The sequence below is a fragment of the Pseudomonas sp. SGAir0191 genome (assembly GCF_002812565.2).
Taxonomy (GTDB): Bacteria; Pseudomonadota; Gammaproteobacteria; order Pseudomonadales; family Pseudomonadaceae; genus Aquipseudomonas; species Aquipseudomonas parafulva_B.
In genome coordinates, this window is the sequence record NZ_CP025035.2 from 3,285,255 (window position 1) to 3,342,925 (window position 57,671).

A 57,671-nucleotide genomic window follows, 5' to 3' on the forward strand; every position below is an offset into this window, starting at 1 on the left:
TTCGATCACGCCATCGGCACGGTAGCGCGCCAGGTCGCCCGTGCGGTACAAGCGCCCGCCGTTGCCGCCGAACGGGTCGGGCAGGAAGCGCTCGGCGGTCAGCGCACTGCGGCCGAAATAGCCGCGCGCCAGCAACTGGCCACCGATCACCAGCTCACCCACGACACCGGTCGGCACCGGCTGCCCGGCGTCGTCCAGCAGGTAGACGTCCCGCCCTGGCAAAGCCGTGCCGATCGGCAAGGTGTGAGGCACGGGTTGTTCGCCCAGCACGTACGGGGTGCAGTCGAGCGTGGTGGAAGTGACCGTGGTTTCGGTCGGGCCGTAGGTGTTGAGCAGGCGCACGCGGCCCAGCCCGGCCTTGTGCCAGGCGGCCATGCCTTCAGGCGGCATGGCTTCGCCGCCCGCATGAATCTGGCGCAGCTGCCCGTAGTCGCGTGGCCCTACGCTGGCAAACTGGGTGGCCAGCAGGTTCCAGTACGCGGTCGGCAGGTCGGCCACGCTGATGCCGTGGGCCAGCACACGCTGGTAGAACGTCTCGCTGTCCCAGATTTCGTTGCCCCGCAGCATCACGGTGGCACCGCAGACCAGCGGGGCGTACAGCTGCTCGACGAAGGCGTCGAAGTTGAACGTGGCAAATTGCAGGACGCAGTCGGATGCGTGGATATCGGAATACCACTGGGCCACGAAGGCGTGGCGGGTCAAGGCACCATGGCTGATGGCTACGCCCTTCGGCCGGCCGGTCGAGCCGGAGGTGAAGATCACGTAGGCCAGGTTGTCGGCGTGCACGCGGTTGAGCGGGTCGCTGTCAGCGCCGCTGCCGTCCTCAGGCGTATCCAGCAGCAGGCACTGCACCTGCGCGTCCAGCGCCAGCGCTTGGCGCAAGTGCGACTGGGTCAACAGCAGCGCGATGCGGCTGTCCTCGACCATCTGCTGCAAGCGCTCGCGGGGGAATTTCGGATCGAGCGGCACGTAGCCGCCGCCTGCCTTGAGCACGGCTAGCAAGGCGATGACCATCGGCGCATCGCGCTCGACGGCGATGCCGACCAGCACGTCCGGGCCCACGCCCTGGGCGATCAGGCGGTGGGCCAGGCGGTTGGCCGCCGCGTTGAGCTGGGCGTAGGTCAGCTCGGTGGTTTCAGTGATCAGCGCAATGTGGTGCGGAACGCGCTGGGCCTGCTGCTCGAACAGCACATGTGCAGGGGCCAGGCTTGGATATTGACCGGCGGCCATGCCCCAATCCTGCACCGGGGCGCGCTGGCGCCCGTCGTCCAGCAGGGTCAGATCGCCCAGGCAAAGCCCGTCGGGCCCCTCGACCATTTGCAGGAGCAAGTGGGCCAGGTTGTCACTGATGCCCGCGATACCCGGCGCATCGAACGCCTCGCCCGCATAGGTGAAGTGCAGCAGCACGGTGGACCCGGCGTTTACGCTGACGGTCAGCGGGTAGTTGCTCTGCTCATGGTTGTCGATGCTGCCAAAGCGCAGGTCCACGGGCGCTGCTTGCAGCGCCTCGGAAACCGGATAGTTCTCGAACACCAGGATGTTGTCGAACAGCGCTTCACCGCCCTGCCCGGCCCAGCGCTGGATATCGAAGAGCGGGGTGTGCTCCTGCTCGCGCAGTGCCAGGTTCAGTTGCACAAGCGCATGCAGCCACGCCTGCAGCGGCTGATCTACCTGGGGGCTGGCCACTACCGGCAAGGTGTTGATGAACAGGCCGATCTGCTGCTCCACACCGCTGATCGCCGCCGGGCGCCCGGCCACGGTGGCCCCGAACACGACGCCGTCGTGCCCGGTGTAGCGTTGCAGCAGCAACAGCCAGGCCGCCTGGATGACGGTGTTGAGGGTGACCTTGTGGCGCCGCGCAAAGGCGTTCAGACGCTGGGTGTGATGTTCGTCCAGCCGGTGGAAATGATCGTATTGACCTGAGCTGCGCGTTGCCGGCTTCAAGGCTTGTGCCAGCAGGGTCGGTGCCGGCAGGCAGGCCAGTTGATCGCGCCAGAACGCCTCGCTGGCCTGACGGTCCTGACGCAGCAACCAGCCGATGTAGTCGCGGTACTGCGTAGGCCCTTGGGTGACCGGGTGACCGGCATAGCGCTGGAGCACTTCGCCCAGAAGCTGCGAGGTGCTCCAGCCGTCCATCAGGATATGGTGGCTGGTGTAGATCAGGTGATAGTCCTGCACGTCGGTCTGTGCAAGTACCAGCCTGAGCAACGGCGCGGTGTGAAGCTCGAAGCCACGTTGCAGTTCGCTTTGCGCCAGGGCATCAAGGGTTGCTTGCGCAGAGGTTTCGTCGCGCAGGTCCAGCAGGCGGAACGGCAGCTCGACCCGATTCATGACCACCTGCACGGCCTGCTCGAACTGCCAGTTGAACCCGGTGCGCAGAATGGCGTGGGCATCGAGGGTGGCCTGCCAGGCACTGCGGAATCGCTGCGGGTCGAGCCCACCGATGTCCAGACGCATCTGGTTCAGGTAATCGCCACTTCCCTGTTCGTAGAGGCTGTGGAACAACATGCCCTGCTGCATCGGGGACAGCGGGTAGATGTCCTCAAGGTTGGCCGCAGGCACCGCAAGCTGGTCCAGTTGCGCCTGGTCAAGACTGGCCAGGGGGAAATCGGACGGCGTCACGCCGCCCGCGTCAGGCGCCAGGCAGTGTTCGATCAGCGCTTGCAGTTGTGCGCCGTAGGCATCGGCTAAGTCCTCGATGGTCTGCACCTCGAACTGCTCGGCGCTGAACGTCCAGTCCAGGCTTAGGCAACCGTCGTACACGCGCCCGTTGAGCACCAGCCAATTGTCCAATGGGGCATCTGGGCTTTGCTCACGGCCGCGCTTTTCGGTAGCCGGGGTGAACAAGGCGTCATCGTCGTCGGCAAAACTGCCGTCGAATTGGCCCAGGTAGTTGAAGGTGATACGCGGCGTCGCCAGGGCCGCCAGGGCCTCGCGTGTGGCAGCGTCCCCCAGGTAGCGCAGCACACCATAGCCGATACCCTTGTCAGGGATGCCGCGCAGGTGTTCCTTGACCTGGCGAAGCGTATCGCCAAGGTCGGTCGACACGGGCAACTTCACCGGGAACAGGCTGGTGAACCAGCCCACGGTACGGGTGAGGTCGACGTCGTCGAACAGCTCCTCGCGGCCATGGCCTTCCAACTGGATCAGCGCGGCCTGTTCGCCCGTCCACTGGCAGATCACACGGGCCAAGGCGGTCAGCAGCAAGTCGTTGACCTGGGTGCGGTAGGCCGCAGGCGCCTGCTGTAACAGGCGACGGGTTTGCTGGGCGTCCAGGCGGGTCTGCACAGTATGGGCGTGGTGCCCCTGCATGCCCGCATCGGCCTTGGCGCCCGGCAGGTCTGTGCGTTGACCACGCAGTTGCGCCAGCCAATAGTCCTTCTGGCCCAGCAGCGCCGGGCTGTGGGCATGCGCCTCAAGCTTATGGGCCCAGGCCTGGTAGGCCGTGGTCTTGCTCGGCAGTTTCGCGGGCTGCCCGGCCAGGCATTGTGCGTAGGCCTGTTGCAGGTCCTCGAACAGAATGCGCCACGACACGCCATCGACCACCAGGTGATGGATCACCAGCAGCAAGCGCTGGCTGCCATCGGCCAGGGTGGCCAACACCGCGCGCAGCAGCGGGCCCTGGGCCAGGTCCAGGCTACGCTGGGCATCGTCGCACAGGGCGGTGAGCGCCTGGGCATCGGCCACCTCGCGCTGCCACAGCAGCGCCATCACACGCTCGCCATGTTCGGCTTGCCAGCCTTGCTCACTTTCGCTGAAGGTAAGCCGCAACGCATCGTGATGCTGCACAAGGGCCTGCAATGCCTGCTCCAGTGCAACGCCCTCAAGCGCGGTGCGTGGTACCAGCAGCACTGACTGGTTCCAGTGGTGACGCTGGGCAATGGCTTCACTGAAGAAGCTGTGCTGCACCGGCAGCAGGGGCATGCCGCCGAGGACGGTACCCTGGTCGATGTGCACGGCGCTGTCGCCAGTGCGCACGACCTTGGCCAGGGCGCGCAGGGTCTGGTGCTGGAACAGCTCCTTGGGCGTGAAGTGCAGCCCCTGCTGACGGGCTCGGCTGACCACCTGGATGGAGATGATCGAGTCACCGCCCAGCTCGAAGAAGTTGTCGTCCACCCCGACCCGCTCAAGCTTCAGCACGTCTTGCCAGATACGCGCCAGTTGCTGTTCGAGCGGGCGCTGGGGGGCGATAAATGCCTGGTTACTGGAGGCCTCGGGCAGCGGCAGTGCCTTGCGGTCGATCTTGCCGCTCGGGCTCAGCGGCATGTGGTCGAGCAGCATGAGATGGGCGGGGACCATGTAGTCCGGCAGGCTCGCCTTGAGCGCTTCGCGCAGCGTCTGCACGTTTGCATCTGCAACCAGGTAAGCGACCAGTTGCGGCCCGTTCGGGCCAGGCTGCGCCATGACCAGCGCCTCGCTGACACCGGCCTGCGCCAGCAGGCAAGTCTCGATCTCGCCCAGCTCGATACGAAAGCCACGGATCTTCACCTGATGGTCCACCCGGCCGACGTATTCGATCACGCCATCGGCACGGTAGCGCGCCAGGTCGCCCGTGCGGTACAAGCGCCCGCCGTTGCCGCCGAACGGGTCGGGCAGGAAACGCTCGGCGGTCAGCGCACTGCGGCCGAAATAGCCGCGCGCCAGCAACTGGCCACCGATCACCAGCTCACCCACGACACCGGTCGGCACCGGCTGCCCGGCGTCGTCCAGCAGGTAGATGTCCCGCCCTGGCAAAGCCGTGCCGATCGGCAAGGTGTGAGGCACGGGTTGTTCGCCCAGCACGTACGGGGTGCAGTCGAGCGTGGTGGAAGTGACCGTGGTTTCGGTCGGGCCGTAGGTGTTGAGCAGGCGCACATGGCCCAGCCCGGCCTTGTGCCAGGCGGCCATGCCTTCAGGCGGCATGGCTTCGCCGCCCGCATGAATCTGGCGCAGCTGCCCGTAGTCGCGTGGCCCTACGCTGGCAAACTGGGTGGCCAGCAGGTTCCAGTACGCGGTCGGCAGGTCGGCCACGCTGATGCCGTGGGCCAGCACCCGCTGGTAGAACGTCTCGCTGTCCCAGATTTCGTTGCCCCGCAGCATCACGGTGGCACCGCAGACCAGCGGGGCGTAAAGCTGCTCGACGAAGGCGTCGAAGTTGAACGTGGCGAATTGCAACACGCAGTCGGATGCGTGGATATCGGAATACCACTGGGCCACGAAGGCGTGGCGGGTCAAGGCACCATGGCTGATGGCTACGCCCTTCGGCCGGCCGGTCGAGCCGGAGGTGAAGATCACGTAGGCCAGGTTGTCGGCGTGCACGCGGTTGAGCGGGTCGCTGTCGGCGCCGCTGCCGTCCTCAGGCGTATCCAGCAGCAGGCACTGCACCTGCGCGTCCAGCGCCAGCGCGTGGCGCAAGTGCGACTGGGTCAACAGCAGCGCGATGCGGCTGTCCTCGACCATCTGCTGCAAGCGCTCGCGGGGGAATTTCGGATCGAGCGGCACGTAGCCGCCGCCTGCCTTGAGCACGGCCAGCAAGGCGATGACCATCGGCGCATCGCGCTCGACGGCGATGCCGACCAGCACGTCCGGGCCCACGCCCTGGGCGATCAGCCGGTGGGCCAGGCGGTTGGCCGCCGCGTTGAGCTGGGCGTAAGTCAGTTCGGTGGTTTCAGTGATCAGCGCAGTGCGGTGCGGAACGCGCTGGGCCTGCTGCTCGAACAGCACATGGGCAGGGGCCAGGCTTGGGTATTGACCGGCGGCCATGCCCCAATCCTGCACCGGGGCGCGCTGGCGCCCCTCTTCGAACAGCTTCAGCTCACCCAGGCAGCGCTGGGGCGAGCCGTTCGCCATCTGCGCCAGTAGATGGGCCAGGTGGCCTGCAACCTGGGCCATGCGTTCGGCACTGAACTGCGCCGCGTCATAGCTGTAATGCAACAACAGGTCGGCCCCGGTGCTGACGCTCAGGGTCAGTGGGTAGTTGTTCTGCTCATGGCTGTGCACGTCACCAAAGTGCAGGTCACTGACGCCGCCTTGCTGCAGCGCCTCGGACACAGGGTAGTTTTCGAATACCAGCAGGGTATCGAACACTCCATCGCCGCCCTGCCCGGCCCAGCGCTGCACATCACTCAGCGCACTGTGTTCGTGGTCCCGAAGTGCCAGGTTGATGCCTTGTACGGTCTGTAACCAACCGGCCAGCGCCAGCTGCGGCTCGGGCCGCGCGACCACCGGCAGGGTATTGATGAACAGGCCGATCTGCTGCTCGATGCCCTGCAATTGCGTAGGCCGGCCCGCGACCGTAGCCCCGAATGCCACGCTGTCGTGGCCGGTGTAGCGCTGCAACAGCAACAGCCAGGCGGCCTGCACGAGCGTGTTGAGGGTGACTTTCTGCTGACGGGCAAAGCCGTGCAACTGTTCGGTCATCGCAGCGTCCAGGCGCCATTTCAATTCGCCTTGCCCGGTCTGGCCGGTGGCGGCGCACTTGAGCGCACGGCTCAGCCAGGTCGGCTCCTCAAGGGTGGCGAACTGTGCGCGCCAGAAGGCCTCGCTGGCCTGTTTGTCCTGGCGTTGCAACCAGCCGATGTAGTCACTGTAGCGCCCGTTCAGGCTCTTCAGCGCCTGGCCTGCGTAGTGCTGCAGCACCTCGCCAAGCAGCTGCGAATTGCTCCAGCCGTCGAGCAAAATGTGATGGCTGGTATAGATCAGCTGATAGCGATCATCCCCCGTGCGGGCCAGCGTCAAACGCAGCAGTGGCGCCTGGGCCAGGTCGAAGCCTTGCTCGCGTTCGGCATCAGCCAGACGCGTCAATGCAGCGTCAAGATCTTCATGGCCACGCAGGTCGATTTCACGGCACGGCAGCTGCACCTGCTTGCGCACCCACTGCAGCGGCTGGGCCAGCCCGCCTTGCCAGAGGAACCCGCTGCGCAATATGTCATGGCGCTGCACCACCGCCTGCCAGGCCTCACGGAAACGCTCGGGCGCCAGCCCCTCGACGCTGACCGACAGCTGGTTGATGTAGTCCCCCCCTTGTTGCTCAAGCAAGCTGTGGAACAGCATGCCCTGCTGCATGGGCGAGAGCGGGTACAGGTCCTGGACGTCCGCCCAGGGCAGGCCAAGGGCGTCCAGCTGTGGCTGATCGAGCATGGCCAGCGGGAAGTCCGAAGGCGTCACCCCAGCACTGCCCGGCAACAGGCAGTGGGCGACCAGCTGGTTCAGCTCGCGTGCGTAATCCTGCGCCAACCGCTCGATGTCGCTGCGCTCGAACATCGCTTCGCTGAAGGTCCAGCCCAGGCGCAATTGGCCTGCGTACACCTGGCCGTTGATGCTCAGCCAATTGCCGAGCGGGGCCTCGGCGCCCTGTTCAGCGCCGGCGTCCTCGCTGGCTGGCATGAACAGGGCACCCTGGTCGCTGGCAAAGCTGCCGTCGAACTGGCCCAGGTAGTTGAAGGTGATGCGCGGCTCGGCCAGGCCGTTGAGGGCTGCCTGTGACTGGGCGCTGCCCATGTAGCGCAGGGCGCCGTAGCCGATGCCCTTTTCAGGGATCGCGCGCAACTGCTGCTTGACGCGCTTGATCGCGTCGGTCACGTCAGCGGCATCGTCCAGGCGTACCGGGAAGGCGCTGGTGAACCAGCCCACCGTGCGGGTCAGGTCGACCTCGTCGAACAGCGCTTCACGGCCGTGCCCTTCGAGCTGGATCAGCGCCGAGGCCTGCCCGGTCCAGCGGCAGATCACGCGGGTCAGCGCGGTCAGCAGCAGGTCGTTGACCTGGGTGCGGTAGGCCGCCGGGGCCTGTTGCAGCAATTGCCGGGTCAGCGTGTCGTCCAGGCGCGTGTGTACCGTACAGGCATGGCGTTTTTCCAAGCTGGCGTGAGGACGCGCGCCTGGCAGGTGGTCGGCGGCGCCTGCGACCTGCGCCTGCCAGTACGGCAGCTGCTCGGCCAGGGTCGGGGTTTGCGCCAGTGCCTGCAGGCGTTCTGCCCAGTGCTTGTAGGCCGTGGTCTTGGCCGGCAGCGACAGCGCCTCGCCTGCCAGGCACTGCGAGTAGGCCTGCTGCAGATCGTCGAACAGAATGCGCCAGGACACACCGTCCACGACCAGGTGATGAACCACCAGCAACAGCCGCTGACTGCCATCGTCCAACTGCGCCAGCACAGCCCGCAGCAGCGGCCCTTGGTGCAGGTCGAGGCTGCGCTGGGCCTGCTCGCACAACGCGGTCAGGGCCTGGCCGCGCGCGACCGTGGCGTGCCACAGCAAAGGCGCCTGCTCCTCGGCGCTCTGTTGCTGGGCCGGTGCCCGGTGCCAGGCGAGCCCGGCTTGGGCATCGAAGCGCAGGCGCAAGGCGTCATGGTGCAGCACCAGCGCCTGCAACGCCGCTTCCAGCGCACGTGGCTGCAACGCCTGCGTCGGTGCCAGCAGCACGGACTGGTTCCAGTGGTGCGCATCGGCAATGCCCTGGGCGAAGAACCAGCGCTGGATGGCCAGCAGCGGCAGGCTGCCAGTGACCGGGCCCTGATCGATGCGGGCGACCTCGCCAAAACGGGCCACACCGGCCAAGGCCTGCACGGTCTGGTGCAGGAACAGGTCTTTGGGACTGAGCACGATGCCGGCCTGACGGGCCCGGCTGACCATCTGGATCGAGATGATCGAATCACCGCCCAGCTCGAAGAAATTGTCGGTCACCCCCACCTGAGGCACCTTCAGCACCGCCTGCCAGATCTGCACCAGCGCCTGCTCGAGCGGGCTGCTGGCGGCCACATGCTGGCCTTGCAGCTGTGTAAGGTCGACTGCGGGCAGGGCCTGGCGGTCGATCTTGCCGTTGGGGGTCAAGGGCATGCGTTCGAGCAACTGCACGTGCGTGGGCACCATGTAGTCGGGCAGGTCCACCTTCAAACAGCGCTTGATCGATTCGCGGCGCTCAGCCTGGGCCTGATGATCGGACGCCAATTGCGGCGCGTCGTCGCTCACCACGTAGCCGACCAATTGCTGGCCGCTCGGGCCGGCCTGGGCCACCACCACCGCTTCGCGCACGCCCGGCACCGCCAGCAGGCGCGCTTCCACCTCGCCCAGCTCGATACGAAAACCCCGCACCTTGACCTGGCGGTCGATGCGCCCGAGGTAGTCGATGATGCCGCTGCTGCGCAGGCTCACCCGATCACCGCTGCGGTACAGCCGGGCACCGTTGCCGAACGGGTCCGGTACGAACCTTTCGGCAGTGAGCGCCGGGCGCTTGAGGTAGCCACGGGCCAAGCCCTGCCCGCCCAGGTACAACTCACCCGGGATGGCCAGGGGCAGCAGGTTCAGGTCGGCATCGAGCACATACGCGTGCCGTTCACCGACGCGATCGCCAATGGGCGCATAGGCCGCACCGCAGCTGTCCTGTTCGCCAGCTTTCCAGATCAGGGGGGTGACCACGGTCTCGGTAGGGCCGTAGCCATTAATGATATAGGTCGGACGCAGTGCGCGCCGAGCCATGGCGTAGCTGGCCTCGGACACCGCATCGCCGCCGAAGCAGTACACCCGCATCGGCGGTGGGTTGCCATCGCGCTCGGCGTGCTCGGCCAGTTGCTGAAGGTAGACCGGTGGAAACGCAGCGACCGTCACCCCATGTGCATGCATGGCGGCATAGGTTTGCTCCGGGGTCCACAGCTGCGGGTCGCGGATGAGCAGCGAAGCCCCGTGGGTCAGGGGCGTGAGCCAGCGCTCGTGGGCACCGTCGAAAGCGAACGACATGAAGTGCAGTTCGCAGTCGGCCGGCGTCATTTCGTAGCGCTCGCCAATGGCTCGGCAGTGCATGGCGATGGGGCCATGGGCCACTGCCACCCCTTTGGGCAGGCCCGTGGAACCCGAGGTGTAGATGACGTAGGCCAGGTTATCGGCCTGGGCGGCGTTCGCTGGCGCGTGGCAGGGTTGCGCGGCCAGGTCCATGTGGTCCAGGGCCAGGGTTGCCAAGCCATCCGGTACCGGCAGGCGCTGCATGAGCGCGCTGTCGCTGAGCAGCAGGGCCATGCCGCTGTCCTGCATCAAGTAAGCCAGGCGCTCGCGGGGGTATTGCGGATCGAGCGGCGTATAGGCACCGCCGGCCTTGAGCACCGCCAACAGGCTCACGACCATCTCAAGGCCACGCTCCAGGGCGATACCGACCAGCACTTCGGGCCCCACCCCTGCTGTGACCAGGGCATGGGCCAGGCGGTTGGCCTGCTGATCGAGCTGGGCAAAGCTCATGCGCTGCTCGCCAAACAGCAAGGCGGTGGCCTGCGGGGTTTGCGCAGCCCACTGGGCAATGCGCTCGTGCACCAGCGGGCCGTCGGCATGGCGCAGGTCCGGGGCGTTGCGCACGGCGTGCAGGTGCTCATGTTCATCGACGGCCAGCATCGGCAGTGCAGCAACGCAGCGCGACGGATCGGCGACGAGGCCGCGCAGCAGGGTCAGCCAATGGCCCCCCAAGCGCTCGATGGTGGCGGCATCGAACAGGTCGCACGCATAGGTCAGCGACGCCCACAGGCCGTCTTCACCCTCGACGGTGTCCAGCGTCAGGTCGAACGAGGCGCTGTGGCTTTCCCAGAACAGCCCTTCGATGTCCAGGCCAGGCACCTGCTGGGCACGTGGGTCGCGGCCCTGGCGCTGATGGTTGTACATCACCTGGAACAACGGGTTGTGGCTCAGGCTGCGGTCTGGCTGCAAGGCTTCGACCAGTTGCTCGAACGGCAAGTCCTGATGCGCCTGAGCACCGAGTACCGTCTGCTTGACCTGTTGCAGCAACGCCGGGAAGGCCAAGGCCCCCTGCACATCGGCGCGCAGCACCTGGGTGTTGACGAAGAAACCCAGCAGGCGATCGGTCTCGACCCGGTTGCGGTTGGCGTTGGGCACCCCGACGCGAATATCGGTCTGGCCGGTGTAGCGGTGCAGCAGCACCTGGAACGACGCCAGCAACAGCATGAACAGCGTGACCTGTTGCTGCTGCGCGAGGGCTTGCAAGGCTTCGCTCAGCGCCTTGTCGATGGGCAAGTCGAAACGCGCGCCGCGCAGGCTTGGCTGGGCCGCGCGCGGACGGTCGGTGGGCAACTCGAGCACCGGTTGATGCGCGCCCAGTTGCTCACGCCAGTAGGCCAGTTGCTGCTCGCTGCCGCCGGCTTCCATCCAGCGACGCTGCCAGATGGCATAGTCGGCGTACTGAATGGGCAGCGCAGGCAGCTGGACCGCCCGCCCGTGGACCAAGCCCAGGTACAGCTGCATCAGCTCATCGACCATGACCTGCATCGACCAGCCATCGGAGACGATGTGGTGCTGCACCATCACCAGCACATGCTCATCGTCAGCCACCCTCAGCAGCCCCAGCCGTACCAGCGGGCCGTGCTCGAGGTCGAAGGGCCTGGCGATCTGCTGCTCGATCAACGCCTGCACTTGGGCGTGTTGATGCTCGGGTGCCAGGGTGGCCGGCAGGTGCAACGGCTCGATCGCGATCGGCAGTGAGCCATGCACGTGCTGGCAGGGCCGCTCGTCCTTCATCACGAAGGTGGTGCGCAGGGTCTCGTGGCGTGCCACCAAGGCATCGAACGCTTGTTGCAAGGCCTGGGTGTCGAGGTGACCGCGCAGGCGCAAGGCGGTAGGGATATGAGATGCGCTGCTGCCTGGCTCCAGTTGCCAAAGGAACCACTGGCGCTCCTGGGCGAAGGACAGCGGCAGGCTGTTTAACTGCTCGCGGATGACAGGAATTGGCAGGTTGCCGGGCGAGACCTTTTGTTCGGCCATCTTGGCCAGATACTGGCGGCGCTTGTCCACGGGCAAGGCGATGAAACGCTGGGCAATGCGCAGGGCGCTGGCGTGATCCATTACACCGCCTCCATTTCGTCGAGCAGGCTTTCGAGCTGGTCGAGGGTGGCGGCATCCACCGCCCCGCCTTCGTGCTCCAGTTGGCGGGCCAGCTCGCCCAGAGTGGGGTATTGGAAAATCAATTGCGCAGTTGCCTTCATACCAAGCTCGAGTTGAATGCGTGAGACCAGGCTCACGACGAGAAGAGAGTGACCGCCCAGGTCGAAGAAGTGGTCGTTCAAGCCGACCTTGTCGAGCTGGAGCAGGTCCTGCCAGATCGCTGCCAGTTGGCACTCGACCGGGCGTTGCGGGGCTTCGTAGCCCTGTTGTGGTGGCGCAGCCTGGGGCAGTGGCAAGGCCTTGCGGTCCAGCTTGCCGTTGGGGCTGAGCGGCCACTGCTCCAGCAGCAGCCATTGGCCGGGGACCATGTAGCCGGGCAGGTTGGCCTTGAGGTGAGCCTTGAGGCGCTCGCGCAGCAGCGCCTGGCGGGTGGGCTCCAGGTCAGCACCGTCGACCAGCACGTAGCCGACCAGTTGCGCGCCAGCGGCGCCAGGCTGCGCCAGCACGACCGCTTCCCGGACTTCGGCCACCTCCAGCAGGCGCGCCTCGATTTCTCCCAGCTCGATGCGCTGGCCACGGATCTTCACCTGGTGGTCCAGGCGGCCGAGGTACTCCAGTACGCCGTCGGCGCGGTAACGCACCCGATCACCCGTGCGGTACAAGCGCTCGCCATTACCCGAAGGGCTTGCCACGAAGCGCTCGGCGGTCAGCGCCGGGCGGCGGTGGTAGCCACGGGCCAGGCCTACGCCGCCCAGGTACAACTCACCGGCCACCCCTGGCACCACCGGTTGCAGGGCCGCGTCCAGCACGTAGGTGTGCAGGTTGGCGATGGGGCGCCCGATGGGCACGCTGTCGCTGCCCTCCTCCACGCAGGTCCAGTGGGTAACGTCGATGGCGGCTTCGGTCGGGCCGTACAGGTTGTACAGGCCGGCCTTGGGCAGGCGTGCGAACACCTGGGCCTGGGCATCGAGCGCCAGCGCCTCGCCACTGCACAGGATGCGTCGCAGGCTGTGGCACCCGTCCAGGTCCGGCGATTGCAGGAACACTTGCAGCATCGACGGCACGAAGTGCAGCGTGCTGATGCCGTGCTGCTCGATCAGCGCCACCAGCTGCGCCGGGTCGCGGTGCGCGCCGGGCTCGGCCACCACGAGTTGGGCGCCGGTCATCAACGGCCAGAAGAACTCCCACACCGACACGTCGAAGCTGAATGGTGTCTTTTGCAGCACCCGGTCAGCAGCGGTCAGCTCATAGGCCTGCTGCATCCAGTACAGGCGGTTGGCCAGGGCCACGTGGCGGTTGCCGGCGCCCTTGGGCTTGCCGGTGGAGCCGGAGGTGTAGATCACATAGGCCAGGTGCTCCGGCGCCAGGTCGACATGCGGGTTCGGTACGTCGGCCGGGTCTGCCTGCGGGGCCAGCAGTTCAAGTGTCGCCAGCCCTTCAGGCACCGGCAGGCGCAGGCCTGGCGCATGCAGCAGCAAGGCCATGCGGCTGTCCTCGATCATGTAGGCCAGGCGCTCCTCGGGGTAGTCCGGGTCCAGCGGCAGGTAGGCACCCCCGGCCTTGAGGATGGCCAGCAGGCCGATGACCAGCTCCAGCGAACGCTCGGCGGCGATACCTACCAGCACCTCCGGGCCGACGCCACGCTCGATCAACTGCAGGGCCAGGCCATTGGCGGCGTTGTTGAGTTGGCGATAAGTGAGATGACGTGCGCCGAATACCACGGCGGTGGCCTCAGGGCTGCGCTGGGCCTGCTGTTCTATCAGGCGGTGGACACAGTATTCGTCGGGGTACCGCTGCGCGGTCTGGTTCCAGGTGCGCGCAGTGTCCAGCTGCCCTGCGTCCATGAGGGGCAGCTCGGCCACTGGCGCCTCGGGGCTGGCAAGCATGCCACGCAGCAAGGTTTGCCAATGGCTGGCCATGCGCTCAAGGGTGCTGGTTTCGAACAGGTCGGTGGCGAAGGTCCAGGTCGCGCCCAGGCCGTCGGGTGTCTCGAAGGTGTCCAGGGCCAGGTCGAACTGGGCACTGTGGTGTTCGCCGCTCAGGGTCTGGACATCGAGCTGCGGCACCTTGAAGCCATCACCCAGCTGCTGGTCGAGCAGATTGCGGTGGGTGAACATCACCTGGAACAGCGGGTTGTGGCTCAGGCTGCGTGCAGGCTGCAGGGCTTCGACCAGTTGCTCGAACGGCAGGTCCTGATGCTGCTGGGCGCCCAAAGCGGCCTGGCGCACTTGTTCCAACAGCGCCTCTACGGTCAGTTGCCCATCGAAGCGCGCACGCAGGACCTGGGTATTGACGAAGAAGCCGATCAGCCGCTCGGTCTCCAGGCGGTGGCGGTTGGCGACGGGCACGCCGACACGGATGTCGTCCTGGCCGCTGTAACGCTGCAACAGCGCCTGGAACGAGGCCAGCAGCAGCATGAACAGCGTGACGTTGTGCTGTTGCGCCAGCTGTTGCAGGCCTGTGGTCAGCTGCGTGTCCAAGGTCAGCCCCAGGCGGGCACCGCGGTAGCTCTGCACCGCAGGACGCGGGTGATCGGTGGGCAGCTCCAGTACCACCGGCTCATCGCCCAGCTGCTCACGCCAGTACATCAGCTGACGCTCGCGTTCACCGGCTGCCAGCCAGTCGCGCTGCCAGTGGGCGTAATCCAGGTACTGGACGGGCAGCGGCGCAAGGTTGGGCTGCGCGCCGCTGGTCAGGCTGGCATAGCTCTGCATCCATTCATCGACCATCACCTGCATCGACCAGCCATCGGAAACGATGTGGTGCTGGACCAGGGTCAGCACATGGTCCTGTGCCCCCAGTTGCAGCACACCGATGCGCAGCAACGGCCCATTGATCAAGTCGAAGGGCTGGGCAGTCTGGGCGTGGAGGAAGCCCTGGATCGCTGCGCCCTCCTCTTCTTGGCCCGCAACGGAGTGCACCGGCACAGGCAAACGCCAGTGGGCGTGGATGACCGGACGAACCTGGGCCTGCTCCTGGATGAAGGTGGTACGCAGGCTTTCGTGACGCTGCACCAGCAGGTTGAAGCTGTCTTCCAGCGCTTGCAGGTCCAGCTCGCCACGCAAGCGCAGGGCCATGGGGATGTGATAGGCGCTGCTGTGCGGTTCCAGCTGCCAGAGGAACCACTGCCGCTCCTGGGCGAACGACAGCTGCAGTGGCTGGTTGCGGTCCACCGGGGCAATCGGCGCGACGCGGTGGCCTTGCAGGGCGCTCACGGCCTGGGTGAAGGCGTGCAGAGTGCTGTGTTCGAACAGCAGCGCCAGTGGCACCTCCAGGTCCAGTTCCTGGGCAACTCGCGAAATAACTTGGGTGGCGAGCAGCGAATGCCCGCCAAGGTCAAAGAAGTGATCGGCCATGCCTACCTGGTCCAGGTGCAATACCTGGCGCCAGATAGCGGCAACGGTGCATTCGAGCTCAGTGCTCGGTGCCTGGAAAGCCTGCCGGGCTTGATCCAGATCAGGTGCAGGCAAGGCCTTGCGGTCCAGCTTGCCGTTGGGGCTCAAGGGCATTGCCGGCAGCCACACCAGGTGCGAAGGCACCATGTAGGCCGGCAAGGTCTCGGCCAGCCGGGCCTTGAGCTGGGCTTGCCAGGCGGCAAGATCAGCAGGCGCGCACGCGTCGGCCACGTAGCCGACCAGGTGCTGGCCTTGGGCATCCTGGCGGGCCACGACCACGGTTTCACTCGCGCCGGCCACCTCCAGCAGGCGCGCCTCGATTTCACCCAACTCGATGCGCTGGCCACGGATCTTCACCTGGTGGTCCAGGCGGCCGAGGTACTCCAGCACGCCGTCGGCGCGGTAACGCACCAGATCACCCGTGCGGTACAAGCGCTCGCCATTACCCGAAGGGCTTGCCACGAAGCGCTCGGCGGTCAGCGCCGGGCGGCGGTGGTAGCCACGGGCCAGGCCTACGCCACCCAGGTACAACTCACCGGCTACCCCCGGCACCACCGGTTGCAGGGCCGCGTCCAGCACGTAGGTGTGCAGGTTGGCGATGGGGCGCCCGATGGGCACGCTGTCGCTGCCCTCCTCCACGCAGGTCCAGTGGGTGACGTCGATGGCGGCTTCGGTCGGGCCGTACAGGTTGTACAGGCCGGCCTTGGGCAGGCGTGCGAACACCTGGGCCTGGGCATCGAGCGCCAGCGCCTCGCCGCTGCACAGGATGCGTCGCAGGCTGTGGCACCCGTCCAGGTCCGGCGATTGCAGAAACACCTGCAGCATCGACGGCACGAAGTGCAGCGTGCTGATGCCGTGCTGCTCGATCAGCGCCACCAGCTGCGCCGGGTCGCGGTGCGCGCCGGGCTCGGCCACCACCAGTTGGGCGCCGGTCATCAACGGCCAGAAGAACTCCCACACCGACACGTCGAAGCTGAATGGGGTCTTTTGCAGCACCCGGTCAGCAGCGGTCAGCTCATAGGCCTGCTGCATCCAGTACAGGCGGTTGGCCAGGGCCACGTGGCGGTTGCCGGCGCCCTTGGGCTTGCCGGTGGAGCCGGAGGTGTAGATCACATAGGCCAGGTGCTCCGGCGCCAGGTCGACATGCGGGTTCGGTACGTCGGCCGGGTCTGCCTGCGGGGCCAGCAGTTCAAGTGTCGCCAGCCCTTCAGGCACCGGCAGGCGCAGGCCTGGCGCATGCAGCAGCAAGGCCATGCGGCTGTCCTCGATCATGTAGGCCAGGCGCTCCTCGGGGTAGTCCGGGTCCAGCGGCAGGTAGGCACCCCCGGCCTTGAGGATGGCCAGCAGGCCGATGACCAGCTCCAGCGAACGCTCGGCGGCGATACCTACCAGCACATCCGGGCCGACGCCACGCTCGATCAACTGCAGGGCCAGACCATTGGCGGCGTTGTTGAGTTGGCGATAAGTGAGTTGACGTGCGCCGAATACCACGGCGGTGGCCTCAGGGCTGCGCTGGGCCTGCTGCTCGATCAGGCGGTGGACACAGTATTCGTCGGGGTAACGCTGCGCGGTCTGGTTCCAGGTGCGCAGGCCGTGCTGTTCACTGGCAGCGAGCATCGGCAGCTCGCCTATGGCCTGTGCAGGGCAGGCCACCATGCTGCGCAGCAGGGTCTGCCAGTGAGCGGCCATACGCTCGATGGTGGCGGCTTCGAACAGGTCGGCGGCGTACACCAGGGCCACGGAGATGCCCTGCGGCGTTTCCAGGGTCTCAAGGGACAACTCGAACTGCGCGCCGCCGCCGTCAAGCTGCAGTTCGCGGGCCTGCAAACCCGGCAGGCTGGTGCCAGTGGCAGTGGCGCCGACCGTGCTCAGGTGGTTGTACATCACTTGGAACAGCGGGTTGTGATTCAGCGCGCGCTGGGGGTTGAGCACTTCCACCAGGCGGTCGAACGGCAGGTCCTGGTTGGCCTGGGCCGACAACGTCACCTCCTTGACCGTCTGCAGCCAATGGCCTGCCGACTGCTCAGGTTGCAGGCACAAGCGCATGACCAGGGTGTTGACGAAAAAGCCCACCACCGCCTCCAGCTCCTGGCTGTTGCGGTTGTTCACCGGCACCCCGATGCGCAAGTCCGGCTGGCCGCTGTAGCGTTGCAACAGCAAGGCGAAGCTACCCAGGAACAGCTGGAACAAGGTGACGCCCTGGGCCTGGGCCAGCTCGCGTACCTGACGCTCCAGGTCCTGCGGCAGGTGCAGGTCAAGGCGCCCGCCACGGTCGCTGAGCTGCGCCGTGCGCGGGTGATCGGTCGGCAGCGACAGCACCACCGGTTCACCCCCAAGGTGTTCGACCCAATAAGCCTGCTGGCGCTGCATCTCGCCTTGGGCCAGCCACTGGCGCTGCCAGTGGGCGTAGTCGGCGTATTGCACCGCCAGCGGTTGCAAGGCGCATGTATGGCCGGCATTGAAGGCGCTGTAGAGCTCGACGAACTCGTGCACCAACAGGCTCATGGACCAGCCGTCGGAGGTGATATGGTGCAGCGTCAGCACCAGCACCCATTCATCCATTGCGCGCTCGATCACCTTGACCCGCATCAGGGGCCCCTGGTGCAGGTCGAACAGGCGCGTGATTTCGGCGCGCACCGCAAGCTCCAGCTGGGGTTGGCTGGCATCGGGCAAGGCCGTCCATTGCAGGTCCACCGCCCCGGCCGGCTGCACCTGCTGATACAGCTGGCCATCCTCCTGGAGGAACGTGGTGCGCAAGGCTTCGTGCCGTGCCAGCAAGGTGTCCATCGCCCGCTGCAAGGCCTGGCGATCAAGCTGGCCCTGCAGCCGCACGGCCAGCGGGGTGTGGTAGGCGGTGCTCTGGGGCTGCAGGGTCCAGTACAGCCATTGACGCTGCTGGGCGAATGACGCCGGCAGGCGCTCGCTGCGCGGCAGTGCCGCAATGGCCGTCTGTTCGCGGTAGCGCTCGCAGTGCTCCAGCGCCTGGGCCAGTTCACCCAGGTTGGCCGTGTCGAACATGGCCCGCAGCGGCAGGTCGAGCCCCAGTTGGCGGCGCACCCGCGAGACGATCTGCACGGCCAGCAACGAGTGCCCCCCCAGGCTGAAGAAGTTGTCACCAAGCCCTACTGCCGGCACCTTGAGCACCTGTTCCCAGATGCCCGCCAGGGCGTGTTGTCGCTCGGTCACAGGCGGCACGTGGGCAGCGGCGGCACGCGCCTGGGTCGGCTGAGGCAGCGCGCGGGTGTCGAGCTTGCCGTTGGCGGTCAGGGGCATGACGGCCAGGGCCTGGTAGGTGCTGGGCAGCATGTAATCAGGCAGACGCGCTTGCAGCCAGGCCTCCAGTTGCGCCTGCGCGTCAGTGTCCGCATAGACCACATAGGCCACCAGTTGCGCATGGGCCGCTTCGCCCACCAGCAGCACGGCCGCGTCGCGCACCTGGGGCGCCGCACGCAGGGCCAGCAGCACTTCATCCAAGTCGATGCGGTAGCCGCGCAGCTTGACCTGGCGGTCGACACGGCCAAGGAACGCCAGCTCGCCCGAGGGCAGACGACGCACCCGGTCGCCTGTGCGATACAGGCGCGCACCCGGTGCGCCGAAGGGATCGGGCACGAAGCGTTCGGCGGTCATGCCCGGGCGGTTCTGGTATCCACGGGCAAGGCCGGCGCCACCGATGTACAACTCGCCGTGGCTGCCCGGCGCCTGGCGTTGCAGGCCGGCATCGAGCACCTGGGTGCTGGTGTTGGGCAATGGCCGGCCCAGCACGATGGGGCTGTCTGCCGCGCTGAGGTTCTGGGTCAGCACGCCGACGGTGGTTTCGGTCGGGCCGTAGTGGTTGATGATGTCGCAGCGGCCCAGTGCGCGCAGGCGTTCGATCAGTGCAGGCGAACAGGCCTCGCCACCAAGCACCAGGCAGCGGGCAGGCAGCACCTGTTGCGGTTGGTCAGCGCCCAGCAGCGCCTCCAGGTGCGACGGCACGATTTTCAGCACGTCGATGCCATGGCCCTGCATGTAGGCGCCGAAGCGCTGCGGGTCGAGGGCCACGTCCTGCTCGATGATGTGCAGCGAGCGCCCGGAGCACAGTGCGCCGAACAGCACGGTATGCCCCAGGTCCGCCGCCAGGGTGGAGACCACCGCCATGCTGCTGGCGTCCTGCAGCGGCAGGGTCTGGAAAATACCTTGCAGGTAGTTGCCCAGGGCGGCGTGGCTGACGGCCACACCCTTGGCGGTGCCGGTGGAACCGGAGGTGTAGATGACGTAGGCCAGTTCGGCCGCGTCGATTGGCCGCTGTGGGCCCCGCGCACTGACTTCAGGGCGAGCGGGGTCGAGCAACAGGGTCGTCACCCCGGCGAGCTGCGGCAGGCTGGCTTGCAGCGCCTGCTGGGTCAGCAGCACGCCGACCCGGCTGTCCTCGATCATGTAGGCCAGCCGCTGGGCCGGGAATGCCGGGTCCAGCGGTACATAGGCCGCCCCGGCCTTCCACACGGCCAGCAGGCCGATCACCATTTCCAACGAGCGCCCGGCGGCCAGGCCGACGCACACCTGAGCACCGACGCCCAGCTCGACCAGTTGCAGGGCCAGCGCGTTGGCGCGGGCATCCAACTCTGCGTAGCTCAGGCGTTGCCCAGCGAACGTCAGCGCCAGGGCATCGGGAACGCGCTGTACCTGGGCCTCGAACATCTCCAATGCCGACGGCGCTGCCGGTGCCTGCGGGCCCGTGGCCTGCTGGTGCAAAAGCGCCGTCTGATGGGCATCGAGCAAAGGCAGTTGGTCCAGTGGCTGGTCGGCATCCTCGCTCATCGCTTGCAGCAGCTGCAGCCAGTGCCCGGCCATACGCGCGATGGTGGCCGGCTCGAACAGCTCGCTGGCGTAGGTCAGCGAGGCATGCAGGTGGCCACCGCGCTCGAAGGTGGTGAGGGTCAGGTCGAAGGGCGTGGGGCGGCTGCTCGCCTCCAGAGGGCGCAGCTCCAACCCCTCGCCCACCGTCATCACCTCGATATCGGCAACGTTCGGCAAGTGGTTGTACATCACCTGGAACAGCGGGTTATGGCTCAGGCTGCGGTCAAGGTCCAGGGCCTCGACCAACTGTTCGAAGGGCAGGTCCTGGTGCGCCTGGGCACCGGCGGCGGTCTGTTTCACGGCGCCCAGCAGGCTGGCGACCGACTGCTGCCCTTGCAGGCAGGTGCGCAGCACCTGGGTGTTGACGAACAGACCGATCAAGCCTTCGACCTCGGCCCGATTGCGGTTGGCCACGGGCACGCCGATGCGCAGATCGGTCTGGCCGGTGTGGCGGTACAACAGCACATTGAATGCTGCCAGCAACACCATGAACAAGGTCACGTTGTGCTGGCGCGCCAGGGCCCGCAGTTGTTCCGCCAGGGCGGGATCGATGACCAGCTCGTGACGCTGGCCGCGCTGGCTGGCCACCGCCGGGCGTGGAAAATCGGTGGCAAGCTCCAGCAACGGCTGCTCATCGCCCAACTGCTCGCGCCAGTAGTCCAACTGCCGCGCCTGCTCACCGGCCTCCAGCCACTTGCGTTGCCACAGGGCGTAGTCCATGTACTGGACAGGCAAGGCCGGCAGCGCGGGTTCAACGCCTGCGGCAAAGGCCTGGTAGGCCTGGACGAACTCGTCGATGAGCACGTTCATCGACCAGCCATCGGACACGATGTGGTGCAGGGTCAACAGCAGCACATGCTCCTGCGCCGCAAGCGTCAGCAAGCTCACGCGCATCAAGGGGCCCACGGCCAGATCGAAGGGTTGCAGCGCCTCTTGTTCGGCCAGCTCGCGCACACGGCGCGCCTGGGCATCGGCGTCCAGCTCAATCAGGCTGTGCTTGGCAACGTGCACCGGGTGTTTGGCAGCCACCTGCCGAATCTGGCCGTCTTCGCCTTGGGCAAACACCGTGCGCAGGCTCTGGTGGCGCTCTACCAGGCAAGCAAAGGCCTGCTCCAGCGCCGCCACGTTCAAAGGCCCGCTCAAGCGCACGGCGCTGGGCAGGTTGTAGGCACCGCTGCGCGGGTCCAGCTGCCAGAGGAACCACATGCGCTGCTGGGCATACGACAGTGCATCGCGGTCCGGGACCTGCACGTCGGCGGCGATGGGGAATTGGGAAAAGTCGATGCCTTCGGCGCGCAGGCCATCCAGAAACAGATGACGCTTGTCCACTGGCAGCTCTATGAAACGGCGGGCAAGCTTGAGGGACTTATCGGCATTCATCTGCGACCTTCCATACAGTTGGGTATCGAGCGTTGGCTCGGCTATCCCTACGGGACGTAGGAAGACGCGAGAAAATTAGCCGCACAGCTTAGGCGCTGGCGCCAGGCATGCCGGTGAGGCGCCGGTTAAATCGGTGCTCGTATCGCTCGTTAACCCTGCACAACGACAGATCGACAGGGGTTGACCGTGGACCTTCAGAGCATTCTCAGCAGGCTGTTCGCCAATGCCCATGGCGTGGGCATCGAGGGCGTCTACCAGTTCGTCTTCGCCCATGACCGGGCCTTCTGGGCGGAGGTACGCGAGCAGAGCCGCACCGGTGTTGGCCGCCACGCCGCGCCGGACGTCACCATCGAGGTGGCCGAACGCGACTTTCTCGGGATCATGGGCGGCACGGCCAATGTCGAGGAACTGTTCGCCAGTGCGCGGCTGAAGATCACCGGCAACATGGGCCTGGCCACGCTGCTGCCGCAGATCATCAACAGCGCGCGGCAAGGCACTTCGGCCAGCAAGGTGGCCATGAATCAACGCTACCCTACGCCCGCACGCATCAGCGAACGTGTATCGGCAGCGCAGCCTGTGCTGCGTGAGGTACCCCGCCTGCCGCGGGCGCAGCTGTCAGCCGAGCGTTTTGCCCGGGAGTACCTGCCGCTGGGCATGCCGGTGGTGATGAGCGATGCCCTGCACGACTGGCCGCTGTTCAGCATGGGGCGCGAGGCGTCCATCGCGCACTTTGCCGAGCTGCAAGGCATCACCCGCCACGGCGACTACGTGAAGAAAACCTTCTCCACCGACCGCGACTTTCGCTCCACCTCCATGGCCGACTTCATTGCCTCGCTGGACACACCGGCCAAACCGGGTGAAACCCCAGCCTACATGGGCAACAACATCGTCCCGGAAAAGCTCCTGGCGCTGATCCGCTTCCCCGACTACTTCGAGCGTTCGCGCTACATCGCGCCGCGCATCTGGATTGGGCCCAAGGGCACGCTCACACCCTTGCACCGGGATGACACCGACAACCTGTTCGCCCAGGTCTGGGGGCAGAAGTCGTTCATCCTTGCCGCCCCGCATCACCGTCCGGCGCTGGGCACCTGGTCGACCAGCCCCAAGGGTGGCCTGGACGGCTGCGACTTCAACCCCGATGCCGCCGACTACCAGCGGTTCCCGGCCGCCCGCGATGTGCCGTTCCTGCGTGTGGTGCTGCAAGCCGGCGACCTGCTGTTCTTGCCCGAGGGTTGGTTCCACCAGGTGGAATCGGTGTCCACTTCGCTGTCGGTCAATTTCTGGGTGAACTCCGGTCGCGGTTGGTGAGGCGCGGTTAATTTGCCTGGGCGTCGGCTCGTTTCTCAGCAAAGACGTCTGCACGAGAACGCCCCATGCCCAGCCCAGCCCGCATGACCCAAACCCTCCAGCAAGGCCTGCGCCGTCTGATTGGCGGCGCCACGCGCCAGGCCCAGCCCTACCGCCTGTTCGACCTGGTGCTCAGCCGCCGCCTGACCCTTACCCCCTCGCTCACCCGGCTGGTGTTCACCGGCCCTGACGTGGCGCAGATGACCACCCTGGCACCGGACCAGCGAGTGAAGCTGTTCTTCCCGGCGCCCGATGGCTCCCTTGCGCAACTGCCTGCCGACCAGCACTGGAAGGTCGCCCACAGCGCGCTCGCTGCCGAACAGCGCCCACCGATGCGTACCTACACCTTGCGCGCGCTGCGCCCAGAGGCATTGGAGGTGGACGTGGATTTCGTCCTGCACGGTGTCAACGGCCCTGCCTCGGCCTGGGCTACCCAGGCGCGGCCGGGGGATCGCCTGCAGATGCTGGCACCGAACCTGGCCCATGCGGGAGACCCTGGTGGGTACGAGTGGAAGCCGCCGCAAGGGGTACGCGACGTGTTGCTGGTCGGGGATGAAACGGCGCTGCCAGCGATTGCCGGCATCCTCGAAGCCCTGGCCGTGACGCAACCGGACCTGGCGGTGCAGGCGTTCATCGAAGTGCCCTTGCAGGCCGACTGCCTGGATGTGCGTCACGGCAGCGGCGTTGAGCTGCACTGGCTGCCACGGGATCTTTTGAACTGCGAACAGGGCCAGGCCATGCTGCATGCCGTGCGTGAACTGGCCCGACTGCCCCAGGGGCACGCAGTGCCCAAGGCCAGGCTGGAGGATATCGATATTGACACGCGCATTCTGTGGGAACAGGCCAGTACCGCCTGCAGCGTGTTCCACGCCTGGGTGGCGGGCGAGTCGGCCACGGTCATGGCCATCCGTCGCCATTTGATCAAGGAGCGCGGGTTGCCACGTCAATGGCTGACCCTGATGGGCTACTGGCGCGCAGGCAGATCCCTGGACTGAAGGGGCAAAGCCGGGGGCACGCGGCCCCCGCCTGGACTCAGACCGCTGCGGCAACCGCAGCGGCGAAGCGCTGAGCGACCTCGTCGACCTGCTCGTCGCTGATGATCAAGGGTGGCAGGAAACGCACCACTGCCCCGTGGCGGCCACCGAGTTCCAGGATCAGGCCTCGCTTGAGGCACTCGCGCTGTACGCGCGGGGCCAGTTCGCGGTTGGCCGGCGGGTGCCCCTGGGCGTCTGCCATGCCTTGCGGATCGACCAATTCCACGCCCAGCATCAACCCCCGACCACGGATATCCCCCAACTGCGGATAATCTGCCTGCAGGCGCTGCAAATGCCCGCGCAGGCGCTGACCCATGGCCTCGGCATGGTCGGCCAGGCGGTGCTCGACCAGGTATTCGAGCACGGCAGACCCTGCGGCCATGGCCATCTGGTTGCCGCGGAAGGTGCCGGCATGGGCGCCTGGCTTCCAGGTGTCGAGCCAGTCGCGGTAGACCACCACGGCCAGGGGCAGGCTGCCACCGATGGCCTTGGACAGGGTGACGACGTCTGGCACGATACCGGCGTGTTCGAAGGCGAACATGCGTCCGGTACGGGCGAAACCGCTCTGGATTTCATCGACGATCAGCGCAACACCCGCCTGCTCGGTGATGCGCCGTACGCCCTTGAGCCACTCGATGTCGGCGGGTATCACGCCGCCTTCGCCTTGCACCACTTCCAGAATCACCGCGGCTGGCAGCGGCACCCCGCTTTCGGGGTCGAGCAGCAGGTTTTCCAGGTAGTGCAGGTTGGCCTTCACCCCCGCTTCGCCGCCCAGGCCGAACGGGCAGCGGTAGTCGTAGGGGTATGGCATGAACTGCACGCCGCTGCCCAACAATGCGCCCAGGGGCTGCTTGGGACCCAGGCTACCCATCAGGCTCAGTGCCCCTTGGCTCATGCCGTGGTAGGCGCCCTGGAAGGTCAGGACCGTGCTGCGGCCGGTGGCGCTGCGCACCAGCTTGAGCGCGGCCTCCACCGCATCGGTACCGGTGGGGCCACAGAACTGCACCTTGGCTTCACGGCGCAGTGCTTCGGGCAGCACGGCGAACAGGTCCTGGACGAAGCGGTCCTTGACTGGGGTGGTCAGGTCCAGGGTGTGCAGGGGGAGTTCATCGGCCAGCACGCGCTGGATGGCTTCGACTACCACGGGGTGGTTGTGGCCCAGCGCCAGCGTACCGGCACCGGCCAGGCAATCGATGAACTGGCGGCCTTCGACGTCCTCGACATAAATGCCACGGGCGCGCTTGAGGGCCAGCGGGATACGGCGGGGGTAGCTGCGGGCATTGGATTCCTGTTGCTGCTGGCGGTGCAGCAGCGGCGAATCGGTGAATTCGTACAGGGGGTGCGGGGTGGTGGCCGGTGGGACCTGAGCAAGGCTGGTAGCGGTGGACATGGTGGATCCTCGCAAGCAAGCGAATGGGCGGTAGTCGGTTGAGAGACGCTTGGCCGGGGGCAGGATTTAGGGGGGCTTTGCTCTTGCTCTTGCTCTTGCTCTTGCTCTTGCTCTTGCTCTTGCTCTTGCTCTTGCTCTTGATCTGGCTTTGGCTTTGGCTTTTGATCTTCGCGACTTCAGAAGGCCGAACGCAGGTCTTGCGGAGGGAGGTGACAGGCATGGATGCCTGTCAAGCGCTGGGCCCCAGGATGGGGCCTGCAGCGCGGTCCTCCCGGGAGCAAGACCGGAGTGAGGGAACCCCGAAGCGCAGCGTAGGGGCCGTATGAATGGAGCGCAGCGTTTTTTGGTTACTTTTTGTCGCGTTTGACAAAAAGTGACTCGCCGTAATGGCGAAAAGGTGATTAAGCGTCGCCATCGCAAATGGACTATGCTCTCTTTCAACACCCACACCAACGCAATCAAACTTAAAACTTAAAACTTAAGAGCGTGGGCGCACATAGCAAGTTGGTATTCATTGGCGCGGGTGGCGCACAGTCACCTTTCCGCCCTTACGGCGGCTTACTTTTTGTCTTGTCAAAAAGTAAGCAAAAACCGCCTGCTCCTATCATCCGGCCCCTACGCTGCGCTCCGGGGTCCCCTCGCTCCGGGCTCGCTCCCGGGAGGACCGCGCTGCAGGCCCCATCCTGGGGCCCAGCGCTTGACGGGCATCCATGCCCGTCACCTCCCTCCGCAAGCCCTGCGCTCGGCCTCCTGAAGTCGCGATCTGCGGCGCCTGAACTACCGCGCGCTTAGAAGCAAGAACAAGAGCAACTGCAACTGCAACTGCAACTGCAACTGCAACTGCAACTGCAACTGCAACTGCAATGTTTACAGGTCGAGAAGTCTACCGGAATAGTTAGCAGCCGACATCTTCACCGACTAGAAGAATGCTAGTTTACTCAACCAGGTGTGCTCGGTGTGCTTTTATGCCCCAGAACTTTCAGACAAACCCCAGGATTATCCCGCAGGCCGCGCCGGCACCCGTAATACCACCCTCAACCCATCACTTCGGCTATCGAACTTCAGGCTGCCTGCACAGCGCTGCACGATTGCCTGGACAATGGCCAGGCCAAGCCCGCAGCCGCTGCTCTGACCATGACGCCAGAAGCGCTCGGTCAGGTGCCCGAGGTCTGCCTCGGCGATGCCCGGCCCGTGATCGCGCACCATGAAGCCCACCTGCCCTTCCACTGCCTGTACCTCCAGCTCCACCGCCTCGTCACCGCCATGGCGCAGGGCGTTGTCCAGCAGGTTGCGCAGCGCCGCTACCGCTAGCGGTGCAGGCATGCTCAGGTAGAGCTGGGCAGCCTCGGGCGGCAAGTTCAGGACGATCCTGCGGTTGTCACCACCCCCGGCGTCCTGCACCGCCTGACGCGCGACTTGCTCGGCACTGCACTGCACACCGTCGTCGAACGACAAGCTACCCTCGACCCGCGCCAGCATGAGCAATTGCTCCAGAGTCCGGTGCATGCGATCGGCACCCTGTTCGGCATGTTCGAGCGCTTGTTCGCGCACCGCGCCCTCGGTCATGCGGGCGACCTGCAGGTGGGTCTTGATGGCTGTCAGCGGGCTGCGCAGTTCATGGGCGGCATCGTCGGTCAGGCGCCGCTCGCGCTCGATGGTCTGGGCAATGCGCACGAACAGCTGGTTCTGGGTTTCCAGCAACGGCTGGAGCTCACTGGGCATGCCCGCCACCTGCAACGGCTCGACACTGTCGGGGCGCCTGCGGCGCAGGGCATCGCGCATGCGATTGAGCGGCTCAAGGCCCTTGCCCAGCCCAATCCAGAGCAAGCCCAGGCTGCCAAACAAAGCCATCAGCACCGGCGCCGAAGCAGCGAGCAGGATGGACTGATTCAGGGCTTCGCGCTCCATGTGCCGGTCGGCCGTGGTGATGCGCACATCGCCATGGCTGTAGGTGAAGGTGCGCCATGAGGCATCGTCAATGGTCTGGTCGCTAAAACCACTGCGCCCGTCATCCATGACGCCATCGTGCTTGTGGTTGCTGGCCAGGATTTCCCCGCGCAGCGAGCTGACCTGGCAGGCCATGCCGTCCGGTACGCTCAACTGGTCGGCCGCGTAGTGGGTACCTTCGCCCTTGACGCTGAGCGGCTGGGGCAGTTGGTCGATCAGGCCGGCCACCATGCGTGCAGATGCCACCAGGCGCTGGTCGAGGGAGAACATCATCTGCTGGCGCAGGTCGCGCAGCATCCAGGCGGCAGCCAGCGCCCAGATGATCACGAAAGCGCTGCCCAGGATCAGGCTCAGGCGCACACGCAGGCTCATGTTGGCGTCTCGGTTGGCGCATTGGCAGGGCCCAGGCGATAGCCCAGCCCGCGCACGGTCTCGACGATGCCGTTGCCCAGCTTGCGGCGCAGGTGATGGATATGCACGTTCAGCGCATTGCTTTCCACTTCGTCGTTGAACCCGTACACACAGTCCTTCAATTGCTCGCTGGATAGCACGCGCCCGGCGTTCTGCAACAGGGCCTGGAGCAAGGCTTGCTCACGACGGGACAGGTCCACGGGTTTGCCGGCCAGGGTCGCCTCGCAGCTGCTGGGGTCGTAACGCAGCGGGCCGTGCTCGATCACGTTAACCGCACGGCCGGCGACACGGCGCAGCAGAGTGTGCAGGCGCGCGGCCAGTTCGCGCAGGTCGAACGGCTTGAGCAGATAGTCGTCGGCCCCCGCCTGCAGGCCGTCGACTCGGTCAGTGACCGCATCACGGGCGGTGAGCACCAGCACTGGCAAGGTCTCGCCTTGCTGACGCAGGCGGCGCAGCAGCTTCAGGCCGTCCTCGTCGGGCAGGCCAAGGTCGAGGATCATCACATCGAACTGCGCGGCCTGAAGCATGGCCCGGGCGCCGGCGGCATTGCCCACCCGGTCGACGGTCAGGCCCTGTGCGGCAAGGCCTGCACAGATGCCGGCAGCGATGAGGTCGTCGTCCTCGCAAAGCAGAACGTGCATGGGTGGGGCTCCCGCAATGGTGTAACCGACATTGCAGCGTGAATGGATTAAGGGGGAATTATGGACGCAGGCACAGGGTTTGGGGAAAAGGATTGGGCGGGGATACGTGCAGATTGCCTGACAGTCAACGAGCGGTCTTGCAAGAGCGCCGGACCATGCGGTGCTTAACTTTGTGGGGTCAACTGTCATGCACCCCATCTGGAGCCTAGCGGCTTCCCGTGTGGGAGCGGCCCTTGTGCCGCGATGGGCCGCAAGGCGGCCCCGGCACTATAAGCTGCGAAGCTTAAACCTTAAAACAGCGCACTCCCCCCATGACCGATCCAGCCAGGCCCTTTTTACAGAGATCGCTATCGTCCAGATACAGCGCAGCACAACGTGCCCCACCCTGCTCAACGCCCTGAAAAGCCCAGCGCCTGGGGCGTATCCACATCCATCAGCACCCCGGCATCTGACACCTCGATCACCGTGCAACTGGCGCGGTTGGCATGCACCACTGCTCTGGCGCCTTCGTCACCGGTCAGCCCTAACAGCGCCGGCCAGAACGCGCGCCCGAAGATCACAGGATGCCCCTGCTGCCCAGCATGACGCGGCAGCACGATGGTCGAAGCCTGGGCGGCCTCGGCCAAGTGCCTGAGGGTCGCGGCCTCAATCCACGGCATGTCCCCCAGCAGGATGGCCACCGCCTGCGCATCGCTGTCAGCCAGGGCGGCGACGCCCGCCGCCAGGCTGTGGCCCATGCCCGAAGCCGCCTGGGCACTGACCACCCAACCACAGGCGGTGCCCAGGTCGAAGTCCTCGCGGCCCTCGTCCTCGCGCACCACTACCCGCACATCCTCGAACACTGCCTCGGCCCGTTGTACACACTGGGCCAACAGGCCGCGCCCGTCGGGCAGCAAGGCCCGGCGCTTGTCGGCACCGAAGCGCCTGCTGCGCCCAGCGGCCAACACCAGCGCCGCCACCTTCACAAGGCGGCTCGGTCGAGGCCGTTGCGCACCCGCAGTACATCTGCCAACACCGCCAAAGCGATCTCGGCCGGTGTCTTGCTGCCCAGGTTGAGGCCAATGGGCGCATGGATACGGTCCAGCGCATCGGCATTCAGGCCGCCGATGCGTTGCAGCCGCTCGCGGCGCTTATCGGAAGTGGCACGCGAACCCATCACGCCGATGTAGAACGCTTCGGTGCGCACGGCCTCGAGCATGGCCAGGTCGTCGATCTTGGGGTCGTGGGTGAGCGCGACCACGGCGGTGTCGGCATGACAACCGCCATTGAAGATGAATTCCGAAGGCAGCTCGCGGCGTATCTCGATACCGTCGATCTGCACCCCGTCGAGCACCTCCTCACGTGGCTCGCACAGCACCACTTCAAACCCCATGGCTTTGGCGAATTCGGCGCAGTACTGGGCAACACTGGAATACCCCGCCAGCAGCAGCCGCTGGGCGGCACCCACGCGCAGGTACACGCAGTCGCCGTCACGGTGCACACGCGGCCCTTGACCGGCAGCGTCCGCCAGCCCCTGGATGCCGCTGGGCACCTTCACCTGGCGCAGCACCCGGCGCTGACCCAGCAGCGCGCTTTCCAGCTGGCGCAGATGGTCTTGCACCTGGCAACTGGACGGCAGGCTTTCCACCAGCACGTCCAGCACGCCGCCACAGGGCAAGCTGACCCGCGAGCGCGGGTCGCTGCCATCGCCGTAGCGCACGATGGCTGCCGGTTGCACGAACTCGCCCAGGACCACGCGTTCAAGAAAATCGTCTTCGACGCAGCCGCCGGACAACGACCCCAACCACTGGCCCTGGTCGTTGACTGCCAGCAACGAGCCCGGCGCGCGGGGCGCCGAGCCGTAGGTGGCGAGCACGGTGCACAACCACACCGCCTGACCTGTGCTGGACCACTGCAAGGCCTGACGAATCACCTGTAGATCGAGATGCTGCACGCTTTACTCCGCTTTCAGCTCGGCCAGCTGTTGTTCACTGAGATCACCGGGCAGCCCGCCCCATGCCTGACGCAGGTAGTTGACCATGTCGGTCACCTGGCGTTCATCGAGCTTATCAGCGAACCCTGGCATCGGCTGCATGCGCTCGAAGCCGGTGAACTGCTGTTCGCGGATTCCGTCGAGTATCACCTTGACCAGGTTGCGCGAATCGGCCTGGCGCAGCACCGTATTGCCCTGCATCGCCACGGCGATGTGCGGCTTGCCCTGGCCTTCCACGCCATGGCAACCGGCGCACACGTTCAGGTATTGCTGGCGGCCGCGCTGGGCACTGTCGCTCATCTGCGCCAGCGGCACGGGCGCGATCACCTTGGCCGCCGGGGGGTTGTCGCCCAGCAGGTAAGTGGCCATGGCGGCAAGGTCGGCGTCTTCCAGGTGCTGGGTGCTCAGGTGCACCACCGGGAACATCTCATTGAACATGCTGCCCTGGGCGCTGATCCCGTGCTTGAGGAACGCGGTCAGGTCCGGTTGCGACCAGCCGCGCTCGGCCAGGTCGGTGGCCAGCAGGCTCGGGGCGAGGTAGCCGTTGAGCAGCCCGCCACTCAGGCGCAGGTTCTGCTGCAAGGCGCCGAGCGCGTTGCGCGGGGTGTGGCACTCGCCGCAGTGCCCCATGACCTCGACCAGGTACTGGCCACGCTGCCAGGCGCGGCTGCTGCCTTCGACAGGCTGGGCCTGCACGCTCTTGCCGTACAGCATGTTCCAACCGCTCAGGCCCAGGCGCACGTTGAACGGAAAGCGCAGGGCCGTCTGTGGTGCCGGGCGATGGACCGGGGCGATGGTCTTGAGGTAGGCGAAGATTGCATCGGAGTCTTCACGCCGCATCAGGTGATACGAGGTATAGGGCATGGCCGGATACAGGTTGGCGCCGTCCTTGCGCTTGCCTTGGGTGACGGCCGCGAAGAACTCCTCGGCGCTGTAGTTGCCGATGCCGTACTGCTTGTCGGGGGTGATGTTGGTGCCGTAGATGGTGCCAAACGGCGAATGAATCGGCAGGCCCCCGGCGAACGGCGCCCCGCCCTCGGCCGTGTGGCACGCCATGCAGTCGGCAGCACGGGCCAGGTACTGGCCGCGCTTGAGCTGGGCGTCATCACTGGCCAGCGCCGAGCACGTTGCGGCAAGGCCAAACGCCAGCGCCAGAGCGCTACGGAAAAAGCCCATGCTCAACCCTCCTTCACCAGGCCGAGGTCATCGAGCACCGCGCGCGTGGCCTGGTAGTAACGCACATAGCCGGTGCAACGGCAGATGTGGTGGCCAAGGCTGGCTTCGATACGTGCTTGCACCTCGCTCTTTTTCAGCGGTTGGCGCTGGGCGGTTTCCACCAGCACCGTGGCGGCGTTGACGAAGCCTGGTGCGCAGTAGCTGCACTGGAACGCGAACAGGTCGACGAACTTCTGCTGGATCGGGTTCAACGTAAGGTTGCCGGCCTCGTCCTGCTGGGCGTGGCCCTCGATGGTACGGACCTTCTTGCCTTCGAAGTAATGGGCGCCGGTGATACAGGTGCGCACTTCTTCGCTGGTACCGTCGGGGTTGTCGACGATCACCACGCAGGCGTGGCAGATGCCCTGCCCGCAACCCAGGCGCGAGCCAGTGAGGTTCTGGTGCTCGTGCAGGTAGTCGATCATTGCCAGGTCGTCAGGGACCTGGACCGGGCCGACCGGTTGACCGTTGAGGGTCAGTTGCAGTGGACGGTTAGCCATTGAGGGCCTCCTGGATACGGGCTGGGGTAATGGGAAGATCGCGTACGCGCTTGCCGATGGCATGGGCCACGGCATTGCCGATGGCACCGACGATCGGGATCATCACCACCTCGGCGATGCCTTTGGACGGGTCGGTGGGTGAAAGCGGCGGGAGGATCTCGCTGCTTTGCGTCCATACCGCCACATCACGCGCGTGCGGCAGACGGTAGCGGTTGAAGTTCCAGTCGCCCTCCCCCGGCCCGCCTTCGTACAACGGCATTTCCTCGGTCAGCGCATGGCCGATGCCCATGGCAATGCCGCCTTCGAGCTGGCCCTTGACCAGTTCAGGCACCAACACGCGGCCGCATTCGACCCAGCTGTGGTGATCGAGCACCTGCACCTGATGCGTGCCCTTGTTCACCTTGACCTCCACCAGGGTGGCGACCGGGCTGTAATAGGTGACCATGGCGTTGTTCAACTGTGTATCGGGGTAGGCGGGGTTCTGACGGTCGAGCAGGTGGTAGCCGCTGCTGCTCATCTGCGCCTTCTTGGCATTAGCGGCGCCGTCGCCGTACTTCACGGCCAACGCGTCGAGCGGGAAACGCTCACGCACGCCGTCGATGACGAAGTCGGACTCAGCCCAGCTCCAGCGGTTGAAGCCGTGCACGCTCACGCCTGTCACCAGGCCCATGGCATGGGCCTTTTCGGCCAGCTGCGCAAAGGGAATAGGCGCCAGGCCGTTGCCGGTCAGCTCACCGTTGACCCACACAGCGTTTTCCCGACGCACCACCAACGGGTTGGCCTGGCCGCCGTGCGGGCCCTGGGTCCAGATGGCCATGGCAGCAGGCCATAGGCCGTGATTGAACAGCGCGCGAGCCGCCTCGCGAGTGGCATGGCTGAAGTAGAACGCCGAGTTGGTCGCCGACGAGGGTGAGGCCAGTTTGCCAACCCAGCGCGGGTTACGCAGGGCGGCATCCTGTTCGGCCTGGCTGATCAGGTACGGGTTGCCGCTGGTGGACAGTTGCAGCTCGGGCCACTCGGTGACGGCCGTGAGTACGTCGTCGGCCGAACGGCCCAGGAAATCGCTGACCACCAGCGCCTGGGAGGTGGACATGCCGGTGCCCAGCTCGGTGCCGATGTGGCGTAGGCTGATGCGCCCGTCGCGGCTGAACTCGATGCTGGCCATCGGCGCTTCGGCGCCGGTGCCGAAGTCTTTCTGGCAGATGGCAAAGCCGGTGCCGTACCAGTGATCCGGATCGCTGGCCTCGCGCCGTTGCTTGCGGGCATCACGGTCACGCCAGCCTTCGTGCTGAGCCGCCTTGTCGAGGATCTCGTGCAGGCGCAATGCACCGGCTGGTACCGCTCCCTGGGTGTTCTTCATGCCCGACTTCAGGGCATTGTTGCGCCGCAGGTCGATGGCATCGACGCCCAGGCGGCCGGCCACTTCGTCCACCATCATCTCGGTGGCGGCCATGCTTTGCAGGGTGCCGTAACCGCGCATGGAACCGGCTTCCACTGCCCGCGAATGATAGGCAGTGACTGCCAGATCGTTCTGCGGCATGTAGTAGATCGACTGGGCAGCGGTCGCGCCCACGGCGGCGACGGAGGGGCTGTAGTTGATGCGACCGCCGCCGTCACAGCTCATGTCGGCACGGAAGATCTTGAAACTGTTGTCCTTCTTGTCCACCGCCAGTTGGTAGCGGATGTCGAAGGCGTGGCGCTTGATGCCGCTCTGGAATTGCTCGTAGCGGTCGTTGGCCAGGCGCACCGGCACGCCCTCGCCGTACAGCGCCGCCACGGCAGCGTAGAAGACGAAGATGTTGTTGTCCTTGGAGCCGTAGCCAACGGTGTAGCCTGGGTGCATGTTCAAGTGCTTGAGGCCAAAGCGTGACGGCTTGATCATGTGCACGCATTCCTGCGCGGCCTCGAACGGGCACTGGGTCGCCACGACGAAATGCAGGGTGCCGCTGGCCACGTCGAACCAGCCGTTGCCGTTGTCTGGCTCCAAGGCCGCCGGCTCGATGGAGGGGGTCTTGAAGCGCTCGTCGAAGACCAGCCAGTCTTCGGGCGGGTTGGCCAGCTGTTCGGCCATGCGGTTGGCGTAGAACAGGCCCTGCTGGGTCAGGTCGCCGTGTTGGTTGGGCGATTTGGACCACACCGGCTTGCGGTTGAGGATGGTGGGAAACAGCGGCGAATCCTTCAGGCTGGAGAATTCGTCCTCGTCGAACGGGGTGGCACCGCCAACGCGCACGAAGCGGAAACTGCCGTAGGGGTCACGCTGGTACAACGGCGCCTGGGCACCGTAGCGAATCACCTGGTCGTTGAATTGCAGCAAGCGCTTGGCCTGACGGAAGCGCTCGAAGTCGTGCCAGATCAGCAGCGCGACCGGATGGCCGATGAACATCGGTACCTTGCCAGGGGGCAAGAGTGGGTCTGGCGAATGCGCCTCGGGCCAGGCGATGCCGTCGCGCTCCAGGTCGGCAGCGGTGACGATGCGGTCCGGCTGCAACTCGGCACCCAGCAGGCTGAGGTCGTGGCCTTCGTAGAGGCGGTCGGCCTTGGTGGCCTTGAGCAACAGTGCATGGCCTTGCTGCGCAGGCCAGCCGGGCATGTCCTTGGCACGAATGTCACGGGCGAAGACCTTGTTGCCACAGACTTTCGACAACGCGTCGTTACGAAAACGCGCCTTGCCATCATGGTTCATCCATTTGAGCGGCGAGGCGGCAACCCGGTCCTCCATCAGCGCGGCGAACGCCTGGCTGCCAAGCGGCGCCATCGTCACGCCGACGCCAGCGATCAGGCCGCCTTGCAGGAAGGCGCGCCGGGAAATATCACGGTTGGACATGCTTGATCCTCTGGGCAGCAGGGGGTGCTGCCCATGTGTTCTTAATTCTTGTGCAGGGGTCGAGAGGGTAGAAACCCTGTCGTGCAGGTCAGGAAAAACTGACTTGAATGTCAACTTTACCGCAATGACCCCATCACAAGCAAAGTCAAGCTGACATTGTGTCGCGGTATTTCGCCGAACCCTGAGGTCAACCGTCTTGCGTGAACCTTATTCCCGCGTTAACAGTGGGTTAATCGCTCCTCGCCAGCATGGCCCCATTCCACGATCTGCCAAGGCAAACTCATGCGCGTTCTCCTGCTGTTATTGATGGTGCTGCTGGCTGGCCCAGCGCAGGCCAACCCATTCGCCGCCAAGCCTGACTTCCTGCCCGTCGAACAGGCTTTCATGCTGACCCATGACCGTCAGGCCGACGGTTCTACCCGCCTGTATTTCCAGATTCAGCCGGGCTATTACCTGTACCAGAAACGCCTGAAGTTCGACGGGCTGCCCATGGCGCAGCATCCACCCTTGCCTGCGGGCATCAATCACCATGACGAATTTTTCGGCGACAGTACCGTCTACCGCGAACAGCTTGAGCTGACAGTGCCACCCGGTGCGCAGGGGCAGTTGCGTCTTGGCTGGCAAGGCTGCGCCGATGCGGGCCTGTGCTACCCCCCGCAGACGACGCTGATTGACCTGGGCGGCGAAGCCTCGGTCGCCGCCCTGGAAGCTGAACAGGCCAGCGATCAGGCATTGGCCAGCGGCCTGCAGCACGGCAACCTGGCCTGGGGCCTGCTGGCCTTTTTCGGCCTGGGCCTGCTGCTGGCCTTTACACCCTGTTCGTTGCCGATGCTGCCAATTCTCGCCGGGCTGGTGCTGGGCAATGGTGCCAGTGCACGGCGCGGCTGGCTGCTGGCTGGCACTTACGTGCTGAGCATGGCCCTGGTGTATGCCGCCTTGGGTGTGGTGGCCGCGCTACTGGGCGCCAGCTTGCAGGCCTGGTTGCAACAACCCTGGTTGCTGGGCAGCCTGGCCGCGTTGTTCGTGTTGTTGGCCCTGCCCATGTTCGGCGCCTTCGAACTGCAATTGCCCGCTGCCCTGCGTGACCGCCTGGACCGCGCCGGCCAGGGCACGCGCGGTGGCAACCTGTATGGCGCTGCGCTGCTGGGCGTGTTGTCCGGGCTGCTGCTGGGCCCCTGCATGACCGCGCCGCTGGCCGGGGCCTTGTTGTATATCGCCCAGAGCGGCGACGTGCTCCAGGGGGCGCTGGTGCTGTTCAGCCTGGGGCTGGGCATGGGGGTTCCGCTGCTGCTGATCGTGACCCTGGGCAATCGCTTCCTGCCACGCCCTGGCGCCTGGATGAACCTGGTCAAAGGCATCTTCGGCTTCGTGTTCCTGGCCATGGCGCTGTACACGGTGCGCAGCCTGCTGCCAGCCAGCTTGCTGTTGGCCCTGAGCGGGGCCTGGCTGATCGCACTGGGCTGGACCGCCTGGCCTGCGTTGCAGCGCCTTCCGGCGCTGCGCATTGCGCCGTTGCTAGCGACCTTGTGGGGCGGCCTGCTGTTGATCGGGGCCGCTGCCGGCGGCAGTGACCTGTGGCAACCGCTGCGCCCCTTTGCGGGTGGGACTGCAGTCGCCACCGCCTCGCCTGCCCACGATGCCTTCGTCACCGTGAGCACGCCCGAGGCGTTGCAACGGGAACTGGACGCGGCCAAAGGCCGTAACCAGTGGGTACTGCTCGATTACTACGCCGACTGGTGCGTGGCGTGCAAGGTCATGGAAACGCAGGTGTTCAGCCGCAGCGACGTCCAGGCCGAACTGGCCGGCGTGCACCTGCTGCGCCTGGACGTGACCACCGATACGCCGGCCAGCAAGGCGCTGTTGCAGCGTTACCAGGTGCCTGGTCCGCCTACCCTGATCTGGCTCGGGCCAGAAGGCCAGGAGCGGCGGGCAAGGCGCATCACCGGAGAAGTGGATGCCGCCGCCTTCGTGCAACAGTGGACCCTTACCCGGAGCCAGGGCTGATGCTGACCGTAACCCTGGGACCACTGACCATGGCCCTGAACCATCTGGTGCTGCTGTGTGCCCTGGGCATCGCCAGCGTAGTCGGCTGGTGGGTGGCACGGCGTGGCGGCGAGAGCCCCGAGTCCGCGCTGTTCAATCTGTTTCTGATCGGCCTGTTGTGCGCGCGGATCGGTTTTGTCGTGGTGTACTGGTCGATGTACCGAGGCGATCTGCTGCAGGTCATCGATATCCGCGACGGCGGTTTTCTGCTCTGGCCTGGGCTTGCGGGCATCAGCCTGGCCGCTGTGTGGCAGGGCTGGCGGCGCCCTGGCCTACGCAGGCCATTGGGCTGGGCGCTGTTCAGCGGCGCCTTGTTCTGGGGGTTGGCCAGCTTCGGTAGCCACCTGTACAGCAAGGGGACCGAACTGCCTGCGATCACCCTACGCGACGCTGCAGGCAAGTCGGTGGCGTTGCAAAGCTATCGGGGCAAGCCGCTGGTGATCAACATCTGGGCAACCTGGTGCCCGCCCTGTCGTCGGGAAATGCCTGTGCTGCAACAGGCGCAAGGCGAATACCCCCATGTGACGTTCCTGTTCGTCAACCAGGGCGAGACACCTGAAAACGTCAGCACGTTCCTGGCCACCACGGGCTTGAGCCTGACCCACGTGCTGTTCGACGGCACTGGCCTGCTGGCCCAGCGCGTCGGCTCCATGGCCCTGCCTACCACCCTGTTCTACGACGAGGGCGGCCGCCTGCTCGGCAGCCACTTGGGCGAGCTGTCGCGCGCCAGCCTGCGTCACGCCCTGGAATCCTACGAACGGGCCACCACGCCCGAACCTGCCGCACAAGGACATTGACCATGCGACTGCCTGCACTCCTTCCGCTCACCGCTTGCTTGCTTGCCAGCCCTGCCCTGTATGCCGAAGACCTGCCCAAGGCGGTCCAGCAGTTGCAAAGCAAGGGCGCCGTGATCAAGGGTAGCTTTGATGCGCCCAACGGCCTGCGCGGCTATGCCGCCGAGTACCAGAACAACCCCCTGGCCTTGTACCTCACCCCTGACGGCAAGCACGTGCTGGTGGGCAGCCTGTTCGACGAACAGGGCCAGGACCTGAGCGCCGCTCCACTGGAGAAGCTGGTGTACGGCCCCATGACCCAGGCGTTCTGGCAAAAGATGGAAAAGTCTGCCTGGATCGCCGACGGCAAGGCTGATGCACCGCGCAAGGTCTACCTGTTCAGCGACCCCAACTGCCCGTATTGCAACATGTTCTGGGAACAGGCCCGGCCATGGGTGGAATCGGGCAAGGTGCAGCTGCGCCACATCATGGTCGGTATCATCCGTGAGGACAGCCCAGGCAAGTCGGCAGCACTGCTGGCCGCGAAGGACCCCGCCAAGGCCCTGCAGCAGCACGAGAAAGCCGGCCGGGCGAGCACCCTCAAGGCTTTGGACAAAGTGCCAGACGACGTGCAGCAGAAGCTCGCCGCCAACATGGCCCTGATGCAGGAGATGGGGCTGCAGGCCACACCAGCGATCTTCTATCAGGACAGGGAAGGCAAGGTGCATAGCCAGCAAGGGGCGCCACGGCCGGAAATGCTGGGGACGATTTTGGGTAAGCGGTAACGGGGCATGAGCGCGGGATCGGCTTGGCGCGGTAGTCGATCCCTCATCGGCACAGACCAGAGCCCAAGCCTCGTTCGAGATTTTGTACCGCTTCGCTATCATAGGATTCCTTTCCGTTGAGGGCTGAGGAATCTAAAAAAAACCCTTTCGACGGCAGTGCAATGACCGGGGTTCTACGAATTTCGTACAGAGCCTAGACACGAGAAATTGGATTGGGCACTTGAAGATTTGTACCCGCCCGATTATCGAGGCCATCAAGCGCTGCACAAGCTGGGCCGATTGCAGCTTCACCTAGTATTTATGTCAGTTGTTGTGCGGCAGTAGTGTTGAGAAACTCGGAACCTACCTATCCGCTCACACAGGGTTTCTAAAATGATAATAAGTGCTGACACTAAGTTGATTTTTTATCAGAACGGTAAGCTAATGACAGTGCGAGGAGGCCGAAGCACACGCACCGCCTTCCGTGCGGGTCATCAACCTTTGGCAGAGACAAGCACTGACGTTCAGTCTCCTCCACTCCTGCTATTCACGGATGGAAAGGGTTCAGCACTTACAACAAAGAGCAGTCAACAATCAGAATCTCATGCATATTCCCCCTATGGACACCCATCACCACCATCACGAACACTGACAAACTTCAACGGCGAAAACTTAGAATTACATACGCAATGTTACTTACTGGGCAATGGATACCGCGCTTTCAGCCCCTCTCTAATGCGATTTATATCACCTGATAGTTGGAGCCCTTTTGGGGCAGGCGGAATTAATGTCTATATGTATTGCGCAGGCGATCCGGTCAATCACACAGACAGCTCTGGACATATAAAGTTTTGGTTTACGAGAAGAAATAAACCTAACGGATTTATTATTCCTGCTCTTGTCGATGCTGCGAAAACCCATCAATCAATTTCAAGGGCCCTCGTGTCTCCTAACTTCGCCCCACCAACCTATACTCAAGCCAAACTTATGTCTTGGGGAGAACAAATGGATTACAACTATAATGATTTTGTAAACAGTACTAGAAGGATAAGCAAAATCAAGCTTAAAAACAACCCTATCCACGATTCAGAGCCTCCTACTTATACGACTAGACCTATCGACGACCAGAGGACGCTGGATTTGACCTTGAGTCGGATAGATACGTTATTACCACTTGAGGACAACGAATATAAGGCTCAATTGAAATCGCTTGGTGCGGCCGCGACTAGAGCCGGCATTGACAGGGATGGCCGGGCCCTTTCCGGCCGCAGCATTGACATCAGACAAGATCCCCTCTTCCAAGAGTCAAGACTAAATGCACTTGCCTTGGACTATCGGCACAGGAAAACAATTTTTTATTATCATGGCTGGTCACGTCCGTGATCTAATTAACTACAAACCTACTGCGTGAGAGCTGCCAACCGTACTAACCGCAACAGACTTGGGTGCCGCAAGCATGCCATCCGTGATGAGATCAGGGAACAGCTCGAAATCGTTCCGATGCAGATCTGTGTGATCAAGCACATCCGTAAGATTTACGGTTGCCGTGACTTCGAAGCCGCAGCAGTGACAGCCGACAAGCCAGCTCAATTGATCGAGAAGAGCATGGCCAGCTTCAGCGTACTGGCCATGCTGCTGACCACTAGGCTCTGTGTGAAAAGTCTTGAGACGAAGGTCAGGCAAGGCGAAAACAGCCGAGGAAGCGGAGTTTACGGGTTGTAAATGAGCATTCCGAGGCTGTTTTCAACGCAGCATCACCGAGTATCAAGGCTTTTCACACAGAGCCTAAAGTACGTCGATGGTCTACCCCTTCATTGTTACCACAAGGTACTGGGCCGCCAGGGCATCGATATTCCAAGGCACACTTTGGCGCGTTGAGTCATCCAGTGCAGGAACAATTCCAGCCGCTGCTGAACGTGATGCGCGACAGTTTGCTGGCCAGTCAGGTCATCTACTGCGACGAAACCCGTGTTCAGGTATCGGAAGAGTCTGGCAGTGAGCCACGCAGTCAACACTGGATGTGGGTACAAACGGGTGGCCTGCCAGGCAGGGGCCTGGCTGCGCCACGCACTGGGACAGCTACCGCATGCGTCGACAGCTGGTGACTACGAATCGCTGTGGCCGTGGAACTGTGAGCCCGTAATGCCACGATATACTGAAACCTCACCTTGCGGGCAGGTGGGGTTCATGGACCGGCGCAGTGAACACGCTTGAGAAAGGTGAAGACGGGTAAGCGCTCCATAAACCCCACCTACTCAAAGATGGGGCGGTGCGTCAGCGATGCCCTTGACGCACGCAATTCCACGGCAGCAGGGCTTCGTAATTCTCCACCGAGGACGCCTGCGGCAGCTGTTCCAATGCGTGGCGCAGCCACGCATTGGGCTCTTGGCCGTTGGCTTTGGCGGTTTCGACCAGGCTGTACAGCTGGGCGCTGGCAGAGGCACCTTTGGGCGTGTCACTCAAGAGCCAGTTCTTTCTACCGATGACAAACGGGCGAATGGCGCGCTCGGCAGCGTTGTTGTCGATCGGCAAGTATCCGTGTTCGACGTAGCGTTCCAATTTGCTCCAATTGCTGGCCAAGTAGCCGATAGCTTTGCCCAAGGCATTCTGCGATGTCACCTGAGGTTGCGTTTTCTCGACCCAGCTTTTCAGCTGAGTCAGCAATGGCAAACTGCGCTCCACGCGGGCAGCTTTACGAACTTCATCGCTGCTGTCCTTCAAGTCGCGCTCGACGCCATAGAGCTTGTTGATCAGGTTCAACGCGATGTCAGCGCATCCGGTCTTGCCCTTGGGCTGTACTTTTTGTGCCTCAACGAACTTGCGCCGCGCATGTGCCCAGCAGCCTAGGCGCTCAACGCCATCCTGCGCTCCGAGAGCGTTGTAGCCAGCATAATCATCGGTCATCACATAGCCGCGATACCCGTCCAGCAGGCGAGTCGGTACCTCCTGCGCTCGGCTGGTGGAGTAGTCGAAAAGGATGACTGACTTATCGGGCGGGCCGCCAATTTGTACCCACATCCAGGATTGGCTACCCGGTTCGCGGTCAAGCTCTTTCAATACCTGTACCCGAGTCTCATCGCAATGAATGATGCAGCTATTCAACAAGCTGTCGCGCATCAGATTCAGCAGCGGCTGAAAGTGCTCGCCGCACTGGCTGACCCAACGTGCCAAGGTTTGACGCGAGATATCGATGCCGTGACGACCGAGCACTTTCTCGAAGCGATGAAGTGGCAGGCCGTCCACGTATTTGGTGGTCAACAACATCGCCAGCACGCTGGGGCTGGCCATGCTTTTTTCGATCATCTGAGCGGGTTTATCCGCAGTCACCGGCGCTGACTCGCAGTCGCGGCAGCCGTAAACCTTGCGGATGTGCTTGATGACCCGGATCTGCATTGGGACAATTTCGAGTTGCTCGCTGACTTCTTCGCCAATGGCGTGCTTGCGGCAGCCGCACGCACACGTCAGCTCGTGCTCAGGCAGTTCATGGAAGACCTCGACACGCGGCAGATCACTGGGCAGTGGCTTGCGTTTGCCGCGGCGCTTGCTCGGTGCAACAACTTCTTCATCAGAAGCCTCGTCAGCCGGCTCTGCCAGGCTTTCTGCTTCGTCAAAGAAAGGGAATTGGGGCGTAGCCGAATCGTTGGTCTGCTTTGTCTTACGGCCGAATAACCGCTGGCGGAGCAGCGCCACCTCTTCTTCCAGATGAACGATTTGCCCTTATCAGACGCGCGCTCATTGATCATTTGCTCAAGCAGTTGCTTGAGCAAAACCGGATCGTCAGGGAGGGTGTCGGGCATGGAAATCATGCCGCGGATCATACCGAATCAGGCGACGTAGCGAGGCGTCAGAACTTGATGTGGGCGGTTGCGCCAGAGGTCGAAGCCGTCGAGTAGCCAGTTGAGTTCCTGGACGGTCAGGATAATGGCCTTGTCGGTGGGGTCAGGCGATGTTTTGAAGCGCTCCGAGTCGAGGCGCTTGAGCCAAAGGCAGAAGCCGTTTCGCTCCCAGTATAAGATCTTCACGCGGTTTCGCGTTTTGTTGAGAAACACGAAGAGCACGGGGTCGACCAACGCCACTTTGATGTCCAGTTCGACCAGTGCGGCCAGACCGTCAATGGACTTTCGAAAGTCGACTGGCTTGGGATAGAGGAAGACTTTTTCGACTTTGGCGTCGGGACACATCATGGCGCGCGGGCTCCAGAAAGAAATCGGGAGCACAGCATCCGGGATCAGCTAAGCGCTTTGAATGTGGGCTTCGTGGAGCGCTTACTCAACACGGACGTCCGTTGAAGAATCAAGGAATTTAACCTAACCAGATGTCGAGTAGCCGGGCGCAATTGAGCGGAATGAACCAAGAGATATTTACAATTTGAAACGATTTGAAAGGCAATTTCCCTCCCCCTTCGTACCAGTTCTATTTATCTGAAAACCGAACCATCAGACGTAGCAAACCAATAGTTCCGACTACGAAAAAGGCAATGAGCTACTTCCAACGAAAACTTTTCCCACAAGTTGAGTGCTCCATGACCCATCACTAGGAATACCCTCTCAGAAGCATCCTACTTCCCGAGAATTTTTTAAAGCACTATCCAGCCTGAATAAGAGAGAATAATAAAATATAAATTTTGACATTGCTGAATATTCTGACTAAACCCAGTTGACCCCGACTTCCGGGGCATTCTTAGGAGTTGTTATGGATACTCAATTTGGTTTTTCTCTGGTCAGCCTCAAGGGTGAAACAGGCTGTGATATGGAAGCCGAGTTCTTCGGTGATTCAGGCGGCGCGGGTGGCTGTGGCGGGAGCGGTGTAGACCCTGGTCAGGATTTACCGACTATCAAGTGACGCAGGCTTTAAACCTCAATCATGGGCTGTTTATACCTCTGTGCGTACAATTCATAGGGTGAATCATGAATCACTATAATGAAATACATTTTCAGTTACTGCCCGATTTTGAATTTCATAGACCTGCTGCGGTTAAGCATCTTCCGCACAGCGTAGAATGCGGGAGTCGTTGGCGTACGAATGGCTCAAGCGCCGGTTGGAACAGCGACGTGGTCAAAGCTGCAACTGGCGAGCATTTAGAGCGTAAGCACTTTTATCTGGACATTGCGGTCAGCGATAAAAATCCAATCAGTCAAGGGCTGTATCCAAATGAGACCGCTGCGCTGACTTCAGCATTAGCTCAAACCGCAAAAAATAGCTCAAAGACCGAAATATCCTCGCACCTATTTGACAGGACAGAGGTGTATCGAATCGTTGACCTCTCTCGCTGCTCGATACCTACAGCCCTCATCACACTAAACTCATGCACAGACATTGATGATAATACGATGGTACCTTTCCCATGACAGCAAAAAAAAACATAACAAAACACACATCGGTCAGGCTTTTCCATATCTCCCTGATTCTCATAAAAGAGCATATCAGAGATACTTCCAGCTTTTTATGGACTTCAGCTGCACCCTGCATACTTTATTTCATTGTGGTCCGAAGCTCAAACTTACCCTATCTAAAACAAGCGGGTTGGTTCTATGCCTACATATCTGCCAATGTCGCATTTTTTGGATTCAGTTTTTACTTAATCGGCAGGAGAGAGAGCGGCTTTATCCGTTCTTTTATTTATCGAAAGGGATCGATGCTATATTTTCTTACCGCTCAAATGATCAGCTATGCGCTGATGAGCTTACTTTACGCATCGCTATTCTACTTAATCACCAAACCGTTACATGGCTCATACTCACTACAAGAATACACGTTCATCCTTGCATGTTTTTCAACAAGTTATCTCGGCTTCACACTCATCGGCTTGATAATAGCCTCTCTCCCCCTCACGTTCAGCACGGCCGGCACCCTTTTCTCGCTTCTGTCATTCCTCATGCTCGTCTCGAGCTATCTCGGCGCTGCCACCGTTGAGTCCCAGCACCCTGTAGTCATGCTCCTTAACCCACTAATTGTGAGCACCCAGCTTTTTCACAGCGACCTCGCTCTCGGAATGGTCTTCCCACCCTTATTCATGCTGTCCATCACAGCGCTCTACCTGACAGCCAAGCATTCTAGAATTCAACCGGTTTGGAGCCGTTACTGATGCGCCTACTAACCCTCACCGAACTTTCCTTCTCGTACCAAAAAAGGCTTTTGCTTCACAAGATAAATATCGACTTATCGCCCGGCGAAGCAGTGGGCATTCTAGGCTGCAACGGTGCCGGAAAGACCACACTGTTCGACATTATCAGTGGACTTCGGCACCCGACGGGTGGCGTGATTTGCAATAATGCTCGTCACCCCACCTACCTGACTCAGATCCTCACACCGCCTCCACAGCTTCGAATGGGGGAGGTTTACAAACTCATTACGCTTTTAAATATGCCCACATTGCTAAGCATTGATCAGGCCATCGTGCGCCTTGATGGGTGGTCTCCCGCATTGGGCCGGCGCTTTTCAGAGATTGCGCAAAAAAAGGCGTCCAAATGCAGTTACGGGGAAGTGCGCAGCTTCATCAGCTTGACGCTCTTGTTGACGGGCAGTGACTTGATCATGCTCGACGAGCCGACCGCGGGGGTAGATCCTGAATTTCGGCATTATATTTGGTTGGGCATCAAGAGCGCCTGCCGTGAGGGCGCCAGCGTCATGATATCGTCCCATTACACACAGGAAATCGTAGATAACTGCACCCGCTTTTACATGCTCGCCCATCAACAACTTCAGGCATTCGATAACGCAGATCAATTGCTTGCTCGGTACCAGGCCAACTCACTGGATGAGGCGTTTATAAAGGCGCTAGCTGTATGATCGGTCACGCAAGTCGTTATCACAGGCGCAGTGAACACGCTCGAGAAAGGTGAAGACGGCAGCTTGCGAGGCCCCCTTGAGCCGCGACCCGAGCGAGCCAGCTCATGTCCTTAGGGCTGCGCAGCAGCCCCAAGGATTTCAGCCCCGCCAATCATCCGGGGTCGTTAGCCCTTGAACGAACGGGCGATTACCCATCGCCCGCCGCCCCTCACAATCCTTCCAACTCCGCCATCAAGTCACTCAACCGGTCCACCTTGTCTTCATCCAGGGCGCTGCCCTGCAGTCCCTCCACGTACACGGCCAATTCCGCCACCGTGCTGCACTCGAACATCGCCCGCAATGGCACGTTCAGCTGAAGTTGCTTCTGCACCCGCGAGGCGATCTGGGTGGCCAGTAGCGAGTGCCCGCCCAGTTCGAAGAAGTTGTCGTGTACGCCAACCCGGTCGGCCTTGAGCACCTCGGCCCAGATACCGGCCAGCAGGCCTTCGAGCTCGCTGCGCGGTGCCTGATAGGCCTGGCTGTGCTGGTTGCCGATGTCGACGGCGGGCAGGGCCTTGCGGTCGAGCTTGCCATTGGCGTTGTGAGGCAAGGCTTCGAGCCAGGCCCAGTGCAGGGGCACCATGTACTCGGGCAGCTCGGCGCGCAGGTGCGCCTTGAGCTGAGCGAGCACGGTGTCGTCGCCCTTGACCCCGTGGTGCGGCACCAGATAACCCACCAGATGCTTGCCGTTGACTCCATCCTGCACGGCCACCGCTGCATCGCGGACCTGCGGCTGCTCGTGCAGCCGGGCTTCGATTTCACCCAGTTCGATACGGTAACCGCGAATCTTCACCTGGTGATCGATACGGCCCACGTACTCGAACACCCCGTCAGGTCGCTGGCGGGCCAGGTCGCCGGTGCGGTACACACGCTCGCCGGGTGCACCGTAAGGGTGGGGAATGAACGCCAATGCCGTGCGTGCCGGGTCGCCCACATAGCCTCGCCCCACGCCCGTACCCGCCACGCACAACTCACCCACGGCGCCCAGCGGCACCAGTTGCTGTTCATCGCCCAGCAGGTACAGCCGGTTATTGTCGGTCGGGGTGCCGATGGGCAAGTAGCTGCCCTGGGTGGAGGCGGCATCGACACGGAAGAACGCCACGTCATCCGAGCATTCCGCTGGCCCGTAGGCGTTGACCAGACCGATCCGTGGGTAACGCTGCAACCACTGCGCCGCCAGCTCCGGTGGCATGGCTTCGCCGGTTGGCAGCATCCAGCGCAGGCCGTCCAGCGCCTGGTGTTCGTTGGCAAGCATGCCCTGGATCAGCGATGGCACGCTCTCAAGAACGGTGATGCCGGTGGCCTGAACATGGGTGAGCAGGCCCTGGGGATCGTGGGCAATGACGTTGGGCACGATTTCGACCCGGGCGCCGAACAGCGGCGCGGCCAGGAACTGCCACACCGAAATGTCGAAGCTCTGCGATGCCGTCTGCGCGATGACATCGTGTTCGGTCAGCGCCAGGTAGGGCACCTTGCTCAGTTGGTTGTTGAGCATGCCGCGCTGTTCCACCATCACGCCCTTGGGCAAGCCGGTGGAGCCTGAGGTGTAGATCACGTAGGCGAGGTTGTCCGGGCCGCTGTAGGCCTCAGGGTTGTGGCTGGCCGTGGTGCAGGTCTGGACGGTTTCCCACACCAGCAACTGGGGCCGTACGGCAGGGTCCATGGCTTGCAGCAAGGCCTGCCCCTGCTCGGCGCAGGCCGCGCTGCACACCAGCACTGGCGCGCGGCTGAGCTCAAGAATGCTTTGCAGGCGCGCAGTAGGCAGGCCTGGGTCCAGCGGCAGGTAACCGGCACCGGCCTTGAAGCTGCCCACGATCATGCCCAGCAGTGGCAAACCACGATCGGCCAGCAGGGCCACCGGCTGATCCACCCGGACACCCGCCTCGATCAGTGCATGGCCCAGGCGGTTGGCCGCCAGGTTCAGGCCGGCATAGTCGTACTCGGCGTCCAGGCACCGGGCCACGGTACGCTGAGGATGGGCAGCCACGCGCGCCTCGAACTGCGCGACATAGCTGTGCTCCAGGGGATAGGCCCGCTGGGTGTTGTTGCATGTCTGGAGCAAGAAACGCTGTTCCTCGGCGCCCACCAGCGGCAACGCTTGCACGTGTCCGTCGAAGCCCTGGACCAGCGCCAGGAGCAGGCGTTTGAATTCGGCCAGCAAGCGCTCGACCGTCGGGTAGTCGAAGTAGCGCTGGTCGAACGAGAGGTGCAGGCCCAGGTCATCACCTGGGTAACAGACCGCGGTGAGCGGGAAATTGGTGTGGGTGCGGCCTGAGTCGGAGGTGGCATCCAGGTGCTGGGCGTGGTCGAGCACGGCGGTTTCCACCGGGGCGTTCTCGAACACGAACAGGCTGTCGAACAAGGGCTGGCCCTTGGGCAGTTCGCTGCACGCCTGGATGTCCACCAGTGGCAGGTATTCGTACTCGCGCAGTTCCATGTTGCGCTCCAGCAAACCCTGCAACCACTGGCGCACACTGCACCCCTGGCCGGCCGCTGGCAGCTGTACGCGCAGCACCACGCTGTTGATGAACAGGCCGACGGTGCGCTGCATCTGCGGCATGCTCACCGGCCGACCCGCCACGGTCACGCCGAAGGCCACGTCGCGCTCGCCGCTGTAGCGCGCCAGCACCAGGGCCCAGGCCGCCTGGGCGAAGGTGTTGACGGTCAGCTGGTGGGCCTGGGCCAGCTCGCGCAGGCGAGCGCCCTCACTGACCGCCAGGCGTGTGTAGCAATCGCCGACGATCATGCCGCTGCCCGCATGCTCATGGCGCAGCGGGCGGTCGCTTGGCAGTGCCGTGGCGCGCTCGAAGCCGGCCAGGTTGGCTTGCCACCAGGCGCGCGCGTCGTCCAGCCCCTGGCGCTGCAGCCAGCCGATGTAGTCGCGGTAGCGCGGCGGCACCGGTAGTTGCGCCTGCCGGCCCTCGCCCAGCGCCTGGTAGATTTCGAAGAAGTCGTTCATCAGCAGCGAGCGGCACCAGGCATCAATGAGGATGTGGTGGTTGCTCATCATGAACCAGTAGCGCGCATCGGCCACACGCACCAGGCGCAGGTGGAACGGCGGCGTGTGCAACACGTCGAAGCCGGCTTCGCGCTCCTGCTTGTGCAGGGCTTGCAAGCGAGCCTCCTGGTCGGCGTCGTCCAGGTCGCGCCAGTCCTGGTAATCCATGGCCAGTTGCCCGGGCTTGTGGATGATCTGCAGCATGGCCTCGCCGCTGTTCCAGCTGAACGAGGCGCGCAAGGCTTCGTGCCGCGCCACCACCTGTTGCCAGGCCTGGGCGAAGCGCTGGGGGTCGAGTGCGCTGTTGATGCGGTAGCGATCCTGCATGTAGTACAGGCCGGTGCCGGGTTCGAGCAGGGTGTGCAGCAGCATGCCTTCCTGCATGGGGGTCAGCGGGTAGACGTCCTCGATCAGGTCGGCTGGCACGGGCAGCGCGTCGATCTGCGCCTGGGTAAGGTGCGCCAGGGGGAAGTCCGAGGGGGTGTAGCTGCCCTGCCCGTCTGCCAGGCAATGGTCGACCAGCGCTACCAGCTCTTGGCGATAGGCGTTTGCCAGTGTGGCGATGGTGTGCGGTTCATAGCGTTCACTGCTGAATGTCCAGCGCAGTTGCAACGCACCGCCGTAGACCTGGCCATCGACACTCAGCCAGTTGGGCAGCGGCGCATCCGGGTCATGGGCCAGGCCCACCGGCGCGTCCACCGGCGTGAACAGCGCGCCGTCGTCGAACTGCTGGTCGAACTGCCCAAGGTAGTTGAAGGTGATGCGCGCTTGCGCCAGGGCCACCATGTGCTCGCGCGTTGCCGGGTCCGCCAGGTAGCGCAGCACACCGTAGCCAAGGCCCTTGTGCGGCACTTGGCGCAACTGCTCCTTGATGTGCTTGATGGACGCTGCCAGAGCTTGGTCATCATCCCCTGCCAGGGGCGACAGGCTCAACGGGTAGGCATTGGTGAACCAGCCGACGCTGCGGGTCAGGTCCATGTCCTCGAACAACCCGTCGCGGCCATGGCCTTCCAACTGCACCAGCGCCTGTGGCTGACCCGTCCACTGGCACAGGGTCCGGGCAAGTGCCGTCAGTAGCAGGTCATTGACCTGGGTGTGGTAGGCCGCAGGCGCCTGCTGCAGCAACTGGCGGGTCTGCTGCGCATCCAGGCTGATGGTCACGGTACGGGCATGGCGCTGCAAGTTGCCGCCTTGTGGATGATCGCAGGGCAGCTCATGGCGTACCTTGCCCACTTGCGCCTGCCACCTGCCCAGCTCATCACGTAGCGAATCGCTGCTGGCATAGGCGGCCAGCCGCGCCGCCCAATCACCTGGGGCATGGGTCTTGGCCGGCAGGGCCTGGCCTCGGTACAGCGCCTGCAGGTCTTCGAGCAGGATGCGCCAGGAAACGCCGTCGACCACCAGGTGATGGATGGCCAATGCCAGGCGTTGCTCACCCTCCCCGTCCCTCACCAGCAAGGCACGGAGCAAAGGACCGCGCTGCAGGTCGAGGCTGCGTTGCAGGTCGGTGTACAGCGCCTGGCAATCGTCCAGGTCGGCGACCGTGGCCGACCACAGCAGCTGTTGATCATCAGGCTGGGCGTACTCGCCCTGCCAACGGCCAGCCGCATCGCTGAAACGCAGGCGCAAGCTGTCGTGGTGCTCGACCAGGGCGGCCAGCGCGGTTTGCAGCCGGGTCTCGTCCAGCGGCGTGCGGCATTGCAACAGCACGGCCTGGTTCCAGTGCTGCGGCTGCGCCAAGGCGCTGTCGAAGAACCAGTGCTGGATCGGGGTCAGCTGGGCGATGCCTTGGCGCAGGCCTTGCTCGATGCTGTCGGTGGCCTGTACCGGCTGCACGATGGCCGCCAGGGCCTGGATGGTCTGGTGCTGGAACAGGTCGCGCGGAGTAAATTGCAGGCCGGCCTGTCGCGCGCGGCTGACCACCTGGATCGACAGGATCGAGTCACCGCCCAGCTCGAAGAAATTGTCCTGAACGCCGACCTGGTCGACGTTGAGCACCTCGCCCCAGACCTGCGCCAATTGCGCTTGCACATCATTGGCCGGCGCCTGGTACTGCTGACGAGCCTGGTCGAGGTCGGGCAGCGGCAAAGCGCGGCGGTCCAGCTTGCCGTTGCCCATCAGCGGCAGGGACTCGAGCAGCACCAGGTGCGCCGGCACCATGTAGTCCGGCAGATGCTGATGGGCATGGGCCTTGACGGCCTCGCGCAGCTGTTGCTGGGCATGGGTGTCGGCAGCTGCGTACGGGCTTACGAGGTAGCCGACCAGTTGCCGTACGCCCTGCATGTCCACGGCGATGACCACCGCTTCATCCACATCGGCATGGGCCTGCAAACGGCTCTCGATTTCACCCAGCTCGATACGGAAGCCGCGGATCTTCACCTGCTGGTCGGCGCGCCCGATGTACTCCACCAGGCCATCCTGGCCCAGGCGCACCAGGTCGCCGGTGCGGTACAGGCGCCCGCCTGTGTGGCTGAAGGGGTCGGCGATGAAGCGTTCGGCGGTGAGGCCGGGGCGGTCGTGGTAGCCCTGGGCCAGGCCAGCGCCGCCTACATACAGCTCACCGATGCCACCCTGGGGCAACAGGGCCAGGTCGTCATCGAGGATGTACGCCGTGCGTTGGCCGATCACCCGCCCGATGGGCACGCTGCCCAGGTCGGCCGCCAGTGTTTGCGGGGCCAGGGCGGCCAGCGGCATGACCACGGTTTCGGTGGGGCCATAGGCGTTGAACAGCTGATCAGGGATGAAAGCCTGGCGGATGCGCTGCAGGTGCTCGCCAGTCAATGCCTCGCCCCCGGTGATCACCAGGCGCACCGGCAGGCACTCGCCCTGTAGGGCCAGATGCTGGGCCAACTGACTGCCGTAGCTGGGCGTGAAGCCCAGCACACTGACGTGCTGCTCTCGCACCAGCTGGCAGATCTCGTCGGCGCCCCATTGCCCTTGGGCACGGATGACCACGCGTGCGCCACACAGCAGCGGCACCCATAGCCGTTCGCTGGCCGCGTCGAAATTGATGGAATAGAAATGCAGCTCGCAATCGTCGCTGCGCATGCCGAACGCCTCGATCACCGCCTGGCAATGCATGGCGAACTCGCCATGGCTGACCACCACACCCTTGGGTTTGCCGGTGGAGCCGGAGGTGTAGATCAGATAAGCCGGGTGCTGCGCCAGGCTCACATCGTCCAGCGGCGCCTCGCTGTAGGCGCCCAGCGTCGGCTGATCGTCTTCAAGGCTCCAGCAGGCCAGGTGCTCCGGCAGCGGCCCGAGGTCCTGCAGCAAGCGCAGCTGGCTGAGCAGCACGCCGACCTGGCTGTCCTCGATCATGTAGCGCAAGCGGTCCAGCGGGTACTCCGGGTCGAGCGGCACGTAGGCGCCGCCGGCCTTGAGTACAGCCAGCAGGCCGACGACCATGTCCAGCGAACGTTCGAGCGCCACGCCCACCCGCACCTGCGGGCCGACACCGCGTTCGCGCAAGGCACGGGCCAGGCGGTTGGCCTGCTGATCAAGCTCGCCGTAGCTCAGGTGCTGGCCGGCGAACGTCAGGGCCCGTGCGTGTGGGTCTTGGGCCGCCTGGGCCGCGAACAGTCCATGCAGCGTATGCCGCGCCGCACTGCTCGGCTCACCACGCAGCTGCGCAACCAGCCCCTGCTGTTCGGCACCGCTGAGCATCGGCAGCTCGCACAGGCGTTGCTGCGGCTGATCCAGCAGACCGACCAGCAATTGCTGCCAGTGCGCAGCCATGCGCGCGATGCGTGGCGCGTCGAACAGGTCCTGGCTGTAGGTCAGGCAGCAGCCCAGGCGGCCATCGAGGTCCGTGACCTCCAGGTAGAGGTCGAACTTGGTGGCGGCTGCGTCGTTGACCAGGTAGTCCACCTGCATGCCGGCCAGCGTACGGCTTTGCTGGAAGGCCCAGCGCTGCACGTTGCACATCACCTGGAACAGCGGGTTGTAGGCGCTGCTGCGCGGTGGGTGCAAGGCCTCGACCAGTTGTTCGAACGGCAGGTCCTGGTGGGACTGCCCCTCGATGGCTGCCTGGCGCACCTGCTCGAGCACCTGGGCACCGGTCATCTGGCCGTCCAGCTCGCAGCGCAGCACCTGGGTGTTGAGGAAAGCACCGATCAGCCCTTCGCTCTCGGGGCGGATGCGGTTGGCCACCGGGGCGCCGATGCGCAGGTCGCGCTGGCCGCTGTAGCGATGCAGCAGCACGGCCAGGGTAGCGGTCATCGTCATGAACAAGGTCAGGCCACGCTGGCTGTTGAAGGCGTGCACGCGCTGCACCAGCGCAGGGTCCAGCTCGAACCTGTAGAGCTCGCCCTTGTGGCTTTGCACGGCAGGCCGAGGACGGTCGGTGGGCAGCGCCAGTACCGGGTGCTCCTGGCCGAGGCGCTGTTTCCAGTAGGCCAGCTGGCGAGCGCCCTCACCGCTGTCCAGCCATTGCCGTTGCCATACGCTGTAGTCCAGGTACTGGACGGGCAAAGGTGCCAGCGGCGACTCACGGTCGTCGACGAAGGCTTCGTACAGCTCGCCCAGTTCGCGGGCAAAAATGTCCATGGCCCAGCCTTCGGTGACGATGTGATGCAAGGTGAGCACGAAGACGTGTTCGCGCTCTTGCAGCTTGACCAGGCAGGCACGCAGCAGGGGGCCACTGTCCAGGTCGAACGCTTGGTGTGCCTGCTGGTCGGCCAACTGTTGCAGGCTGTGCTGGCGAGCATCGTCGGGCAGTGCGCTGAAATCTTGCCAAGCCAGCTGCAGGTTGCTGTCGTCGGTCACGCACTGGTAAGGCACGCCCTCGATGCTGGGGAAGGTGGTGCGCAGGGTTTCGTGACGCACGATTAGCGCGTGCAACGCCCGTTCGAAGGCATCCACATGCAAGGTGCCTCGCAGGCGCGCCATGCCACCGACGTTGTAGGCCGGGCTGTTGGGCTCCATTTGCCAGAGGAACCACATGCGCTGTTGCGAATAGGAAAGCGGCACCGCCTGACGGCGATCCACGCGCGGGATGTCACCTTGCGCATTGCGTTCACCGCTTGCCTGGATGCGCGCAACTTCGGTACAGAAAGCGCCCAGCTCGCTGGCGTCGAACAAGGCCTTCAACGGTAGTTCGACGTCGCAGGCCTGGCGCGTGCGCGAGACGATTTGCGTCGCCAACAAGGAGTGCCCGCCCAGGGCGAAGAAATCGTCCTGCAAGCCGACCTGGGGCAGGCCCAGCACTTCGCACCAGATGGCCGCGACCTGTCGTTGCAAGGGGCTGTGCGGCTCGATGTGTTCACGTTGCTGCCACACAGGCGCCGGTAATGCCTTGCGATCGACCTTGCCATTCGGGCCGAGCGGCATCTGCGCCAGCCACATGAGCTGTGCCGGCACCATGTAGGCCGGAAGCTGCCCGGCGAGTGCCGCGAGCAGGGACCCCGATTCGGCGGTGCCACTGTAGTAACCCACCAGTTGTGCACCTACGGTGTCCTGGCGAACCTGCACCACCGCCTGCTCGACGCCGGCCTGGGCCAGCAGGCAGGCCTGCACTTCTTCGGGCTCCACACGGAAGCCGCGGACTTTCACCTGGTGGTCCAGGCGCCCCAGGTACTCGAGCGCCGGGTACTGCACCAACCAGCGCACTCGGTCGCCGCTTCGGTACAGGCGCTGGCCGTTGCCGCCGGGCTGGGGCACGAAGCGCTCGGCCGTCAGGCCTGGGCGGCCCAGGTAGCCACGGGCCAGGCCCGTGCCACCCAAGTACAGCTCGCCGGGTACGCCAGGTACGCTCAAGTGCAGCTCATCGTCCAGCACCTGGCACAGTACATTGCCCAGCGGGCGACCCATGGGCGAATGCCCACCGTCGCTGGCGGTGCAATGCCAGTGGGTGACGTTGATGGCGGTTTCGGTCGGGCCGTAACGGTTGTGCAGCTGCACCTGTGGCAGCACCTGCAACACCCGATCACGCAGGGCGGCCGGCAACGCCTCGCCACCAGAGAACAGGCGGCGCAGGCTGCTGCAGCCTGCGGCCAGGGGCTCCTGCACGAACACCTGCAACAGAGGCGGCACGAAATGCAGGGTCGTCACGCCATGGGCCTGCACCAGCGCTGCGATGCGCTGCGGGTCGCGGTGCTCACCGGCACCGGCAAGCACCAGCTTGCAGCCGGTGATCAGCGGCCAGAAACATTCCCACACCGAAACATCGAAACTGATCGGTGCCTTCTGCATCAGCACGTCGTCCGCGCCCAGTGCGTAGGTCGCCTGCATCCACTGCAGCCGCTCGGCGAGCGCCCCGTGGGTGTTGCCCACGCCCTTGGGCTGGCCGGTAGAGCCGGAGGTATAGATCACGTAGGCCAGGTTGTCGGCGTCCAGGTGCAGCCGGGGCGGTTGGCTCGGCCAGTTGTCCAGGTGCAGTTGGTCCAGCGCGATCACGCCGACACCCTGCACGTGCGGCAAAGTAGCCAATTGGCTGCTGTGGGTGAGCAGCAGGCCGGCGTTGCAGTCGGCCAGCATGTAGGCCAGACGCTCGGCCGGGTACTCCACGTCCAGGGGCACATAGGCGCCGCCGGCCTTGAGGATGGCCAGCAGGCCTACCAGCAGCTGGGGCGAGCGCTCGATGGCGATGGCCACGCAGGTATCGGGGCCAATGCCCTTGTCGCGCAGGTAATGGGCCAGGCGATTGGCCTGCTGATGCAGTTCGGTGTAGCCGAGGCTGCCGCCCTCCCACACCAGTGCGGTGCGCTGCGGCTGCAGGCGAGCCTGCTCGTTGAGCTGTTCGACCAGCAGCTGTGGCGGCTGTGCAGCCGGCGCTTGCCCCCAGCCCAGCAACCGTGCACGGCTCGCCTCATCCAGCAAAGGTACCTCGCCGATGGGCAGTTGCGGCGTTTCGCAGACGTGCTCGAACAGGCTCAACAGCTGCTGGGCAAGCCGCGCCACCGTGTCCTGCTCGAACAGCTCGCTGGCGTAGTCGAATGCCAGGCGCACACGGCCCTGATGGTCTTCTTCGCTGTGCAGTTGCAGGTCGAATTTGGCTTCCCGGCTGTGCCAGGGCAGTTCTTCGGCCAGCAGGCCCGGCAGGCGCCGCAACGCCGACAGGTCGCGCTGCTGGTGGTTGAACATGACCTGGAACAGGCCTTGTTCCCGGGCCTGGGGCAACGCCTCGACCAACTGCTCGAACGGCAGGTCCTGGTTGGCCTGTGCCTCCAGGGTGGCCTGGCGCACCTGGCCGAGCAATTCGGCGAACGGCAGCCGGCCATGGACCTGAGCGCGCAGCACCTGGGTATTGATGAAGAAACCGACCAGCCCTTGGCTTTGCAGACGCGAGCGGTTGGCATTGGGCACACCGACGCGGATGTCGGCCTGGCCGGTATAGCGGTGCAGCAGCGCCTGCCAGCCCGCCAGCAGCACCATGAACAGGCTGCAGTGGTGTTGATGTGCCAGGGCCTTGAGGGCCTGGGACAGGTGCGCGGGCACCTTCACATTCAGCCGTGCGGCATGGTTGCCACGGTCGCTGGCGCGGGGATGGTCGGTGCACAGGTCCAGGACCGGCGCTGCATCGCCCAGCTGATCGAGCCAGTAGGCGAGCTGACGCTCGGCTGCACCCTCTGCCAACCACGTGCGCTGCCAGTTGCCGTAGTCGGCGTAGCCCAGCCCGAGCGGGGTCAGCTTGGGTTCCAGACCCTGACAATACGCTGCATAGAGGCGCGCCAGCTCGTCCATGAGCAGGGTGAGCGACCAGCCGTCGGCGGCAATGTGGTGCAGGGTGACCCAAAGCTGGTGATGCTCCTCGTCCAGATGGACCAGCGTCAGGCGCAGCAGCGGACCGTTCTGCAGATCGAACGGCAGGCACGCCTCGGCCTCTCGCTGGCTGTCGACGTGCTCAGGCGCTTGCCCCTGCAGGTCGAGCCGCTGAAGGTTCACCGGCAGGTGAGCCAGGATGCGTTGCACTGCCTGGCCGTCGACTTCGCTGAATACCGTGCGCAAGGCTTCGTGGCGGGCCACCAGCGCCTGCAGGGCGGCTTCCAGAGCAGGTTCATCCAGGGCCCCGCGCAGTTGCAGGCCAGCAGGGATGTTGTAGGCAGCCGACTGCGGCTGCAGTTGCCAGAGCAGCCACAGGCGGTTCTGCGCCAGCGACTGGGGCAGTGGCCTGTCGCGGGACAACAGCTCGATGGCCTCTGTTTGCTGGCCTTGGGCAAGGCTTGTGGCAACCGCCTGGGTATAGTCGGCCAGCACCGGGGCCTCGAAAAGGGTGCGCAGGCTCAGCTCGATACCCAAGGCGTCGGCCAGCGCTGCCGTGACCTGGGTGGCAGCAATGGAGTTGCCGCCCAGCAGCATGAAATGATCGTCCGCCGCCACCGCCTCGACCTTGAGGATGTCGCACCAGAGACGGGCGATTTGCGCCTGCAACCCGTCACCGGTCACGGCCTGGGTGGCCGGCAAAGCGGGTTGGGGAAAGCGCGCGTAGCAATCGAGGGTGCCATCGTCCATGCGCAGGCGGCAGGCCGAGCGCTGGAGTTTGCCGCTGGAGGTCTTGGGCAAGGCACCCGGGTTGAGCAACAGGACCACGGCCGGGGCCTGGCGGCAGGCATCGGCGACGACGTGACGAAGCGTTTTGATCAGACCCTCGGGGGCTGTCGTCTTCTGCACGTTGCGGCTGATCTCCACCGCCACGCCAATGGCTTGCTCCCCCTCGTGCTCGACGGCGAATACGGCCACCCTGCCCTTGCGCAGCGCAGGCACCTCACGCTCAAGGGTCTTTTCCAGGTCCTGCGGGTAGAGGTTCTGCCCGCGCACGATGAGCATGTCTTTCAGGCGACCGGTGACGAACACCTCGCCGCCGCGCATGAAACCCAGGTCGCCTGTGCGCAGCCAGCGCTGGCCATCCGCCTCGACGAACGTCTGGGCGCTGGCCTGGGCGTTGCGCCAGTACCCGTGGGCGATGCTTGGCCCGGCGGCCCAGATTTCCCCCACCTGGTTGTCCGCCAGCACCTGGCACTGCCCGGGTTCGACGATGCGTACCGCATGGCCTGGCTGTGGCCAGCCGCAGCTCATCACCACGCTGCCCTCGCCCGGCTCGGCGCGGTTTTCGGCAAAGGCCTGGGCATCGAGCGCCAAGGCGCCGATGCCCTCACCGCGGCGGCTGCCGCTGACGAACAGCGTCGCCTCAGCCAGCCCGTAGCTGGCGAAGAAGCTGTGTGGCTTGAAGCCGCAGGCCTGGAAGGTGTCGGCGAAAGTGGCCAGGCTGTCCTGGCGAATCGGCTCGGAGCCCGAGTACGCCACCCGCCAGCGGCTCAGGTCGAGCCCGGCCAGTGAAGCCTTGCTGATCCGCTCGCTGCACAGGCGGTACGCAAAGTCAGGGCCGCCGCTGATGGTGCCGCCGTACTCACTGATGGCCTGCAACCAACGCAGCGGCCGCGCCAGGAAATAACCCGGCGACATCAGCACGCAGGGCACGCCGCTGAAGATCGGCTGCAGCAGGCCACCAATCAGGCCCATGTCGTGGTAGAGCGGGAGCCAGCTGACGATCACGTCGTCAGGGTTCAGGTCGATACCGAAGCCGTGGCGG

The 57,671-nt window shown here is 64.3% G+C and carries 22 protein-coding genes and 4 pseudogenes (2 of these 26 cut by a window edge); 13 read left to right on the forward strand and 13 right to left on the reverse strand.

Annotation, left to right across the window (positions count from 1 at the left end; all coding sequences use genetic code 11):
• Both CWR53_RS14710 and CWR53_RS14715 read right to left on the reverse strand, forming a co-directional pair.
• Positions 1-11,805: the 5' portion of a non-ribosomal peptide synthetase gene (locus tag CWR53_RS14710; RefSeq protein WP_100851937.1), read on the reverse strand. 5,883 nt of this gene lie to the left of the window's left edge; only the first 11,805 of its 17,688 coding nucleotides appear in the window; the start codon lies at positions 11,803-11,805; the stop codon falls past the left edge of the window.
• Positions 11,805-21,455 carry a non-ribosomal peptide synthetase gene (locus CWR53_RS14715; protein WP_100851938.1) on the reverse strand — a complete coding sequence of 3,217 codons (9,651 nt, stop codon included), beginning with the start codon at positions 21,453-21,455 and terminating at the stop codon, positions 11,805-11,807. The genes CWR53_RS14710 and CWR53_RS14715 overlap by 1 nt, the downstream gene beginning before the upstream one ends.
• Before the next feature lie 186 nt (positions 21,456-21,641).
• On the opposite strand from CWR53_RS14715, the gene CWR53_RS14720 reads away from it, so the two are divergent.
• Together CWR53_RS14720 and CWR53_RS14725 are read left to right on the forward strand one after the other, a co-directional pair.
• The gene (locus CWR53_RS14720; RefSeq protein WP_100851939.1) at positions 21,642-22,763 is read left to right on the forward strand and encodes a cupin-like domain-containing protein; all 1,122 of its coding nucleotides are present in this window, start codon (positions 21,642-21,644) and stop codon (positions 22,761-22,763) included.
• 65 nt (positions 22,764-22,828) lie between these two features.
• The gene (locus tag CWR53_RS14725) at positions 22,829-23,797 is read left to right on the forward strand and encodes a siderophore-interacting protein (protein ID WP_100851940.1); all 969 of its coding nucleotides are present in this window, start codon (positions 22,829-22,831) and stop codon (positions 23,795-23,797) included.
• 37 nt (positions 23,798-23,834) lie between these two features.
• Here CWR53_RS14725 and CWR53_RS14730 read toward each other — a convergent pair whose 3' ends face one another.
• The 8 genes from CWR53_RS14730 to CWR53_RS14765 form a co-directional block, all read right to left on the reverse strand.
• The gene (locus CWR53_RS14730) at positions 23,835-25,226 is read right to left on the reverse strand and encodes an aspartate aminotransferase family protein (protein WP_058606009.1); all 1,392 of its coding nucleotides are present in this window, start codon (positions 25,224-25,226) and stop codon (positions 23,835-23,837) included.
• 996 nt (positions 25,227-26,222) lie between these two features.
• The gene (locus CWR53_RS14735) at positions 26,223-27,545 is read right to left on the reverse strand and encodes an ATP-binding protein (RefSeq protein ID WP_100851941.1); all 1,323 of its coding nucleotides are present in this window, start codon (positions 27,543-27,545) and stop codon (positions 26,223-26,225) included.
• Positions 27,542-28,225 (reverse strand): response regulator transcription factor, encoded by a 684-nt coding sequence (locus CWR53_RS14740; protein ID WP_058604839.1) that lies wholly within the window; start codon positions 28,223-28,225, stop codon positions 27,542-27,544. The genes CWR53_RS14735 and CWR53_RS14740 overlap by 4 nt, the downstream gene beginning before the upstream one ends.
• 389 nt (positions 28,226-28,614) lie before the next feature.
• A complete protein-coding gene (locus CWR53_RS14745) occupies positions 28,615-29,190 on the reverse strand; it encodes an NTP transferase domain-containing protein (RefSeq protein WP_058604838.1) in 576 nt (191 codons plus the stop codon).
• Positions 29,187-30,158: an XdhC family protein gene (locus CWR53_RS14750; RefSeq protein WP_058604837.1), complete on the reverse strand. Its 972-nt coding sequence runs from the start codon at positions 30,156-30,158 to the stop codon at positions 29,187-29,189. The genes CWR53_RS14745 and CWR53_RS14750 overlap by 4 nt, the downstream gene beginning before the upstream one ends.
• A gap of 3 nt (positions 30,159-30,161) precedes the next feature.
• Complete coding sequence (locus CWR53_RS14755; protein WP_058604836.1) at positions 30,162-31,373, reverse strand: cytochrome c; 1,212 nt, start codon at positions 31,371-31,373, stop codon at positions 30,162-30,164.
• A 2-nt stretch (positions 31,374-31,375) separates the two neighbouring features.
• Positions 31,376-31,912, reverse strand: a complete 537-nt coding sequence (locus tag CWR53_RS14760) for a (2Fe-2S)-binding protein (protein WP_100851942.1) — start codon at positions 31,910-31,912, stop codon at positions 31,376-31,378.
• On the reverse strand, positions 31,905-34,736 hold the full coding sequence (locus CWR53_RS14765) for a xanthine dehydrogenase family protein molybdopterin-binding subunit (RefSeq protein WP_100851943.1): 2,832 nt from the start codon (positions 34,734-34,736) through the stop codon (positions 31,905-31,907). Before CWR53_RS14765 ends, CWR53_RS14760 begins: the two co-directional genes overlap by 8 nt.
• A 282-nt stretch (positions 34,737-35,018) precedes the next feature.
• Between CWR53_RS14765 and dsbD the strand changes: the two genes are divergently transcribed.
• From dsbD to CWR53_RS14795, 7 genes and pseudogenes are all read left to right on the forward strand, one after another.
• On the forward strand, positions 35,019-36,740 hold the full coding sequence (gene dsbD, locus CWR53_RS14770; RefSeq protein ID WP_100851944.1) for a protein-disulfide reductase DsbD: 1,722 nt from the start codon (positions 35,019-35,021) through the stop codon (positions 36,738-36,740).
• Positions 36,740-37,576 (forward strand): TlpA disulfide reductase family protein, encoded by an 837-nt coding sequence (locus CWR53_RS14775; protein ID WP_100851945.1) that lies wholly within the window; start codon positions 36,740-36,742, stop codon positions 37,574-37,576. Before dsbD ends, CWR53_RS14775 begins: the two co-directional genes overlap by 1 nt.
• Positions 37,577-37,578: 2 nt before the next feature.
• The gene (dsbG, locus tag CWR53_RS14780) at positions 37,579-38,337 is read left to right on the forward strand and encodes a thiol:disulfide interchange protein DsbG (protein WP_058604831.1); all 759 of its coding nucleotides are present in this window, start codon (positions 37,579-37,581) and stop codon (positions 38,335-38,337) included.
• A 423-nt stretch (positions 38,338-38,760) separates the two neighbouring features.
• A pseudogene (locus tag CWR53_RS23250) lies at positions 38,761-39,099 on the forward strand (RHS repeat-associated core domain-containing protein); the annotation flags it as partial.
• A 222-nt stretch (positions 39,100-39,321) separates the two neighbouring features.
• Positions 39,322-39,699, forward strand: coding sequence for a hypothetical protein (locus tag CWR53_RS23255; protein WP_258313257.1), 378 nt, complete (start codon positions 39,322-39,324; stop codon positions 39,697-39,699).
• 60 nt (positions 39,700-39,759) lie between these two features.
• Positions 39,760-39,960: pseudogene (locus CWR53_RS14790) on the forward strand (IS66 family transposase zinc-finger binding domain-containing protein); the annotation flags it as partial.
• Positions 39,961-40,104: 144 nt separating this feature from the next.
• Positions 40,105-40,367 (forward strand): annotated as a pseudogene (locus CWR53_RS14795) (transposase); the annotation flags it as partial.
• 223 nt (positions 40,368-40,590) lie between these two features.
• Here the strand turns inward: CWR53_RS14795 and CWR53_RS14800 are convergent.
• Positions 40,591-42,122: pseudogene (locus CWR53_RS14800) on the reverse strand (IS66 family transposase).
• A gap of 18 nt (positions 42,123-42,140) precedes the next feature.
• The gene (gene tnpB, locus CWR53_RS14805; RefSeq protein WP_058604829.1) at positions 42,141-42,500 is read right to left on the reverse strand and encodes an IS66 family insertion sequence element accessory protein TnpB; all 360 of its coding nucleotides are present in this window, start codon (positions 42,498-42,500) and stop codon (positions 42,141-42,143) included.
• Between the two features lie 508 nt (positions 42,501-43,008).
• On the opposite strand from tnpB, the gene CWR53_RS23020 reads away from it, so the two are divergent.
• The 4 genes from CWR53_RS23020 (at position 43,009) to CWR53_RS14820 (ending at position 45,105) form a co-directional block, all read left to right on the forward strand.
• Positions 43,009-43,158, forward strand: coding sequence for a hypothetical protein (locus CWR53_RS23020; RefSeq protein WP_181405434.1), 150 nt, complete (start codon positions 43,009-43,011; stop codon positions 43,156-43,158).
• A gap of 65 nt (positions 43,159-43,223) precedes the next feature.
• Positions 43,224-43,664 (forward strand): hypothetical protein, encoded by a 441-nt coding sequence (locus CWR53_RS14810; RefSeq protein WP_138031828.1) that lies wholly within the window; start codon positions 43,224-43,226, stop codon positions 43,662-43,664.
• Positions 43,661-44,401, forward strand: a complete 741-nt coding sequence (locus tag CWR53_RS14815) for a hypothetical protein (protein ID WP_100851947.1) — start codon at positions 43,661-43,663, stop codon at positions 44,399-44,401. Before CWR53_RS14810 ends, CWR53_RS14815 begins: the two co-directional genes overlap by 4 nt.
• Entirely contained in the window at positions 44,401-45,105 is a 705-nt protein-coding gene (locus CWR53_RS14820; RefSeq protein WP_058604827.1) for an ATP-binding cassette domain-containing protein, read from the forward strand. Before CWR53_RS14815 ends, CWR53_RS14820 begins: the two co-directional genes overlap by 1 nt.
• 208 nt (positions 45,106-45,313) lie before the next feature.
• On the opposite strand, the gene CWR53_RS14825 is transcribed toward CWR53_RS14820, so the two are convergent.
• Positions 45,314-57,671 carry the 3' portion of a non-ribosomal peptide synthetase gene (locus CWR53_RS14825; RefSeq protein ID WP_100851948.1) on the reverse strand. 593 nt of this gene lie beyond the right edge of the window, so the window shows 12,358 of its 12,951 coding nt (coding positions 594-12,951); the start codon falls outside the window, past its right edge; the stop codon is at positions 45,314-45,316.

Bases quoted from the DNA above. Each gene is read 5' to 3' on its own strand.
- CWR53_RS14715 (WP_100851938.1), bottom strand. From the start codon at position 21,455: ATGAATGCCGATAAGTCCCTCAAGCTTGCCCGCCGTTTCATAGAGCTG.
- CWR53_RS14725 (WP_100851940.1), top strand. From the start codon at position 22,829: ATGCCCAGCCCAGCCCGCATGACCCAAACCCTCCAGCAAGGCCTGCGC.
- CWR53_RS14730 (WP_058606009.1), bottom strand. From the start codon at position 25,226: ATGTCCACCGCTACCAGCCTTGCTCAGGTCCCACCGGCCACCACCCCG.
- CWR53_RS14735 (WP_100851941.1), bottom strand. From the start codon at position 27,545: ATGAGCCTGCGTGTGCGCCTGAGCCTGATCCTGGGCAGCGCTTTCGTG.
- CWR53_RS14740 (WP_058604839.1), bottom strand. From the start codon at position 28,225: ATGCACGTTCTGCTTTGCGAGGACGACGACCTCATCGCTGCCGGCATC.
- CWR53_RS14755 (WP_058604836.1), bottom strand. From the start codon at position 31,373: ATGGGCTTTTTCCGTAGCGCTCTGGCGCTGGCGTTTGGCCTTGCCGCA.
- CWR53_RS14760 (WP_100851942.1), bottom strand. From the start codon at position 31,912: ATGGCTAACCGTCCACTGCAACTGACCCTCAACGGTCAACCGGTCGGC.
- CWR53_RS14765 (WP_100851943.1), bottom strand. From the start codon at position 34,736: ATGTCCAACCGTGATATTTCCCGGCGCGCCTTCCTGCAAGGCGGCCTG.
- dsbD (WP_100851944.1), top strand. From the start codon at position 35,019: ATGCGCGTTCTCCTGCTGTTATTGATGGTGCTGCTGGCTGGCCCAGCG.
- CWR53_RS14775 (WP_100851945.1), top strand. From the start codon at position 36,740: ATGCTGACCGTAACCCTGGGACCACTGACCATGGCCCTGAACCATCTG.
- dsbG (WP_058604831.1), top strand. From the start codon at position 37,579: ATGCGACTGCCTGCACTCCTTCCGCTCACCGCTTGCTTGCTTGCCAGC.
- CWR53_RS23255 (WP_258313257.1), top strand. From the start codon at position 39,322: ATGGATTACAACTATAATGATTTTGTAAACAGTACTAGAAGGATAAGC.
- tnpB (WP_058604829.1), bottom strand. From the start codon at position 42,500: ATGATGTGTCCCGACGCCAAAGTCGAAAAAGTCTTCCTCTATCCCAAG.
- CWR53_RS23020 (WP_181405434.1), top strand. From the start codon at position 43,009: ATGGATACTCAATTTGGTTTTTCTCTGGTCAGCCTCAAGGGTGAAACA.
- CWR53_RS14810 (WP_138031828.1), top strand. From the start codon at position 43,224: ATGAATCACTATAATGAAATACATTTTCAGTTACTGCCCGATTTTGAA.
- CWR53_RS14815 (WP_100851947.1), top strand. From the start codon at position 43,661: ATGACAGCAAAAAAAAACATAACAAAACACACATCGGTCAGGCTTTTC.
- CWR53_RS14820 (WP_058604827.1), top strand. From the start codon at position 44,401: ATGCGCCTACTAACCCTCACCGAACTTTCCTTCTCGTACCAAAAAAGG.